This is a genomic window from Microbacterium sp. Root322 (assembly GCF_001425645.1).
GTDB classification, from domain to species: domain Bacteria; phylum Actinomycetota; class Actinomycetes; order Actinomycetales; family Microbacteriaceae; genus Microbacterium; species Microbacterium maritypicum.
The window spans coordinates 170,871-227,561 of the sequence record NZ_LMCS01000001.1 but is presented as its reverse complement, the minus strand read 5'-3'; the positions used below and the strand labels follow the sequence as shown (position 1 = coordinate 227,561).

The 56,691-nt window shown below is 68.5% G+C and carries 54 protein-coding genes and 1 tRNA gene (2 of these 55 running past the window's edge); 21 read left to right on the top strand and 34 right to left on the bottom strand.

Annotated elements, in window-relative coordinates; translation table 11 throughout:
- Positions 1–1,133 carry the 3' portion of an ABC transporter family substrate-binding protein gene (locus ASC55_RS01095; RefSeq protein WP_055867645.1) on the top strand. It extends 577 nt beyond the left edge of the window, so the window shows 1,133 of its 1,710 coding nt (coding positions 578–1,710); its start codon lies beyond the left edge, outside the window; it ends in the stop codon at positions 1,131–1,133.
- A gap of 75 nt (positions 1,134–1,208) precedes the next feature.
- Complete coding sequence (locus ASC55_RS01090; RefSeq protein ID WP_055872392.1) at positions 1,209–1,964, top strand: alpha/beta fold hydrolase; 756 nt, start codon at positions 1,209–1,211, stop codon at positions 1,962–1,964.
- Here ASC55_RS01090 and ASC55_RS01085 read toward each other — a convergent pair.
- Positions 1,959–3,197, bottom strand: a complete 1,239-nt coding sequence (locus tag ASC55_RS01085; protein WP_082524189.1) for an MFS transporter — start codon at positions 3,195–3,197, stop codon at positions 1,959–1,961. The genes ASC55_RS01090 and ASC55_RS01085 overlap by 6 nt on opposite strands.
- Positions 3,194–4,576 (bottom strand): glycoside hydrolase family 1 protein, encoded by a 1,383-nt coding sequence (locus ASC55_RS01080; RefSeq protein ID WP_055872391.1) that lies wholly within the window; start codon positions 4,574–4,576, stop codon positions 3,194–3,196. Before ASC55_RS01080 ends, ASC55_RS01085 begins: the two co-directional genes overlap by 4 nt.
- 223 nt (positions 4,577–4,799) lie before the next feature.
- Between ASC55_RS01080 and rpsT the strand changes: the two genes are divergently transcribed.
- Positions 4,800–5,060, top strand: coding sequence for a 30S ribosomal protein S20 (rpsT, locus tag ASC55_RS01075; protein ID WP_017830351.1), 261 nt, complete (start codon positions 4,800–4,802; stop codon positions 5,058–5,060).
- Between the two features lie 105 nt (positions 5,061–5,165).
- On the opposite strand, the gene holA is transcribed toward rpsT, so the two are convergent.
- Genes holA through ASC55_RS01060 form a run of 3 tightly spaced genes read right to left on the bottom strand, consistent with a single transcriptional unit; the run spans position 5,166 to position 9,182 of the window.
- Complete coding sequence (gene holA, locus ASC55_RS01070) at positions 5,166–6,203, bottom strand: DNA polymerase III subunit delta (RefSeq protein WP_055867635.1); 1,038 nt, start codon at positions 6,201–6,203, stop codon at positions 5,166–5,168.
- Between the two features lie 40 nt (positions 6,204–6,243).
- A complete protein-coding gene (locus ASC55_RS01065; RefSeq protein WP_235563065.1) occupies positions 6,244–8,547 on the bottom strand; it encodes a ComEC/Rec2 family competence protein in 2,304 nt (767 codons plus the stop codon).
- 20 nt (positions 8,548–8,567) lie between these two features.
- Complete coding sequence (locus ASC55_RS01060) at positions 8,568–9,182, bottom strand: ComEA family DNA-binding protein (protein WP_055872390.1); 615 nt, start codon at positions 9,180–9,182, stop codon at positions 8,568–8,570.
- A gap of 185 nt (positions 9,183–9,367) precedes the next feature.
- Here ASC55_RS01060 and ASC55_RS01055 point away from each other — a divergent pair, with 185 nt between their 5' ends.
- Positions 9,368–10,006: a phosphatase PAP2 family protein gene (locus ASC55_RS01055; protein ID WP_055872389.1), complete on the top strand. Its 639-nt coding sequence runs from the start codon at positions 9,368–9,370 to the stop codon at positions 10,004–10,006.
- Positions 10,007–10,075: 69 nt separating this feature from the next.
- On the opposite strand, the gene leuS is transcribed toward ASC55_RS01055, so the two are convergent.
- Positions 10,076–12,652 (bottom strand): leucine--tRNA ligase, encoded by a 2,577-nt coding sequence (leuS, locus tag ASC55_RS01050; protein ID WP_055873071.1) that lies wholly within the window; start codon positions 12,650–12,652, stop codon positions 10,076–10,078.
- Positions 12,653–12,686: 34 nt separating this feature from the next.
- Positions 12,687–14,006, bottom strand: a complete 1,320-nt coding sequence (locus ASC55_RS01045) for an anthranilate synthase component I family protein (protein ID WP_055872388.1) — start codon at positions 14,004–14,006, stop codon at positions 12,687–12,689.
- A gap of 41 nt (positions 14,007–14,047) precedes the next feature.
- On the opposite strand from ASC55_RS01045, the gene ASC55_RS01040 reads away from it, so the two are divergent.
- From ASC55_RS01040 to ASC55_RS01030, 3 genes are read left to right on the top strand one after another with little or no spacing between them, the layout of a single operon-like run.
- Positions 14,048–14,719 carry a DedA family protein gene (locus ASC55_RS01040; RefSeq protein ID WP_055867623.1) on the top strand — a complete coding sequence of 224 codons (672 nt, stop codon included), beginning with the start codon at positions 14,048–14,050 and terminating at the stop codon, positions 14,717–14,719.
- A 4-nt stretch (positions 14,720–14,723) separates the two neighbouring features.
- The gene (locus tag ASC55_RS01035) at positions 14,724–15,749 is read left to right on the top strand and encodes an App1 family protein (protein ID WP_055867622.1); all 1,026 of its coding nucleotides are present in this window, start codon (positions 14,724–14,726) and stop codon (positions 15,747–15,749) included.
- Between the two features lies 1 nt (position 15,750).
- Positions 15,751–16,614, top strand: coding sequence for a hypothetical protein (locus tag ASC55_RS01030; protein ID WP_055873068.1), 864 nt, complete (start codon positions 15,751–15,753; stop codon positions 16,612–16,614).
- 4 nt (positions 16,615–16,618) lie between these two features.
- Here ASC55_RS01030 and ASC55_RS01025 read toward each other — a convergent pair whose 3' ends face one another.
- Positions 16,619–17,830, bottom strand: coding sequence for a glycoside hydrolase family 3 N-terminal domain-containing protein (locus tag ASC55_RS01025; RefSeq protein ID WP_055872387.1), 1,212 nt, complete (start codon positions 17,828–17,830; stop codon positions 16,619–16,621).
- Between the two features lie 19 nt (positions 17,831–17,849).
- A complete protein-coding gene (locus tag ASC55_RS01020) occupies positions 17,850–18,506 on the bottom strand; it encodes an SDR family oxidoreductase (RefSeq protein WP_055867615.1) in 657 nt (218 codons plus the stop codon).
- A gap of 136 nt (positions 18,507–18,642) precedes the next feature.
- Here ASC55_RS01020 and ASC55_RS01015 point away from each other — a divergent pair, with 136 nt between their 5' ends.
- Positions 18,643–19,665 carry a DUF2804 domain-containing protein gene (locus tag ASC55_RS01015; protein WP_055872386.1) on the top strand — a complete coding sequence of 341 codons (1,023 nt, stop codon included), beginning with the start codon at positions 18,643–18,645 and terminating at the stop codon, positions 19,663–19,665.
- Here ASC55_RS01015 and ASC55_RS01010 read toward each other — a convergent pair.
- Positions 19,652–20,722 carry an NAD(P)-binding domain-containing protein gene (locus tag ASC55_RS01010; RefSeq protein WP_055867609.1) on the bottom strand — a complete coding sequence of 357 codons (1,071 nt, stop codon included), beginning with the start codon at positions 20,720–20,722 and terminating at the stop codon, positions 19,652–19,654. The genes ASC55_RS01015 and ASC55_RS01010 overlap by 14 nt on opposite strands.
- Before the next feature lie 148 nt (positions 20,723–20,870).
- Here ASC55_RS01010 and ASC55_RS01005 point away from each other — a divergent pair.
- From ASC55_RS01005 to ASC55_RS00980, 6 genes are all read left to right on the top strand, one after another.
- A tRNA-Ala gene (locus ASC55_RS01005) sits at positions 20,871–20,943 on the top strand.
- 82 nt (positions 20,944–21,025) lie between these two features.
- Positions 21,026–21,649: a hypothetical protein gene (locus tag ASC55_RS01000; protein ID WP_055872385.1), complete on the top strand. Its 624-nt coding sequence runs from the start codon at positions 21,026–21,028 to the stop codon at positions 21,647–21,649.
- A gap of 70 nt (positions 21,650–21,719) precedes the next feature.
- Entirely contained in the window at positions 21,720–22,304 is a 585-nt protein-coding gene (locus tag ASC55_RS00995; protein ID WP_055872384.1) for a helix-turn-helix domain-containing protein, read from the top strand.
- Positions 22,305–22,437: 133 nt separating this feature from the next.
- Positions 22,438–22,671 carry a PLD nuclease N-terminal domain-containing protein gene (locus ASC55_RS17445; RefSeq protein ID WP_200935123.1) on the top strand — a complete coding sequence of 78 codons (234 nt, stop codon included), beginning with the start codon at positions 22,438–22,440 and terminating at the stop codon, positions 22,669–22,671.
- Complete coding sequence (locus ASC55_RS00985; protein ID WP_055872383.1) at positions 22,668–23,585, top strand: ABC transporter ATP-binding protein; 918 nt, start codon at positions 22,668–22,670, stop codon at positions 23,583–23,585. The genes ASC55_RS17445 and ASC55_RS00985 overlap by 4 nt, the downstream gene beginning before the upstream one ends.
- Complete coding sequence (locus tag ASC55_RS00980) at positions 23,582–24,343, top strand: hypothetical protein (protein ID WP_055872382.1); 762 nt, start codon at positions 23,582–23,584, stop codon at positions 24,341–24,343. Before ASC55_RS00985 ends, ASC55_RS00980 begins: the two co-directional genes overlap by 4 nt.
- Before the next feature lie 150 nt (positions 24,344–24,493).
- Here the strand turns inward: ASC55_RS00980 and ASC55_RS00975 are convergent, their stop codons facing one another.
- From ASC55_RS00975 to rplU, 11 genes are all read right to left on the bottom strand, one after another.
- Positions 24,494–24,778 carry a hypothetical protein gene (locus ASC55_RS00975; protein ID WP_055867594.1) on the bottom strand — a complete coding sequence of 95 codons (285 nt, stop codon included), beginning with the start codon at positions 24,776–24,778 and terminating at the stop codon, positions 24,494–24,496.
- Between the two features lie 134 nt (positions 24,779–24,912).
- Positions 24,913–25,602: an SDR family oxidoreductase gene (locus tag ASC55_RS00970; protein ID WP_055872381.1), complete on the bottom strand. Its 690-nt coding sequence runs from the start codon at positions 25,600–25,602 to the stop codon at positions 24,913–24,915.
- 1 nt (position 25,603) lies between these two features.
- Positions 25,604–25,984 (bottom strand): ribosome silencing factor, encoded by a 381-nt coding sequence (rsfS, locus tag ASC55_RS00965; protein ID WP_017830333.1) that lies wholly within the window; start codon positions 25,982–25,984, stop codon positions 25,604–25,606.
- Positions 25,984–27,183, bottom strand: coding sequence for a hypothetical protein (locus ASC55_RS00960; RefSeq protein WP_055872380.1), 1,200 nt, complete (start codon positions 27,181–27,183; stop codon positions 25,984–25,986). The genes rsfS and ASC55_RS00960 overlap by 1 nt, the downstream gene beginning before the upstream one ends.
- Positions 27,180–27,785 carry a nicotinate-nucleotide adenylyltransferase gene (gene nadD, locus ASC55_RS00955; RefSeq protein ID WP_055867584.1) on the bottom strand — a complete coding sequence of 202 codons (606 nt, stop codon included), beginning with the start codon at positions 27,783–27,785 and terminating at the stop codon, positions 27,180–27,182. The genes ASC55_RS00960 and nadD overlap by 4 nt, the downstream gene beginning before the upstream one ends.
- 6 nt (positions 27,786–27,791) lie before the next feature.
- Entirely contained in the window at positions 27,792–28,016 is a 225-nt protein-coding gene (locus ASC55_RS00950) for a hypothetical protein (RefSeq protein ID WP_017830330.1), read from the bottom strand.
- A gap of 65 nt (positions 28,017–28,081) precedes the next feature.
- A complete protein-coding gene (locus tag ASC55_RS00945) occupies positions 28,082–29,335 on the bottom strand; it encodes a glutamate-5-semialdehyde dehydrogenase (protein ID WP_055867580.1) in 1,254 nt (417 codons plus the stop codon).
- Between the two features lie 9 nt (positions 29,336–29,344).
- Positions 29,345–30,130, bottom strand: coding sequence for a glutamate 5-kinase (gene proB / locus ASC55_RS00940; RefSeq protein ID WP_055872379.1), 786 nt, complete (start codon positions 30,128–30,130; stop codon positions 29,345–29,347).
- Positions 30,127–31,626 (bottom strand): GTPase ObgE, encoded by a 1,500-nt coding sequence (gene obgE, locus ASC55_RS00935; protein WP_055867574.1) that lies wholly within the window; start codon positions 31,624–31,626, stop codon positions 30,127–30,129. The genes proB and obgE overlap by 4 nt, the downstream gene beginning before the upstream one ends.
- Before the next feature lie 100 nt (positions 31,627–31,726).
- Positions 31,727–31,984, bottom strand: coding sequence for a 50S ribosomal protein L27 (gene rpmA, locus ASC55_RS00930; protein WP_028501603.1), 258 nt, complete (start codon positions 31,982–31,984; stop codon positions 31,727–31,729).
- A gap of 18 nt (positions 31,985–32,002) precedes the next feature.
- A complete protein-coding gene (rplU, locus tag ASC55_RS00925) occupies positions 32,003–32,311 on the bottom strand; it encodes a 50S ribosomal protein L21 (RefSeq protein WP_028501602.1) in 309 nt (102 codons plus the stop codon).
- Positions 32,312–32,556: 245 nt separating this feature from the next.
- Between rplU and ASC55_RS00920 the strand changes: the two genes are divergently transcribed.
- Positions 32,557–32,823, top strand: coding sequence for a DUF4031 domain-containing protein (locus ASC55_RS00920; RefSeq protein ID WP_055867569.1), 267 nt, complete (start codon positions 32,557–32,559; stop codon positions 32,821–32,823).
- On the opposite strand, the gene ASC55_RS00915 is transcribed toward ASC55_RS00920, so the two are convergent.
- A complete protein-coding gene (locus tag ASC55_RS00915) occupies positions 32,788–35,379 on the bottom strand; it encodes an Rne/Rng family ribonuclease (protein WP_055872378.1) in 2,592 nt (863 codons plus the stop codon). The genes ASC55_RS00920 and ASC55_RS00915 overlap by 36 nt on opposite strands.
- A gap of 282 nt (positions 35,380–35,661) precedes the next feature.
- Between ASC55_RS00915 and ASC55_RS00910 the strand changes: the two genes are divergently transcribed.
- Positions 35,662–36,279 (top strand): vitamin K epoxide reductase family protein, encoded by a 618-nt coding sequence (locus ASC55_RS00910; protein ID WP_017830322.1) that lies wholly within the window; start codon positions 35,662–35,664, stop codon positions 36,277–36,279.
- 86 nt (positions 36,280–36,365) lie between these two features.
- On the opposite strand, the gene ndk is transcribed toward ASC55_RS00910, so the two are convergent.
- The 4 genes from ndk to ileS are packed head-to-tail and all read right to left on the bottom strand — an operon-like array spanning position 36,366 to position 41,932.
- A complete protein-coding gene (gene ndk / locus ASC55_RS00905) occupies positions 36,366–36,782 on the bottom strand; it encodes a nucleoside-diphosphate kinase (RefSeq protein WP_017830321.1) in 417 nt (138 codons plus the stop codon).
- A gap of 1 nt (position 36,783) precedes the next feature.
- Positions 36,784–37,197: a DUF4233 domain-containing protein gene (locus ASC55_RS00900; protein WP_235562543.1), complete on the bottom strand. Its 414-nt coding sequence runs from the start codon at positions 37,195–37,197 to the stop codon at positions 36,784–36,786.
- Positions 37,194–38,546 (bottom strand): bifunctional folylpolyglutamate synthase/dihydrofolate synthase, encoded by a 1,353-nt coding sequence (locus tag ASC55_RS00895; RefSeq protein ID WP_055867556.1) that lies wholly within the window; start codon positions 38,544–38,546, stop codon positions 37,194–37,196. Before ASC55_RS00895 ends, ASC55_RS00900 begins: the two co-directional genes overlap by 4 nt.
- Positions 38,543–41,932, bottom strand: a complete 3,390-nt coding sequence (gene ileS, locus ASC55_RS00890) for an isoleucine--tRNA ligase (protein ID WP_055872377.1) — start codon at positions 41,930–41,932, stop codon at positions 38,543–38,545. The genes ASC55_RS00895 and ileS overlap by 4 nt, the downstream gene beginning before the upstream one ends.
- A gap of 312 nt (positions 41,933–42,244) precedes the next feature.
- On the opposite strand from ileS, the gene ASC55_RS00885 reads away from it, so the two are divergent.
- The gene (locus ASC55_RS00885) at positions 42,245–42,895 is read left to right on the top strand and encodes a pentapeptide repeat-containing protein (RefSeq protein ID WP_055872376.1); all 651 of its coding nucleotides are present in this window, start codon (positions 42,245–42,247) and stop codon (positions 42,893–42,895) included.
- 25 nt (positions 42,896–42,920) lie between these two features.
- Here the strand turns inward: ASC55_RS00885 and ASC55_RS00880 are convergent, their stop codons facing one another.
- The 4 genes from ASC55_RS00880 to ASC55_RS00865 are packed head-to-tail and all read right to left on the bottom strand — an operon-like array spanning position 42,921 to position 47,821.
- Positions 42,921–44,429: a dipeptide ABC transporter ATP-binding protein gene (locus ASC55_RS00880; protein ID WP_055872375.1), complete on the bottom strand. Its 1,509-nt coding sequence runs from the start codon at positions 44,427–44,429 to the stop codon at positions 42,921–42,923.
- A complete protein-coding gene (locus ASC55_RS00875) occupies positions 44,426–45,238 on the bottom strand; it encodes an ABC transporter permease (RefSeq protein ID WP_055867542.1) in 813 nt (270 codons plus the stop codon). The genes ASC55_RS00880 and ASC55_RS00875 overlap by 4 nt, the downstream gene beginning before the upstream one ends.
- The gene (locus tag ASC55_RS00870; RefSeq protein ID WP_055872374.1) at positions 45,235–46,182 is read right to left on the bottom strand and encodes an ABC transporter permease; all 948 of its coding nucleotides are present in this window, start codon (positions 46,180–46,182) and stop codon (positions 45,235–45,237) included. Before ASC55_RS00870 ends, ASC55_RS00875 begins: the two co-directional genes overlap by 4 nt.
- Positions 46,183–46,207: 25 nt before the next feature.
- Positions 46,208–47,821 (bottom strand): ABC transporter substrate-binding protein, encoded by a 1,614-nt coding sequence (locus ASC55_RS00865; protein ID WP_055872373.1) that lies wholly within the window; start codon positions 47,819–47,821, stop codon positions 46,208–46,210.
- 170 nt (positions 47,822–47,991) lie between these two features.
- On the opposite strand from ASC55_RS00865, the gene valS reads away from it, so the two are divergent.
- Positions 47,992–50,607: a valine--tRNA ligase gene (gene valS / locus ASC55_RS00860; RefSeq protein WP_055872372.1), complete on the top strand. Its 2,616-nt coding sequence runs from the start codon at positions 47,992–47,994 to the stop codon at positions 50,605–50,607.
- On the top strand, positions 50,607–50,822 hold the full coding sequence (locus ASC55_RS00855) for a hypothetical protein (protein WP_055867525.1): 216 nt from the start codon (positions 50,607–50,609) through the stop codon (positions 50,820–50,822). The genes valS and ASC55_RS00855 overlap by 1 nt, the downstream gene beginning before the upstream one ends.
- Positions 50,823–50,850: 28 nt before the next feature.
- Here ASC55_RS00855 and ASC55_RS00850 read toward each other — a convergent pair whose 3' ends face one another.
- Genes ASC55_RS00850 through tdh form a run of 4 tightly spaced genes read right to left on the bottom strand, consistent with a single transcriptional unit; the run spans position 50,851 to position 53,971 of the window.
- Positions 50,851–51,069, bottom strand: coding sequence for a hypothetical protein (locus tag ASC55_RS00850; RefSeq protein WP_017830310.1), 219 nt, complete (start codon positions 51,067–51,069; stop codon positions 50,851–50,853).
- On the bottom strand, positions 51,066–51,689 hold the full coding sequence (locus ASC55_RS00845) for an ArsR/SmtB family transcription factor (RefSeq protein WP_055872371.1): 624 nt from the start codon (positions 51,687–51,689) through the stop codon (positions 51,066–51,068). The genes ASC55_RS00850 and ASC55_RS00845 overlap by 4 nt, the downstream gene beginning before the upstream one ends.
- A gap of 60 nt (positions 51,690–51,749) precedes the next feature.
- Positions 51,750–52,928 (bottom strand): glycine C-acetyltransferase, encoded by a 1,179-nt coding sequence (locus ASC55_RS00840; protein WP_055872370.1) that lies wholly within the window; start codon positions 52,926–52,928, stop codon positions 51,750–51,752.
- Positions 52,928–53,971, bottom strand: coding sequence for an L-threonine 3-dehydrogenase (gene tdh, locus ASC55_RS00835; RefSeq protein WP_055872369.1), 1,044 nt, complete (start codon positions 53,969–53,971; stop codon positions 52,928–52,930). Before tdh ends, ASC55_RS00840 begins: the two co-directional genes overlap by 1 nt.
- An 82-nt stretch (positions 53,972–54,053) precedes the next feature.
- Between tdh and ASC55_RS00830 the strand changes: the two genes are divergently transcribed.
- Entirely contained in the window at positions 54,054–54,971 is a 918-nt protein-coding gene (locus tag ASC55_RS00830) for a LysR family transcriptional regulator (RefSeq protein ID WP_055867510.1), read from the top strand.
- 33 nt (positions 54,972–55,004) lie between these two features.
- Positions 55,005–56,691, top strand: the 5' portion of a protein-coding gene (locus ASC55_RS00825) for a M3 family metallopeptidase (protein ID WP_055872368.1). 365 nt of this gene lie beyond the right edge of the window; 1,687 of the gene's 2,052 nt are visible here — the first part of the coding sequence; the start codon lies at positions 55,005–55,007; its stop codon lies off the right edge, out of view.

Below are 56,691 nucleotides of genomic sequence, written 5' to 3'. Positions count from 1 at the left end.
CGCAGATGCCGTTCAACGGCGGCGTCATGCACCCCGCGCTCGCTGACCCGACCACCTTCAACGAGGCGATGATCGAGAACCCGCACCCCGAGTGGGGCGCAGGTCCGTACACGATCAACGAGTTCGACGCCAACAAGGGCTACGTCTCGTTCAAGCCGAACCCCGAGTGGTGGGGCGATGCACCCCTGCTCGACGAGGTCACGATGACCGGCATGGACGCCCAGGCCGGCGTCAACGCCTTCAAGAACGGCGAGGTCGACATGGTCGAGACGGGCTCCCAGGAGCTCATCGATCAGGTCAAGGATGTCGACGGCGCCGTGGTCTACCGCGCACAGCAGACGGCGAACACCATCCTGCAGGTCGACTCGACCAAGCCGCAGTTCGAGGACGTCAAGGTTCGCGAGGCGTTCTTCAAGGCGATCAACATCGATCAGCAGAAGCAGATCGCTTGGAACGGTCTCGGATACGAAGAGGACCCGGCCGGCTCGCTGACCCTGTTCTCGTTCCAGCCCGGCTACTCCGACTCGATGAAGGCCGCCGGCTGGAAGTTCGATGTCGAGGGCGCCAAGAAGCTCCTCGACGAGGCCGGCTGGACGGAAGGCTCCGACGGCATCCGCGAGAAGGACGGCGTCAAGCTCTCCGTCGTGTACCCGATCTGGGCTGACTCCGCGACGCAGAAGGCGCTCGCACAGTCGCTGCAGGCTCAGGAGAAGGCGATCGGCATCGACGTCAAGGTCGAGGTCCGCCCGGCCAGCCAGTTCTCCGAGGACTACACCTCGAAGAACTGGGATGTCTCCGGACTCCGCTTCACCTCCTCCGACCCGTTCGGTGCCGCGTGGTTCTGCCAGCTGTACTGCTCGGACTCTGGTCTCAACCTGTCGGGTGTCGGTGACGCCGAACTCGACGCCGAGATCAAGGACAAGGTCGAGTCGCAGAGCGACCCCGAGGCGCAGACCGCTGCCGCGATGAAGCTCGAGCCCGAGATCTACAAGCGCTGGGGCCTCATCCCGCTGTACAACGGCCCGCAGATCTACACCGTCAAGGAAGGCCTGGCGAACCTCACGCCCGAGCCCTACGTCGGTCTCGACCTGTTCGGCATCACCCCGGTCGAGAACGTCGGCTGGGAGAAGTAACACTCTCTGACACACATCGTGTCGAAGCGGGGTCGGTGGTTCATCCACCGGCCCCGCTTTCCTTATGCTGAACCCGTGAGCGCCCAGATCGTCTTCGTGCATGGCATCCGCACCTCGGCCACCATGTGGCGATCTCAGGCTGCCCACCTCGAAGAGCGCGGCGCCGCGTTCACCGCCGTGGATCTGCCGGGTCACGGCACCCGCATGCAGGAGGACTTCACCCTTCACGAGGCGCTGCACACGATCGACGTCGCGGTGCGCGCCGCAGCCGAGAGGGGTCCGGTGCTCCTGGTGGGGCATTCCATGGGCGGCCTGCTGTGTCTCGCCTATGCCGGCGGGGCAGAGCGTCCGCCGGTCGCCGGGCTCATCGCCGCCGCCTGCACGTCGCTCCCCCGCGGCGCCGGTCTTCGCGCCTATCGCCTGTTCGCCCGGGTCGTCGATTCCCTCCCCGACCGTGGGATGTGGCTCACCAGACGGATGCTCGAGGCCACCATCCCCCTCGAGACCCGATCCGACTTCGCCGCAGGCGGGTACGCACTGGACACCCAGGACGCCGCGCTTCGCAGCCTGGCGGCACTCGACATCGCCGCTGCGATCCCCCGCGTCACGGTTCCTCTCTGGTTCGTGAACGGGCAGTACGATCAGCTGCGGCTCAACGAGTCGCTGTTCCGACGGCTCGCACCGCACGCCGAGCTCATCATCGTGCCACGGACGACGCACCTCGTCACCGCGATGCGACCGCAGATCTTCAACGCTGTGCTGCAGCTCGCCATCGCCACAGTGGAGCGGGATGTCGAGAGTGACCTGGAGCGGGACTCCTCGACCTCATGACGTCCTGACCGGCTGGCGCGCGAAGGCCGTGAGCAGCCCGCCGACGAGGGACAGCACCGCGGCCGCGACGAACACCAGCCAGAAGCCGCCCACGAGCGCGACCAGCCCCGCCCCCAGCACCGGTCCGATGAGCTGCCCGAGAGCGGCTGTCACGTTCACGACCCCGAGATCCCTCGCATGGTCTTGCTCGTCCGGCAGCAGGTCGGCGGCGAACGCGAGGCCCACCGTGGAGAACGCTCCGTAGCCGAGACCCATCAGGGCGGCAGCGACCATCGTCATCTCGAACGTCGGCACGAGCGCGATCGCCACCCCCGAGGCCGCCTGGACGACGGTCGCGGCCACCGCGAGCGTCCGCCGATTCCCGGTGCGGTCGGAGACGATTCCCGTGACCACCGAGGCGATGACCACGAACACCGTGTAGACGACGATGAGCAGCAGCAGGTTGTCCTGCGCCACCGCACTCGGCTGGCCGAGGCCGTGCAGCAGGAAGAACAGGAACAGCGCGGTTCCGAGCGCGTTGCCGACATTCGTCACGAGGCGCCCGGAGAGCATCCAGGCGAAGTCCCGATCTCGCAGCGAGGCCAGACGGCGTCGTCCGATCTGCTTCGGCCGCATCGCCTCCGTGGTCGGCGGATCCGGCAACAGCAGAGCGGTGGTCGTGCCGACCACCGCGATGACCCCCGCGAGCAGGAGATACCCCTCGTGGATCCCGAGGCCGAGAAGGACGACGAGCCCCACCCCGACCACGATGCCGACGGCCTGGCTGGAGCCGACGGCAGCAGAAGCGGCCCCACGCTGTGTCGTCGGCAGCTGGTCGGCGATGAGCGCGGTGAAGGCCGCCGACGACACGGCGACGCCGATCGACACTCCCACCCAGCCGGCGCCCACGGTCCACGGGTTTTCGGCGTAGCCCGTCAGCGCGAGACAGGCCGCGGTGAACAGTGCGCCGCCCACGGCCCACGGGCGACGACGGTGGCGTCCGGCCGCCGCACGATCCGAGAGCGCACCGGCGGCGGGGCCCGCGATGATCCCTGCGAGCCCGCCGATGCCGAGAACCAGTCCGGACGAGACGACACCACGGATCCAGTCGTCCTCCGGGGTATCGAGCTGCAGCGGCAGCAGCAGCTGGACGGGCGTGAGCTGCACGGTCCAGATCGCCAGCCACGCCAGCGTGAACAGCGACATCCATCGCGCCCCCGCCCGCACCGTGCGAGCGCCGGCGACCTCGGTCACCGCTTCTCCCCCGTCCCGGCCACCTGTGCAGCCGCTGCACGCGAGCTCGCCATGACCTCTCGATACCAGTCGTACGACGCCTTGGGCGTGCGCTCGCCCGTATCGAAATCGACGTGGACGAGACCGAAGCGCTGAGTGTAGCCGTCGGTCCACTCCCAGTTGTCCAGCAGGGACCACACCGTGTACTCCTCCACCGGCACCCCCGCATCGATCGCATCGCCGACGGCCGCGATGTGCTCGGCGAGGTAAGAGATCCGGTCGGCATCGTCGACGCGGGCGGCACGGTCGGGCTCGGGGAACGAGGCCCCGTTCTCACCGATGATCACGGGCGGCAGCTGCGGATGCCGGGCGTGCAGGTCGATCAAAAGATCGTGCAGAGCGCTCGGCATGATCGGCCATTCCGGACCGAACCCGGTCACCGGCACTCCGGGTGTGGGCACGATGTCGAACGGGATCGGGCTCTCCTCCGCTGCTGCGGTCACCGTGGTCGGGTTGTAGAAGTTGATGCCGTAGAAGTCGATCGAGCGGCCGATGGCTTCGAGGTCACCGTCCTGCACAGGCATCGGAGGCAGGCCGAGTGCTTCCAGGTCGGGGTACGAACCAGCGAGGAGCGGCTCGCTGAAGACGCGGTTGTGGATCAGGTCGTAGATCGCCGCCGCTTGGTGGTCCTCGGCGGTGTCGCGCAGCGGCAGGACCCAGGTGTGGTTGTTGACCAATCCGACCGATGCGGCACCATGCTCGCGCAGAGCGGCCGCCGCCCGAGCGTGGGCGAGCAGCTGATGGTGCGCGGTCGGCAGCGCGCCGAAGAGGAGCTGCTTCCCGGGTGCCAGCGCACCGACCGCATAGCCTTGGAGCGTCGTCATGGCGGGCTCGTTCAGGGTGTACCAGTGCTGCACACGGTCGCCGAGACGATCCGCCACGATCGCTGCGTAGTCGGCGAAGCGCTCCGCCGTGTCCCTCTCGAGCCAGCCGCCGCCCGCTTCGATTCTGCTCGGCATCTCCCAGTGGAACAGGGTGGGAAACGGAACGACTCCCGCGTCGAGGAGAAGATCGACCAGACGGGAGTAGTGATCGAGCGCCACCCCGTCGCCGCATCCGAGGCCGTCCGGCTGTACGCGGGCCCAGGGGATCGAGAACCTGTAGCGATCGAGCCCGAGCCCGGCTGCGAGAGCGACGTCGGCCTCGGGGTGTCGATAGCTGTCACAGGCCGGGTCTGCGACCGAACCGTCGAGGATGGCTCCCGGCCTCTCGAGGAAGTCGTCCCAGATCGATCGTCCTGATATCCCGGTGGGGCGCGACCCCTCGATCTGGAAGGCCGAGGTCGCCGCGGACCAGCGGAGCCCTGAGGGCAGGGACGAACGAGAGGACTCGGGGGTCATGTGGGCTCCTTGACATCAGTGTCGGGATAGTGATGATTCTGCACCCGGTACCATCGAAAGCGCGACGGCGTCTCGTGTTCCCGTCGCCGTTTCGCGTCAACAGCCCGTCTGCTGGTAGACTCGACTCTTGGCTTGCGTGTGGGTTCTTCCCTCACGACCGCTGTGCAGCAGCCCTCTTCTGCTGCCGGCATTCCGAACACTCCTGTACAGAAAGCGTCCACACGTGGCAAACATCAAGTCGCAGATCAAGCGCAACAAGACCAACGAGAAGGCGCGCGAGCGCAACAAGGCCGTGAAGAGCGAGCTCAAGACGGTCATCCGCACCACTCGCACGGCCGTCTCCGCCGGCGACAAGGCAGCCGCAGAGGCTGCCCTGAAGAAGGCCGCCGTCAAGCTCGACAAGGCCGTCAGCAAGGGTGTCCTGCACAAGAACCAGGCGTCGAACCGCAAGTCGGCTCTCGCCAAGCAGGTCGCTTCCCTCTGAGCCGAAGCTTCTGAGAAAGGCCCGTCCCGTCATCGGGGCGGGCCTTCTTCATTGCCTCGGAAAGGTCATCGCCTCGGCGAGCCGGACGGATCCGGAGGCGATCGGCTACTCCCCGAACGGCTGACGCGTGGCGATCACGGTGACCATGCGCTCGAGCGCGAAGATCGGGTCACGAGCGGCACCCTTGACCTCACCGTCGGCCCTCGCCGTGGCCTGGATCGCCATCCCGAGCGAGCGCTCGTTCCAGCCTGCGAGGTCGCGGCGGGCACGATCCACCTGCCAGTCCTTCATGCCCAGGCGCTGAGCGAGCTGGCGGCTCGGCTCGCGGTTGCCGGCGACACGCGCCATGGTGCGCAGCTTCATCGCGAACGCCGCGACCATCGGCACGGGGTCGGCGCCCGATGAGAGCGCATGGCGGAGGGCGATGAGGGCCTCACCGTACCGACCGGCGATCGCCGTGTCTGCGACGACGAAGGCCGAGACCTCGACACGGCCACCGTAGTACTTGGTGACGATCTCTTCGGAGATATCGCCCTCGACGTCGCCGATGAGCTGCTGACAGGCCGCAGCGAGCTCGGTGAGATCGTCGGCGAATGCAGAGACCAGAGCACGCAGAGCGGGAGGCGCGATGCGCTTCTTCGCCGCACGGAACTCGCCGGCGGCGAAGTCGACCCGGTCACTGTCGCGCTTGATGGCTGGGCAGGCGATCTCGATACCGCCGCCGTTCCCGGCGCGAAGCGCGTCGAGAAGCTTCTTGCCGCGCACACTGGCGCCGGTGTGGCGAAGGATGACCGTCGCCCCCTCTTGCGGGTTGTCGAGGTAGGACACCGCCTCCTGGATGAACGCATCGGAGCATTTCTCCACACCCGAGACACGTACCAGGCGGGGTTCTCCGAAAAGCGACGGTGAGGTGAGAGAGAGCAGCGTTCCAGGAGCGTAGTCATCGGCGCGGACGTCGCTCACTTCGAGTGCAGGGTCTTCGGCCCGGAGGTAGTCGCGGACACCGGCGATCGCTCTCTCGGCACAGACCTCTTCCGGGCCCGACACGAGCACGATCGGGGCGGGGTGCGGCTCGCGCCAGGAGACCTGAGGAATCTTGGTGGGCTTCGCGCCGCCGCGGGAGGGGGTTCGCGAAGCTGCCATGGATCCAGCCTACCGGCGGTGGCCGACATGGCTCGGACTGTCACCGCCCCACCTGCTCCGTCCAGACCTGTAGCTCGCCGTCCCGGAGGCCGAGCAGGACGCGTCCCTGCTCGTCGGTGCGCAGCACATGCGCGCCGGTCGCGGCCAAAAGGTCGAGGGTCTCGGAGCGTGGATGGCCGTAGTCGTTGTCCGCTCCGACGCTGAACAGGGCCACCCGCGGCCGGATCATCTCGTACAGCCCTGGCTCCTGATCCGCACTGCCGTGATGAGCCACCTTGACCACCGCGTAGGGCGTCAGCCTCGCTGAACGCTGCAGCATGCGCTGAGGGGCTGCGGAGAGGTCGCCGAGGAAGATCGAGCGCGGCACTCCTCCCCCGTCGAACTCCATCACGACACTCGCGTCGTTGCCTTCGGGGAACGCGACGGACTTCCGCAGCGGCCAGAGCACTCGCCATGCCGCCTCGCCGAGCATGCCGTACTGGCCCGCCGAGACCTCATCGACGCTCGCGCCTCCCGCGACGAGGTCTTCGAGAAGACGTCGATCCGACTCTTCCGCGACCGGACCGTGCAGAGCCGTGGAGACTCGCCCCTGGACAGCGCCTATCCCGCCGACGTGATCGAGGTCGAAGTGGGTGAGCACGAGAAGGTCGATGCGCTCGATGCCGAGCGATCGCAGGCACGCGGAGAGAGGCTCAGGATCGGGCCCTACGTCGATGAGCGCGACCTCGGTCGCCGAGCGCACGAGCACTGCGTCTCCCTGTCCGACATCGCATACCGCGATGGCCCACCCCTCCGGAGCGGTCGCCGTGGCCAGGGGACCGTCGAGGAGCACACGGGATCCGGCCAGCGAAAGTACGACCACGAGGATCGCCGCCGCTCCTCGCCTCACCCACACGCTCGCGCGCGCGACGCTCGATCCCAGGTCACGGGAGGGTGCCCGAATCAGCACGATGGCGACCGCTGCACTCACCACAGCCACCAGCAGGGCACTGCCGGGCCCAGCGGGCACCAGGACCTGCGCGCCCGGCAACCGCGCGGTCGTGGCCGCAGTCGTCGCGATCCAGGCCGCCGGCAGCCACGCCGAGGACGCGAGCAGATCAGCGAGCGCCGGCAGGGGCGCCGCGATGCAGGCGAGGAGCCCGATCACTGTCGCCAACGGAGCTGCCGGAGCGGCGATCAGGTTCGCGGCGACGCCGATCAGCGACTGCTGCGGGGCGAACAGAGCGATGATCGGCCCACACGCGAGCTGCGCCGCCAGCGGCACAGCGACGGCCAGGGCGACGGGATGGGGCATGCCCCGGCTCAGGCCCCGCGCTAGCGGTGGAGCGAGGAGGATCAACGCGCCGGAGGCGACCACCGACAGAGCGAACCCGGGTGTCGCCGCCAGCCATGGATCCGCCAGCAGAATCCCGGTCGCGCACAGGGACAGCATGCCGGCGCCGGCGCTCGGCCTGCCCAGGAGCACCGTGAGCATGCCCACAGCCGCCATCACGCCTGCCCGGATCACGCTCGGCTCAGGAGTGACCAGGACGACGAATCCGGCAAGTCCTGCGAGGGAGAGCCCGACGCGCATCCCTCGCCCGCCGCCGCACACTGCCGTGAGCCAGAAGAGTGCACCGACGACGATCGCGCAGTTCGCACCGCTGACGGCGGTGAGGTGGCTGAGGCCGCTGATGCGCATGTCTTCGTTCAAAGCAGGCGTCACCGCACGGGTGTCGCCCACCGCGAGGCCGGGTAGAAGGCCGGATCCTGGCTCCGGCAGGCGCAGCGACCGTTCGACGAACGCGCCCTTGAGAGCTGCCGCGACTCCGAAGGCACCCGACGCGGGTGAGACGACCTCCGCGTCACTCGCGAAGACGACCAGCGCCGAATGCTCCCCCGCATCGGTCACCGAAGACTCTCCCACCACCCGGATCCGCGCTCCGAGGTCGAAGCCTTCGGCTGGATCGACGCCGAGGCGCACCGGCGCGCTGGAGTCGGCCGGATGCCCCGGCGGACCGAGCGTGGTCGTCGCCGCTTCGAACCACAGCCGCCCGTCTCGTCCGACCGAGGCGGAGGATGTCACCTGGGCAGTGATCTCGACGACCCGCCCGTCCCATTGCATGGCCGCCTCCCGCGCGGGGAGGGCGAACCCGACGCAGGCCGCCGCCGCTGCCATCGTGGCCAGCACCACGACCACGAAACCCCCGTGGTCGTGGTGACCACGCGCGCCGTGCGGCCGGCGCCTCACGAAGGCCAGCACTCCCGCGGCAGCTGTCATGCACGCGCCAGCACACGCCCACGCGACCGCCGGGAGCAGCACGCACAGCAGCACCACGCCCCACACCGCCACTGCGAGCGGCACCAGCCGAAGATCACGCGCCCTCACACTCTGACCCCGTCGCGGAGTCCCGCGAGCAGCTTCTCGCCGATTCCGGGCACGGCGAGCAGATCATCGACCGACGTGAACCTGCCGTTCTCCTCCCGCCAGGCGATGATCCGCTCCGCGAGTGCCGGTCCGATACGCGGCAGCGTCTCCAACGCGGCCTGATCCGCGGCGTTGAGGTCGATGCGGTCATCGCCCGGTGGCGGTGCTGCGCTGCCGGGCGCACCGCCCGCCGCACCGGCTGCCGGCACCACGACCTGCTCCCCGTCTTCGAGCACACGTGCGAGATTGACCGCAGCCAGGTCGGCATCGGGGGTCGTCCCGCCCGCGGCCGCCAGCGCATCGACGAGTCGCGCGTCGAGATCGAGCACGTAGAGCCCCGGCTTCTCGACGGCGCCCAGAACGTGCACGTAGAGATCGCCGGACGGCTCGGCGCCGGATCCGTTCCCCGATCCGGCATCGGTCAGCGGCACCGATTCGACCGGGGCCGCCTGCCCTCGCATGATGCCGAGCCCGACAGCAGCCGACAGCACGACGAGCGCCAGCACCACCGCCGCGCCTATGCTCAGCCGCAGGCGATGACGGGGCGGAAGGGGTGCCTGCGGGGATGCCATCCGGCCACGTTAGGCGGGCGGCGTGACCCCGGTCGGCGCCTCGGACATCAGCCGTGGACAAGTGTCTGAGACGGCGCCCCGTGCAGGAGATCGGCCAAGTGCACGCAACGTCTCCTCCGTCCGACCGATGCGGCTACTTCTCCGGACGGATGCTCTTCGGATGCCCTTTCCGTACGTTCGTAGGCATGCCTTCGACACGTCTGCCCGCGCGCAGTCTCCTGCCCGTGGTCCTCACGATCTGCACCGCGGCCCTCCTGCTGACGATTCCGATGCCCGGCAGCGTGAGCGTGCTCGGCACGCGGTGGCTCCATTCCACCGCCGCCGGAATGCCCGGACTCGAGCTGATCTCCGACGCGGGACTGATGCTGCTCGCAGCCACGACGGCCGTGTCTCTGGGACGCACGTGGTGGAGTCATCCGGAACGCCGACCATGGATCGTGATGGCCGCCGCGGGTGTCGCTCTCGCATACGTCCTGAGCGAGGGCGGGAAGCTCATCTTCGCCCAGGAGCGCCCGTGCACCGTGTGGCTGATCGCCGCCGAATGCCCGCCTCCGGGAGACTGGTCGCTGCCGTCGAATCACGCGACGCTCGCGTTCGGTGCTGCTGCCGCCATCGCTCTGACGGTCGGGCGTTCCTGGCTCACCTGGTCGGCGATGGCGCTCGCCACGGTGGTCGCGGTCGCGCGGGTCGCCCAGGGCGTCCACTATCTCCACGACATCGCGCTCGGTGCGCTGCTCGGTGTCGCCGTCCCGATCATCCTCGTCGCGTTTTCGGAGAGACTTCGAGAATCTCTGCACACCGGATCGCCGGCACGCCCCGAATGAGATCAGGGACCTCGCGGCGTACCGCGGGGCCCCTGACCGGATCATCGTCCTCCGTGGAGGAAGAGGCGATCAGCCCTTGACGACGAAGCTCACGATCTTCGGCGCACGCACGACGACCTTCACGATCTCGCGGTCGCCGATCGACCGGATCACGCGCTCGTCCGCGCGTGCCAAAGCCTCGAGCTCCGACTCGCCGATGCGGGCGGAGACCTCGAGCTGGGCGCGCACCTTGCCACCCACCTGCACGACGGCGGTGATCTTGTCCTCGATCAGCAGCGCCGGGTCGGCGGAACGCCACGTCACCAGGCCGACGGAAGGCTCGTGGCCGAGGATCTCCCACATCTCCTCTGCGGTGTGCGGAGCGATGAGGTCGAGCATCACGGCGATCGTCTCAGCGGCCTCGCGCACAGCGGGGTCGGCTGCGCCCGCTGCGCCGTCGATCGTCTTGCGGGTGGTGTTCACGAGCTCCATCAGGCGGGCGACCAAGACGTTGAACTTGGTCTGCTCGACCAGGCCCGGCGCTTCGGAAAGGAGCTTGTGCGTCGCACGCCGAAGAGCGGCGTCGCCACCGTCGAACACCACATCGACCGGGCTCGATACCTCGCCGGCGATGCGCATCGCGCGCGCCAGGAACTTCTGAGCGCCGGTCGTCGAGACGTCAGCCCAGTCCTTGTCGTCCTCCACAGGACCGGCGAACGCCAGCCCCACGCGCAGGGCGTCGGCGCCGTGGGCGTCGAGCTCCTCCTGGAAGAGAACCAGGTTGCCCTTGCTCTTGGACATCTTCTGCCCGTCGAGCAGCACCATGCCCTGGTTGATGAGGTTCGAGAAGGGCTCGGTGAAGTCGATCAGCCCCATGTCGAACAGCACCTTCGTGATGAAGCGCGCGTACAGCAGGTGCAGGATCGCGTGCTCGACACCGCCGATGTACGAGTCGACCGGCGCCCAGCGGGAAGCCTGGGCCGGATCGAACGCCACCGTGTCGCTGTTCGGCGAGAGGAAGCGCAGGAAGTACCACGAACTGTCGACGAACGTGTCCATCGTGTCGGGGTCACGCAGCACGGGCTCACCCGTGTGCGGGTCGGTCGTGCGCACCCAGCTCTCGGCGCCACCCAGCGGCGACGTGCCCTTGGGCTTGAGGTCGAGTCCCTCGACGCTCGGCAGCTTGACGGGGAGCTTGTCCTCGGAAACCGGGATGATGCTTCCGTCCTCAGCGTGCAGCATCGGGATCGGCGTGCCCCAGAACCGCTGACGCGAGATGAGCCAGTCGCGCAGACGGTAGTTCTTGGCGGCACGACCGGTACCGGTGGCCTCCAGCTGCTCGATGGCCCGCGCGATGGCGTTGCGCTTGGAGAGTCCGTTCAGCGCCCCGGAGTTGATCATGCGACCCTCGCCCGTGAGCGCGATGCCGGTGGTCGCGGGGTTCTGCTCCTCGAGCGCGGCACCGGTGTCGATCGGCACGCCCTCCTCGTCGACCTCGATCACCGGCATGGCACCGGTGACGGGGGCCGTCGTGTCGACGACCACCTTGACGGGCAGGTCGAACGCGCGGGCGAAGTCCAAGTCGCGCTGGTCGTGTGCCGGGACGGCCATGACCGCGCCGTGACCGTAGTCGGCCAGCACGTAGTCGGCTGCCCACACGGGCAGCTTCTCGCCGTTGACGGGGTTGATCGCGTAGCGCTCGAGGAAGACGCCGGTCTTCGGACGGTCCGTGGACTGCCGATCGATGTCGGTCGCCTTCTGCACCTGCTCCAGATACGTCTGGAAGCGCTGGCGCACCTCGTCCGGAGCGTCGGCTGCGAGCTCCGACGCCAGGTCGGAGTCGGGGGCGACCACGAAGAACGTCGCCCCGTGCAGGGTGTCAGGACGCGTCGAGAACACCGTGACCGGCTCCTCGCGACCCTCGATGAGGAAGTCGACGTCGGCACCCACCGAGCGACCGATCCAGTTGCGCTGCATCTGCAGCACCTTGTGCGGCCAGAAGCCCTCGAGCTGGTTCAGGTCATCCAGCAGACGGTCGGCGTAGTCGGTGATGCGGAAGTACCACTGGGTGAGCTTCTTCTTGATCACCTCGGCGCCGCAACGATCGCAGCGTCCGTCGACCACCTGCTCGTTCGCCAGGACCGTCTGGTCGTTGGGGCACCAGTTGACCGGACTCTTCTTGCGATAGGCCAGACCGCGCTCGTACAGCTTCAGGAACAGCCACTGGTTCCAGCGGTAGTACTCGGGGTCGGAGGTGTGCAGCACCCGGCTCCAGTCGAACGAGACGCCGTACGCCTCGAAACCGACCTTCTGCTGCGCGATGTTCTGGTAGGTCCACTCCCGCGGGTCGGCACCCTGACGGATCGCCGCGTTCTCGGCGGGCAGACCGAAGGAGTCCCAGCCGATCGGGTTGAGCACGTTGTGCCCGCGGTGGCGCCAGAAACGGGCCACGATGTCGGAGTAGAGGTAGTTCTCGGCGTGCCCCATGTGCAGGTCGCCCGAGGGATAGGGGAACATCGCCAGCACGTACCGCCGCGGACGCGTGTCGTCGTCGCCGCCCGTGAGGAACGTGCCGTTGTCCGCCCAGTACTTCTGCCACTTGTTCTGGATGGCGTGCGCCGACGGGGCCTCGTCGTCGGCAGGAGCGGTGGACAGGTTCTCAGACAACGAACGCACGACCAATCTGAAGGAAAAAGCGGGATCAGTTCAGGATATCGGAACGCCAGAGCACAGGCATTCCGGCGCCGAGCGCGGCGAGCGGTGCGCGCGCCTTGGTCGCCACCTCCGCCACCTCGGACGCCGCGACAGAGCCCCAGGTGATGCCTCCCCCGGCGCCGACGACGGCCAGCTCCCCCTCGATCAGGATGCTGCGGATCACCATGGCCAGATCCAGGGTGCCGTCGGCGCCGATGTAGCCGAAGCAGCCCGCGTACACGCCGCGGGGCCCGCCCTCCAACTCGTGGAGCCTGGTCATCGCCGACAGCTTCGGAGCGCCGGTCATGCTGCCGGCGGGGAAGGCCGCCTCCAGCAGAGCACCGACCGTCGTCCCTGCGGCCGCGACGCCGCTCACCGTGCTCACGAGTTGGTGCACGGCCGGATAGCTCTCCACCACCCACAGCCCCTCGACACGGATGCTCCCCGGCTCGCAGACCCGCGAGAGATCGTTGCGCATCAGGTCGACGATCATGACGTTCTCGGCGCGCTCCTTGCGATCCGTCGCGAGCTCTGCGGCGAGCGCGGCGTCTGCGACGGGATCGGAGCTTCGGGGCCTGGTGCCCTTGATGGGACGCGTGCGGATGATGCCTCCGTCCGCATGGAGGAACTGCTCCGGGCTGGCGCTCAGCAGCGTGCGGTCGCCGATCCGCACGAACCCGCCGTGGTGGGCGGGCGTGGCGGTGCGGAGCCGGTGGTAGACGTCCACGGCGTCATGCGCTCCCTTGACGGTGAAGCGCGTGGTCAGGCACAGCTGGTAGGCGATACCCGCACGGATGAGATCGCGGCAGCATTCGATGAGGGCCGCATACTCCTGCGGGTCGTGGCGCGCCTGGGCGACGCGGGTCTCGTCGGCCCGCACGGGCATGGGCACGGGTTCCCGCGCCCCGGCCAACGCGGAGACAGCGGCTGCCCAGGCTTCGGCGTCGTGATCCGCACTGAGGGCCCACGCGCGGCCGAGGGAGTGGTCGAAGGCGACGACACGGGTGGCGCGCAGCCAGGAGCCGCCGCTCTCCTCGACGGCGCCGGCCACGGGCGCCCCGGCGACAGGGGCGCCGCTCTCATAGTCGAGCCAGCCGACCCACCCCCCGGTGAACGGCGGCAGCGCGGGATCGGCGGCGCCCCTGTCGAGGCGCACCTCGCGCGGAAGTGTCGAGCGCTCCCCCGTACCGACGAAACTCCACCCCGTCGTGGCGGCTGCCCCGGCATCGAGCCAGAACACATCCGCGGCTTCGGCTTCCAGCATCCCGAACACCGACGACGGCTCCACCCAGGCGGGAAGCGGTCGAGCACTCAGCTGTTCGGGCACCTTTCCAGCCTAGGACCGGGCGGCTCCCGTATCCTCATGGGGTGGACGACCTCCTGATCTGGCTCCTCGACACCGTGCAGTCGATCGATCCGGTCGCCCGCACGCTGATCGCCGGGCTCGCCGTGATGCTGGAGACGAGCATCCTGATCGGTCTCGTCGTTCCCGGTGACACGATCGTGATCATCGCCTCGATGGGGGTCGCCACTCCGCTGGAGGGCGTCGCGATGGGCGTCGCGGTCGTGATCGGGGCACTGATCGGCGAGAGCATCGGCTTCTGGCTGGGGCGCTGGCTGGGCCCGCACATCCGGGTGTCGTGGTTGGGGCGCAGAATCGGTGAGCACAACTGGGTTCGCGCCGAGAACTATCTCGAGCGCCGCGGCGGCATCGCGATCTTCCTGTCCCGCTTCCTCCCGGTGCTGCATTCCCTCGTCCCTCTCACCGTGGGCATGAGCGAGTACCCGTACCGCAGGTTCCTGGCGTGGACGGCTCCCGCGTGCGTCCTCTGGGCCACCGCCTACGTGAGCGTGACGTCGCTCGCTGCGGGCAGCTTCCGCGAACTGGTCGATCGCGTGCACTTCGCGGGATACATCTTCGTCGGCGTGATCGCGCTCTTCCTGCTTCTGGCGTTCCTCGGCAAGAAGCTCCTGCAGCGCGTCGAGGCGCGTCATCTGGAGGGCCCGGAGGCAGAGGCCGACGCCGACGTGAAAGACTGAGGCAATGGCATCGGCTCCCCCGGCCCCCCGGATCCACTGGTTCGCCCGACTCGAACATCGCCTCCACGTCTGGCGAGAGGGTCGCGCGCGCCGTCGAGGCCGCGTCGCGACGATCCTTCCCTTCCCCGGGTACGGCGGTCCCGGCTGGGTCCGCGTCGTCGGCCGTGTTCTGATCGTGCCGCCGCAGCGTCGTACCCGCGACGGTGAGCCCGCGAGCGTTCGTGGCTGGCGCAGCTTCGTCGGCATCCCCGTGGGCTTCGCCGCCGTGAGCGTGCATTTCGGCGGCACCACTCATCAGGTCGCCGCCGACCGCGGCGGTGTGGTCGACGCCATGATCCGCGTCGATCTGGAGCCCGGCTGGCAGACGTTCACGTTCTCCGTCGAGGGACAGCCTCCGGTGGAGGCACGAGCGTTCATCGTCGCTGAGGGCACGTCGTTCGGCGTGGTGTCGGATGTCGACGACACCGTGATGGTCACGGCCCTCCCTCGTCCCTTCATCGCCTTCTGGAACTCCTTCGTGCTCGACGAGCATGCCCGTCTTCCGGTACCTGGAATGGCCGTGCTCCTCGATCAGCTGCTGCGGCAGCACCCCGGTGCACCGATGGTCTACCTCTCCACGGGGGCGTGGAACGTCGCCCCCACTCTGTGGCGCTTCCTCGGCCGTCATCTCTTCCCTGCCGGTTCCATGCTCCTGACCGACTGGGGGCCCACGCATGAGCGCTGGTTCCGCAGCGGGCGCGAGCACAAGCTGACGAACCTGCGGCGACTCGCGACCGAGTTCCCCGATGTGAAGTGGCTGCTGATCGGTGACGACGGCCAGCACGACGAGTCGATCTACAGCCAGTTCATGGAGGAGTACCCCGACTCGGTCGCGGGCGTCGCGATCCGTCGTCTCCTCCCTGCCGAGGCCGTCCTCGCGGGTGGTCGGGCAGGCCATGAGCCGCACTCCGAGGATGTCGCCCCGTGGGTGAGTGCCGAAGACGGTGCCGGTCTTCGCGATCTGCTGGGCGAAGCCGGCATCCTGCACTGACATGTCCCTCTCCCGCCAGGACTGGCTGGTCCTCGAAGAAGCGCATCGTGAACGTGCCGATGCTCTCACTGCTGCGCACCGTGACCGGGCGACCCGGGCGGAGAAGCACCCGGTGTGGGACTTCCTCTTCACGTACTACTCGTACAAGCCCGCACAGCTGCGACGCTGGCACCCGGGCGCCGGCGTCGAGCTCGCCGATGCCGGCGAACGCCTCGACTGGCGCTGGTACCGCGCAGGACGATCCGCTGACAGCGCGGTTCCCGATGCGGCAGCTTTCGGCCGAGAGAAGGCGGAGCTGGCATCGCTCATCGAGAAGATGCTCCGCCGCACGGCATCGCGGCCAGGGCAGTTCGGCTGCTTCGGTCTGCACGAGTGGGCGATGGTGTACCGCGCCGACAAGCACCGACATGCGGTTCCGCTGCGACTGGGGCAGGCAGGCACGGATGCCGTCGTCGAGAATCACGACCTGCGCTGCACTCATTTCGACGCCTTCCGCTTCTTCACCCCCGAGGCGGTCCCCCGCAACCGCACCTCGTTGAGTCGCGACGAGCAGCCGCTATTCGAGCAGCCGGGGTGCCTGCACGCGGGCATGGACCTGTACAAGTGGGCGACGAAGCTCGGGCCCCTCATCCCGGGCGACCTCCTCCTGGATTCGTTCGAGCTCGCTCGCGACATACGCCTTCTCGACATGCAGGCGGCACCGTACGACCTCTCGGCGTGGGACGTGGTTCCCGTTCCCATCGAGACGCCCGAAGGCAAGGCCGAGTACGTGCGTCGGCAGCGAGGGTTCGCGGACCGCGGGGCCGCCCTGCGCACCGCACTGCTGAACGCCTGGCTCGGCGCCGGGGCCCGCGACGCGGCCTGAGCGCTCAGTCCACCCGGTCGCAGTCTTCGCAGACCGCCCAGGAGGCCGTCGCGGCGGAGAGCTGCAACCGCAGCGCGACCACGCGCGTCGCCGCTTCTTCGAGGCGCTCGGGCGACAGCGTGCCCGTCTCGACCGCCGCGGTGATGCCGTGCACCATCGATCCCGCCGTCTGCGCATCGGAGCCCGCGACCATCAGCACCAGGTCGTTCCCCGCGGCGATCGCCGCCACTCCGTTCGCGACCGGGTCCGCATAGGCCGGGTCTCCCGACGAGAGCAGCATCCCGAGGTCGTCGGTGACCGCGACACCCGTGAAGCCGAGCTCGTCCCTGGCGATCTCATGCCAGGTCGGCGAGAGGGATGCCGGCAGGGTGTCGACGGCCGTGTAGGCCAGATGCCCGTACATCAGCAGCGAGGCCCCCGCGTCGATCCCTGCAGCGAACGGAACAGCGGCGGTGGCACGCCACTCCTCGAGCCCCATCGTCGTGCTCGGGATCGCATGATGCGAGTCGCCGGGCGCCGCACCGTGCCCGGGGAAGTGCTTGAGCGTCGAAGCGAGGAACTGCTCCTGCGCACCGGTCGCAGCCGCCACGCGCTCCGCCGCACCGGCCGGATCGGTGCCGAGTGCACGGCCATGGATGAACGAGCCGGGATCGGCCGTGTAGTCGGCCACGGTGCCGAAGTTCACGGTGATCCCCGCGCGTGCCACCAACGAGCCCCGCGCGGCGAACGCCGCGGAAGTCTCAGACACCGGAAGACCCTTCAGCGAGGTGGAAGCGGCATGGTCGTCGCCGTTCAGACGCGAGACCAGACCGCCCTCCTGATCGACGGCGATGAGCGGCGGCAGCGTCGGATCCACCGTGAGCGCGGCGGTGAGCGCCTGCAGCTCGGCTTCGGATGCCGGGATGTTGGCCCCCATCAGGATGAATCCGCCCAGGCCCGATTCCATGTACGCCCGGAGCGCGCCCGGATCGGTCCCCGCCACGTGTCCCATCACCACGGTCGACGCCTGTTCCCCGACAGGCATCGCCTTCACCAGAGCTGTCGCGCGGTCGACGAACCTCTCGGCTCCGGTGCTCGGCACCGTGGCCGCGGGAGTGCGCGGAGCCGTGGTCGCCGTGATCGAGGCAGACGCCGCCGACGAGGCGCAGAGCCCCACCGCTGCGGCGAGCGCGAGTGCGCCTGCCGCCCGTCCCCGGTGTCGAGAGTTCACGCGCATCGGTGCGGTGCAGGGCTCGTCAGCAGGAGAGGGCCTCGGCGATCGGCACCGCGGCGTCGGTGTCGCCGTTCCCGAAGCGGATCGTCCGGCCGACCGTGCACGGCTCGTGGAGGGTGGCTGCGATCACGGCCGCGACGTCGGCGCGTGATACCGCTCCTCGACCGTCGGGGTCGATCTGGATCCGGCCGGTGGGCTCGTCGAAGGTGAGCGTTCCCGGTGCGAGGATCGTGCCCTCGAGGCCGGTTCCTCGCAGGTGCTCGTCAGCGGCCCACTTCGCGTCCGCGTATGGGAAGAAGGAATCGTCCTGCGGCACGCCATGATCGGCGGTGGAGCCGAGCCAGGACACCATCACATACCGTCGGACGCCGGCGCGTTCGGCCGCGTCCATGGAGCGCTGCGCCGCGTCGCGGTCGACCGCGTAGGTGCGCTCGGCAGACCCTCCGCCGGCACCTGCCGACCAGACGACGGCGTCGTGACCTCGGATGATCTCGGCGAGCGCCTCGACGTCCATGCTCTCGACGTCGGCGACCAGCGCTTTCGCCCCGCCGGCTTCCACATCGGAGGAATGATCCGGGTTGCGGATCACTCCCGTCACCTCATCCCCTCGAGCGACCAGGAGCGGCGCGAGCAGGAGGGCGATGCGGCCGTGGCCGCCGAAGACGATGATTCGCGACATGTCTTCACCCTACGCTCCCCTCCCCGAGCGCGGCGGGGGTCTGGTCGCTGTCGATCCCGAACCTGGCACTCGGTCCTCTACACTCGGGTCAACGACGCCGACCCGAGACGGTGTCCCTCCCGACAGCAGGACGACGATGCCCACACCGCTGATCGAGCGCGAGATCACCGCGCACGTGTCACTCACCACCCCCGACGGGGCCTTGAACCACGATGCGCTGGGCTGGTCGCGCGTACCGGTGCACGACACCTCGGGGATCCCTGGCCGCGGTCATTGGGGGCGCAACAAGCGCTGGGAGTACTGGAACGTGATGACGGCGTCGCACATCATCGCCTTCACGGTGTCGTGCGTCGACTACATGTCGCTGCATGAGGTGTGGGTGCTCGACCGAGCGACCGGTGACGACATCGGCACGACGGTGATATCGCCGGGAGGCCGCAGCGCGACGCTACCGGCGTCTCTCGGTGCAGGGCCCGTCCGAGCGCGCACCCGTCGCATCACCATCGACGTCGACGAGACGTTCGACGGGACCCGTCTGCGTGGCACCGCTCCACGGGTGTCCTTCGACCTGCTGGCGGGCCGTCCTCCCGGTCACGAGTCCCTCGGTGTCGTCGTCCCCTGGCGCCGGGGAGAGGACATCTCCCGTTTCCAGTACACGGTGAAGGATGTGGCACGCCCGACGACCGGGACGGTGACGGTGGACGGCGTCACCCACGACGTGTCCGCGAGCAGCTGGGCGGTGCTCGACCACGGACGCGGACGCTGGCCCTACCGCGTGCGTTGGAACTGGGCGGCGGGGAGCGGTACCGTCGACGGCCGCGTCATAGGGCTGCAGCTGGGCTCGAAATGGACCGACGGCTCCGGGGCGACCGAGAACGCGCTGCTGGTCGACGGACGCCTGTCGAAGATCAGCGAGGAGCTCGTCTGGGACTACGACCCCGAGCAGTTCCTGCGCCCGTGGCGTGTGCACGGGACGAGCGCCGACCTCACCTTCACCCCGTTCTATGACAAGCACTCGCGCACGAATGCCCTGGTGATCTCGAGCAGGACGGATCAGCTCTTCGGCGTGTGGTCGGGCTGGGTACGGGACGACACAGGTAGGCAGGTGCACGTCGACGGCATCGAAGGATTCGCGGAAGAGGTGCTCAACCGCTGGTGACGCGCGCGTTCGTGGACTGCAGCGCCCGCTGCACTCCCTTCGCCGCCGAGCGACCGGCACGATTGGCACCGATCGTGCTCGCCGACGGACCGTAGCCGACCAGCTGCACGCGGGGGTCTGCGACAGCCGTCGTACCGCGGCCGTTCCGGTCCAACTGGATGCCCCCGGCCGCACTGCGCAGGTGAAGAGGAGCCAGGTGCGTGACCGCAGGGCGGAACCCGGTGGCCCACAGGATCACGTCGACCTGCTCGAAACTGCCGTCGGCCCAGCGCACCCCGTCGGGTTCGATCCGCTCGAACAGGGGACGCCGGTCGGCGTAGGCGCCCAGACGCTCGGCCTCCCGCTCCTGCGGGCGGAGCATGAGCCCGGTGACGCTGACCACGCTCTCAGGGGGGAGACCGGCGGCGACGCGCTGCTCCACAAGCGCGACGGCTGCAGCTCCTGCCTCCGGTGTGAAGTCGTCGTTGCGCCACACCGGTTCTCGACGGGTGACCCACAGCGTGTCGGTGATCGGCGCGAGTGCGCCGAGGAACTGCACGGCGGAAGCTCCTCCGCCCACGACGAGCACCCGCTTGCCGATGAAGTGCTCCGGCCCCGGGTAGTCGACGGTGTGCAGCTGTTCGCCGACGAAGGTCTCCATACCGGGGAAGTGCGGCAGGAAGGGATGCGACCAGGTGCCGGTCGCATTCACGAGGGTGCGGGTCGTCCACTCCCCCTCGCGGGCGCGCACGACGAGCACGCCATCCCGGTCGTCCACCCGCTCCACGTGCACGGGACGGAGCACCGGGAGGGCATGCCTGTGCTCGTAGGCGGCGAAATAGGCGGGCACTGCCTCGTTCGCGCGTGTGCCGTCGCGTGGTGGAGGCGTGTCTCCCGGCAGCTCTGCGACCCCGTGCACGTCACGCATGGTCAGCGCGTCCCACCGGTGCTGCCAGGCACCCCCGGGACGCGTATCCGCGTCGAGGACCACGTGCGAGATGCCCAGCCGCGCGAGGTGGAAGGATGCCGAGAGGCCGGCCTGCCCTGCGCCGATCACCAGACTGTCGAGGATGCTCACGCCGGGTTCAACGCCCCGCTCCACGCGCTTGTTCCTCTCCGCCGTCGTCCACGCCGTGACGCGCCCGGGATACCCACCCCGATTGGTGCTCGTGTCGATTCGTGTAGTACTCTTTTCAAGTTGCTCCGGCTGGTCCGGAACAGCGTCTGGGCCTGTGGCGCAGCTGGTAGCGCACCTGCATGGCATGCAGGGGGTCAGGGGTTCGAGTCCCCTCAGGTCCACAGAAAAAGCCCCCGGTTCTCCGGGGGCTTTCTTCGTCTTATGGGGTCGCTCCAGTGGACGAGGACACGATCAGGAGGCGCCATGACGGAGACACCCCTCGCCTACGCGGACCGCGTGCGCACGCTCCTGGGTTATCGGACGGTGAGCGAGCTCATCGCGGACGATCACAACGTCTTCATCGACCCCTACTCCGCCCTCCTCTCCGTGCACGCTCGGATCGGGACCGGAAACGTGTTCTCACCGAACGTCCGTATCGACGCTGAATCCGACGCTCTCCGTATCGGAGACGGCAACAGGTTCTTCGAGGGCACCCGCATCGAGGCGACCGACGGCGGGCGCGTGAGCATCGGTGCCGACAACGAGTTCGGCCCGCACGCCGTTGCCCTCCTCGCGAATCGTCACGATGCCGTGATCACCGTCGGCAGTCGAGTGCGTCTCATCGGGAGGATCGACCTCGCAGGCGCTTCCACGCTGGGCGATGGATCGCAGATCCTCGGCGACGTCACCGCGGTGAACGTCTCGCTCGTCGGCGGCGGGAGCCACCGCGACCCCGACCCTGACCTGCGCGGCGCCGTGCTCAAAGGACGGGGCCGCGCCACCGGACTCACGCTGGCTCGCGGCCACGTCATCAATGCAGACGGTAGTTTCGCCACCGCCGCCGTAGAGGCTCAATCGGTCTATCACCCCCGCCCCGCCGTCGACTGACCTGTCGACCGTGAGGCAACGAGGCCACGCTGTTTACCATTATCACTATCAATACTGATAGCGTTGCAATGTGGCTACTTCTTCGGCACTTCTGCATCCGGTTCGCCTTCGTATCGTCCAGACGCTGCTGGGCGAGGAGGAACTCACGACGCACCAGCTTCATGAGCGCTTGGCCGACATCCCGATCGCCACCCTCTACCGGCACGTCGGCCACTTGGTCACGCACGAGCTGATCGAGGTGGCAGATGAGCAGCAGGTTCGAGGAGCGAGCGAGAGGACCTACCGCCTCTCCCCGAGTTTCGCCAACCCCTCAGCGGAGGAACTGAACTCCCTGAGCAACGAGGAGCTGCTGACGGCGTTCACGGTCTTCACCTCCGGACTGATCCGCGACTTCAGCGACTATCTGCACGCCGGAGACCCGGACCTGCACGCCGATCGGGTCAGTTTCGCTCAGGCGTCCTTCTGGGCCAGCGACGAGGAGGTCGATGAGTTCGGGCGCACCCTCATGACGGCACTCGAAGGCGTGCTGACCAACGAACCGTACGCGGGTCGCCGCCGTCGCACTCTCAGCACGGTTCTGATGCCGCGCGAAACCGCCCCCGGAGGCGATGCGCGTCGGGGCAGCACTCCGAAGAGCGCGGAGCCGAACGGCTGAGCGATATCGACGTCGCGAAGGCGGCGAGTCAGTGGTGGGTTGCTGCCCACCGCTGATTCAGCTGGCCGTGCGTGGCTCGTGCAACACCCGCGCACTCGGCCACGGCCATCCTCTGAAAGAAAGGGAAGTCCTTGTGAACCCCGTGAACTTCGACACGTCGATGCTCCTCCCCCTCATGCCTGTTCTCGTCCTCGTGGCCGTGCTCATCGGATGGTCACTCGTCGACATCATCCGCAGGCCCGTCGAGCATCTCCCCAAGTGGGCGTGGGTATTGATCGTGCTGCTCGCCGTCCCGGTCGGCGCGGTCATCTACATCATCATCGGCCGAGCCCAGGGCGAGAGACTCAGAGACGAGGACCTGCGGTGACCGCGGCGCTGAAGGTCGGAGACCTCACCCGTATCTACCCGGGCGGTGGCGGCATCCGTAGCATCGACTTCACCGCTGACGAACGCGCCGTGACGGCCGTCATCGGGCCCAACGGAGCCGGAAAGACGGTCCTGTTCAGCATCATCGCAGGCCTCGCCCGGCCCGAGTCGGGCACCGTCGAGTTCGCCTCGCCGAACGCACGTGTGGCGTATTGCCCTGACGTGCCCCAGTTCGAGTCCTGGCTCACCGCACTCGAAGTGGTGGAGATCTCCCTCGCGATGTCACGCAGACGCGAAGACCGAGCGCGAATCGTTCGTGAGACCGCGCGGGAAGCCCTCGAGGCGTGCGGCCTCGGATCGGTGAAGGATCGTCGTGTCGCAGACTTCTCGCGCGGCATGCTCCAACGCCTCGGCATCGCGGCAGCGCTGGTCACGGATCCGGAGATCCTGATCCTCGATGAGCCGAACAGCGCGCTCGACCCCATCGGCCGCGCCGACGTGCGCGGGATCATCACCGCGCAGAAGCGCCACCGCTGCATCCTGCTCTCCAGCCACATGCTCAGCGAAGTCGAACAGCTTGCCGACCACATCGTCGTCATCGACCAAGGGCGCGTCATCACCCAGGGAACGACGGCGTCGATCCTCACTGAGGGCATCGCGCCCGTCTGGACGATCCGCCTCGGCGCCCCCGCACAGATCAGCGCTGCCGACCTTGCGGTTGCTGTCCCTGAAGCGCGCTTCGAGTTCGAAGCGGACATGCTGTGCACGGTCCGCTTCCCCAGCTTCGAGTCAGCCGCCGAACACCTGGTGACCGCCCTGCAGAACCTCCGCGCGCCCATCATCGAGGTCACTCTGCGCGATCGCGACCTCGACGCGTCATTCGCCCGCATCATCCAGAACCAGGAAAACCGATGACACTCATCCTCGCCTCGGCCCGCGTCGAGACGCGACGCCTCATCCGTTCCGGAGCGCTGATCGGTCTGCTCGCCGTGTTCGCGTTCTTCGGACTCTCCGGCCCCGCCCTCGCGCTCTACATGCCCGAGTTACTGGCCGCTGCCGCCGGCACCGAGCAACTCACCATCGAAGCTGCCGACGCCACCCCGATGGACGGGATCGCATTGTTCAACCAGAGTGCCATGCAACTCGGTCTCATTCTGGCTGTCGCCCTCGCGATCACCTCCATGAGTTGGGACACCCGCCCCGGCTCTTCGATCTTCTACCGCACCCGGGTCAGACACCTCGCCCCGCTGATGCTGCCCCGCCTCGTCATCAACTGGATCGCGGCCGTCGGGAGCTACGCCGGGGCTCTGCTGCTCGCTGCCGCACTCACCACGGTGTTCCTCGGTCCGATCGACAGCGGGCTGATCATCACTGTCGGCGTGGCTTCTGCGCTCTACCTCATCATGGCGATGAGCATCGGATACCTCATCATGGCGCTGACCAGGCGCACCGCCCCCGCGATCGCCGCCGCGACCCTGCTGATGCTGGTACTGCCGCTGCTGAGCAGCGTCGACGCACTGACTACCTGGGCTCCGACGACGCTGCTCACTGCATCAGGCGTCGGACTCGCGGACCTCGCGGCGCCGCTGCTCTCGGCGGCAGCCGTCTCCGTCGGATGCGTGATCACTGCCGGTCTCATCTCGAACCGGCAGAGCCTTCGACGCGACGCATAGGTCGCGTGTGAGCGTGTCCGTGCGGCCCGTCGCACGCGGTTTCTCCGAGCACCTCGGTCGGTGGAGCACCCCACAGGCGAACGAAGAAGCGCACCCCTCGATGATCGAGGGGTGCGCTTCTTCGCGGTGGCCAGCGCCTCGTGCGGTCGACTACGTCGCCAGCAGCGGCGGCCGATGGGGAATGGAGATCGGACGTGTGGCCCTGCTCGAACCACGCATCCGCTCGACGTCCTCGAGCACCTCGAAAACGGTCCCGTATCGGGTGGCGAGAGGCAGGTCGCGCAACCAGGTCACTTCGACTTCTGTTTCGGCGAGCTCGTACACGCACGCGACCACGTGGCGTGGATCGTTGGGCGAGTAACGAAGGTCGTTGATCACCCACTCCGATGCCGTGATGCGATTCAGCATGAAACGCGGATCCGGAAGTTCAGACATGTGGGGGCCCTCCAGGACTCTCTCTCCCTAGAGAGTGCGCCACGAACCGTTGCCGGGGAAGCCCCTTGACACCACGCGAGGACGGTGCCGTCGGTGGATTCGGTCGCGGCACGGGCGCGGAGAACCGCGACGATTCAGCGGCCCGGTCGCACCGTGAGGTCGGTGATCTCCGCGTCGCGAGGGAGGTCGAGCGCAGTGAGGATCGTCGTGACGACGGCCTCCGGGGTGATGAAGCGGCCGGCGTCGTACTCCTGCCCCTCCTGCTGATGCACGCGCTCCTGCATCGGAGTAGCGGTGCGCCCGGGGTAGATCGAGGTCACCCGCACGCCGTGCTGGGCCTCTTCCGCCCGCAGCGCATCGGCGAGGGCCCTGAGCCCGTGCTTCGATGCCGCATACGCCGACCATCCGGCGTTGGCACGAAGCCCGGCGCCCGAGTTCACGAACACGACCTGACCCTGAGACACGCGCAGCACCGGCAGCAGGAGGCGCGTGAGCTCCGCGGGCGCGATGAGGTTGACCGCGAGCTGCTGCTCCCAGAGTGAGGGCGCGAGGTCGGCGACGTCACCGAGATCGACGACGCCGGCGACGTGCACCAGCGAGTCGATGCGGTCGGGCAGATGCTGCTTCGACAGCGCCCACGACAGACGGCCGGGCTGCGCGAGGTCGCCGACGAGGACGGATGCGCCGGGGAGCTCTTCCGCGATCTGCCGGGCACGCCCGGCGTCACGGACCAGCGCCACCACGCCGTCGCCACGGGACAGCAGTCGACGGGCGAGAACCGCGCCGATGCCGGAGCCCGCACCCGTGATCAGGTGCGTCGACATGTCAGCTGGGGTCTGCGGCAGGCTCGGCCACGTCGATCGGAACGACGGGGCAGTCCTTCCAGAGACGCTCGAGACCGTAGTAGACGCGCTCCTCCTGGTGGAAGACGTGCACGATCAGGTCGCCGAAATCGAGCAGCACCCACCGGGCTTCTGCACGTCCCTCACGTCGTACCCGCTTGTGGCCCGACTCGATCAGTCGGTCCTCGATCTCATCGGCGATCGCGGCGACGTTGCGCTCGCTGTTTCCGGTGACGAGCAGGAAGATGTCCACGAGCGGAAGCGGCTCGGAGACGTTGAGCGCGACGAGATCCTCTCCACCCTTGTCGATGGCGGCTTGTGCTGCGAGGCGCAGCATCTCTTCGGCGGTTTCAGGTGATTGCATCAGAACACATTCATGGTGATGGCGATGATGACGACGACACCGACAGCGAGGGCGAGGCCTCCGGCGACGATCGCCAGGGTGATCATCAGCCGGTTGCCCTTCTCAGGCGCCGGTGGACGGATCACCTCGCCGGCGGGCTTGATGGTGCTGACCGCCGAGCTGGCGGCGATCGGCGTGGGGGACGACGCGGGAGGAAGCTCGCCGTCGATGAGAACAGCGTCGACGTCCTTGCCGTCGGTGGTTCCGAGAGCATGGCCCTGCGAGCCCATGCCCTGCGGCAGTTCGTATGACCCGGTGACGAGGATCTCGCCGGTGGAGGCGACGGGGCCGGAGAGCGATCCTTCGCCCGGAGACGGGGTGAAGATCAGGGCGTTCGGCGCGGAGTGCTGCGAACCGGTCGAGTCGCCCACGGTGAGCAGTTCGTCGAACGACGGGCGGAACGGCGCATGCGGGTCCGGAGCATCGGCGAGGAGCCCCTCACCGAAGGCGGGGTTGACCGTGGGGCGAACCTCGGCGTCATCGTCGTCGTCGTCATCGGCATCGTCGACGTCGGCGAGCACGTCGTCGGCATCTTCGTCGGAACCGTCGGCGTCCTCCGTCACGAGGCCGAGAGCCGAAGCCACGTCCTCGTCGTGCGCCGACTCCTCAGCCTGCTCATCAGCGACCTCGAGCGGAACTTCGCCCACCGACTCCGCGGCGACGGATGCGCTCACGGGCGCGATGGCGGCCTCGTCGTCGATGTCGTCGTCGTCGCCGGGCTCTTCGTTCCTGGTGAAGTCCGGGACACCCGACACGATCTCCGCAGGAGCGTCAGCATCGTCCGCGATGGCGGCGGTCGACTCGACGGGGTTCTCCTCCGGCGCGTGGTCGGCAGGCTGCTCCGACTCCGTGTCGTCGGAATCCTCTGCAGCATCGTCGTCGGCGATGACCGGAACCGAGGCGGTGCGGACCTTCTCCAGCTCACGTGCCTGACGACGCGTCAGGGGTGCATCGCCGTTCGCCTCGTCGGCGTTCGACGTCGGTGCCGGCGCGACCTCGACGGGTTCGACAGCACGGGGCAGCGGCGGCACGGGGGGTGCCGCCTCAGCCGCCGCAGCGGCCTCTTCGTTGGAGATGACCGGGGTCGATCCCGTCAGCCGGATCTCCCGCAGCTGCTTTCGCGTCAGCGGACCCTGCTCCTGCTGATCCGATGTACTCATGCCTTGCTCCGATACAGATGATGCTTCGCGATGTACTGAACGACCCCATCAGGGACCAGATACCAGACCGGCTGATCGTCGCGAACGCGTTCACGGCAGTCCGTCGACGAGATCGACAGCGCCGGCACTTCGAGTTGGCTGACGTTGTCGCTCGGGAGGCCGTCGGTGCTCAGGACATGTCCGGGGCGTGAGACCGCGACGAAGTGGGCCAACTCCCACAACTCATCATGGTCCCTCCAACTGAGAATTTGCGCCACGGCGTCGGCACCGGTGATGAAGAAGAGCTCCGCATCCGGACGATCGCGCTTCAGATCGCGCAGCGTGTCGATCGTGTAGGTGGGGCCCTCGCGGTCGATGTCGACGCGGCTGACCGTGAACTGCGGGTTCGAGGCGGTGGCGATCACCGTCATGAGATAGCGATGCTCGCTCGGCGAGACGCCCGACTTCTGCCACGGGTGTCCGGTCGGCACGAATACGACCTCGTCGAGACCGAGGGAGTTCGCGACTTCGCTGGCTGCGACCAGGTGGCCGTGATGGATGGGGTCGAACGTGCCGCCCATCACGCCGATGCGCGGGGTGCGCGTGGTCGCAGCGTCGTTCATGGGGGCCTAGTGGCCGTGTCCCGCCTCGTGACCGTCCTTGCCGTGCTGCGCAGCCCAGGCCTCGGCCTTCGCCGAGTGACGGTTGGCGACGTTCTTGTAGGAGAAGGTCACCAGTCCGAGGAAGGCGAACACGACCGCAGCGATGACTCCGAAGATCACCGTTTCGAGCGCGACGTTGCCGTGGTGCTCGGTTTCGGCAGCGGCCATCGCGATCTGTGCGACGAGGTTCATCCTGACTCCGTTTCGTGGCGTGCTGTTCGGGATCCTGTGATGTACAGCGTCCCCCAGTCTAGCCCTCAGCCGCGGGTCTGCCCCGCCCCACGCGCGAGCCATTTCGTGCTGGTCAGCTCCGACAGGCCCATCGGCCCCCGCGCATGCAGCTTCTGGGTGGAGATGCCGACCTCCGCTCCGAAGCCGAACTCGCCGCCGTCGGTGAAGCGGGTCGAGGTGTTCACCATCACGACGGCCGAGTCCACCTCGGCGAGGAAGCGCTCCGCATTGCGCGAGTCGGTCGTGATGATCGATTCCGTGTGACCTGTGCTGTATCGGCGGATGTGATCGAGCGCCTCATCGAGGGAGTCGACGACCTTCATCGCGATGTCGAGGCTCAGGTACTCGGTCTCCCAGTCGTCCTCGACCGCGGGGATCACGTTGGAGACGAGACCGGCGACCATGTCGTCGCCGTGGATCGCGACCCCTTCGCTCTGCAGCGCGCTGGCCACCAGGGGGATCAGACGCGGAGCCGCCTGACGATGCACCAGAACGGTCTCCACCGCGTTGCACACGCTCGGGCGCTGGACCTTGGCGTTCACGACGATGTCACTCGCCCAGTCGTCCGGCGCCGTCTCGTCGAGGAAGATGTGGACGTTGCCCGCTCCGGTCTCGATGACGGGCACGGTCGACTCCGTGACGACCGCCTCGATGAGGCCGGCACTCCCCCGCGGGATCAAGACATCGATGAAGCCACGACCGTGCATGAGCGCCTTCGCGCCGTCACGACCGAAGTCGTCCACGGTCTGGATCGCCTCGGGCGTGAGTCCAGCGTTCTGCACGGCGCTGCGCATGACGTCGACGAGGACGGTGTTGGAGTCGCGGGCGGCACTCCCGCCGCGCAGCACCACGGCGTTGCCGGAACGCAGCGCGAGCGCGGCGATGTCGACCGTCACGTTGGGGCGGGCCTCGTAGATCGCGCCGACCACACCGAACGGCACGCGCACCTGCTCGAGCGCGACGCCGTTGGGCATCCGGTGTCCGCCGACCACGCGACCGACGGGATCTGCGAGAGCGGCCACCTCGCGCACAGCCGCGGCGAGGGCCGCCACGCGCTTGTCGTCGAGACGCAGCCGGTCGATGAGCGACTCCCCGATGCCGTCCTCGCGTCCGCGGGCGATGTCGCGACCGTTCGCCTCGATGATGCGCGGCGCCGCATCCAGAAGCGACACGGCGATGGATTCGAGCACACGGGCCTTGTCATCGCTCGTGAGCGCTGCCGTGGCGCGGGAGGCCTCTTTGGCGCGCTCGAGGCGTGCCTGCGGGGTCTGGTCGGTCATCCGCCCAGTTTATGAGGTGGCCGGCTCGAACCAGGTCCCTATTTCGGCGCCGGCGAGAGCCTGCTCGACGAGGTCGGCACTGGTGACCAGCACCCCGATCCCCGACGCCGCCGCGAGGCGCGCCGCCGAGACCTTGGTGGCCGCTCCCCCGGTGCCGACACTGTTGACGACCGTCGCTCCGAACTCGAGGCCGGTCAGGTCGGCGTCCGGGGCCACGATGTCGATCGGCTCGGCGTCGGGATCGGTCGGAGGCTTCGTGTAGAGCGACTCGATGTCGCTGAGCAGGATGAGCGCATCGGCTTCGATCAGCTGGGCGACGAGCGCACCGAGCCTGTCGTTGTCGCCGAAGCGGATCTCCTGTGTTGCGACCGTGTCGTTCTCGTTCACGATCGGCAGGGTGCGCAGCCCGAGCAGTCGCTCCATGGCGCGACGGGCGTTGGAGCGCGACGTCGGGTTCTCAAGGTCACCGGTGGTGAGGAGCACCTGCCCTGCGACGATGTCGAACGGACGCAGCGACTCCTGGTAGCGATACATCAGGATGTTCTGGCCGACGGCCGCCGCAGCCTGCTGGGTCGCGAGGTCGGTCGGTCGGGCGTCCAGCCGCAGGAACGGGATGCCCGACGCGATCGCACCCGATGACACCAGCACGACCTCGGCTCCGCGTGCATGCGCGGCAGCGAGGGCGTCGACGATGACGGGGATGCGCCAGGACGACTCACCGCTGATCGAGGAGGATCCGACCTTGACGACGATGCGGGACGCAGTGGCGAGTTCTGCGCGGGTCCGTGCTGTCACTCGCCGTCCTCGCGGTACGCGGCGAGACGCTGCGTCTCGACCTCGGCGCGGGCTTCGGCCTTGGCATCCATGCGCTCGTAGTACTGCTCGCGTCGCTCCGACGTCGTCCGTCGCGCGTTCGGGGCCAGACGGGGGTCGGTTCCACGCGGCGCACTCATCAGCTCCGCGGCCGATGTCATGGTGGGCTCCCAGTCGAAGACGATGCTGTCGCCCTCGCCGATGACGACGGTCGAGCCCTGAACGGCGCCGAGACGGAAGAGCTCGTCCTCGACACCGAGCTTCTCGAGTCGATCGGCGAGATAGCCGACGGCCTCTTCGTTCTGGAAGTCGGTCTGCTGCACCCATCGAACCGGCTTCTCACCCAGGATGCGGTACACGTTGCCGTAGGTGCCGCCCTCGACACGGATGGTGAATTCCTTCTTGGAGCCGCGAGGACGGATGATGACGCGCTCCGGCGGCGTCTCGAGCGCGGCTTCGGCACGCGCCTTCTCGACGAGCTCGCCCAACGCGAAGGTGAGCGGACGCAGCCCCTCATGGGAGACCGTGGAGATCTCGAACACGCGGAACCCGCGGGCCTCGAGATCGGGGCGCACGAGCTCGGCGAGGTCGCGCGCCTCGGGGACGTCGATCTTGTTCAGGGCGATGAACTGCGGGCGCTCGAGGAGCGGCGTCTGTCCCTCGGGGACCTCGTAGGCACCGAGCTCGGCGAGGATGACGTCGAGGTCGGAGATCGGGTCACGACCGGGCTCCAGAGTCGCGCAGTCGAGCACGTGCAGCAGCGCCGAGCAGCGCTCGACGTGGCGGAGGAACTCGAGACCGAGTCCTCGGCCCTCGCTGGCGCCCTCGATCAGGCCGGGCACATCGGCGACCGTGTAGCGGAAGTCACCGACCTGCACCACGCCGAGGTTCGGGTGGAGGGTCGTGAACGGGTAATCGGCGATCTTGGGCCGGGCGGCGGAGATCGCACCGATCAGGCTCGACTTGCCGGCGGACGGGTAGCCCACGAGGGCGATGTCGGCGACCGTCTTCAGCTCGAGGATGATGTCACCCTCGTGCCCAGGGGTGCCCAGGAGAGCGAACCCGGGGGCCTTGCGCTTCGGGGTGGCGAGGGCGGCGTTGCCGAGCCCACCCATCCCGCCCTTGGCGACGACAAACCGCTCACCGGGGATGATCATGTCGATGAGGACTTCGCCGGCGGTGTTCTTCACCACGGTGCCGACCGGGACCGGCAGCTCGAGCGTCTCACCGAGGAACCCGGAGCGGTGGTCGCCCATGCCCGGACCGCCGTTGCCGGAGGAACGGTGCGGCGAGTGGTGATACGACAGCAACGTGCCGGTCTGAGGATCGGCGACGAGCACGACGTCGCCGCCGTCACCGCCGTTGCCTCCGTCCGGGCCGCCGAGCGGCTTGAACTTCTCGCGGTGCACGGAGACGCAGCCGTTGCCGCCCTTACCCGCACGCAGGTGCAGTGTGACGGTGTCGACGAACGTGACCATTTGCTAGTCCTCTGGGTTGCTGTGCGTTTTCGGAGGGCAGATACACGGACGGGGCGAGCCGAAGCCCGCCCCGAACCGGATATCTAGTGTCGCGCTGTGATCACTCAGCTGCGGCGACGATGTTGACGACCTTGCGGCCGCCCTTCGCGCCGAACTGGACCGCACCGGCGGCCAGAGCGAACAGCGTGTCGTCGCCGCCACGGCCGACGTTGACGCCGGGGTGGAAGTGCGTGCCGCGCTGGCGGACGATGATCTCGCCGGCGAGGACCTGCTGACCGCCGAAGCGCTTCACGCCGAGGCGCTGAGCGTTGGAGTCACGACCGTTACGGGTTGAGCTTGCGCCCTTTTTATGTGCCATGTCCTAATCCCCTCGGGCTTACTTGATGCCGGTGATCTTGACGCGCGTGAGCTCCTGGCGGTGGCCCTGACGCTTCTTGTAGCCGGTCTTGTTCTTGTACTTCTGGATGATGATCTTCGGGCCGCGGAGGTTGCCGATGACCTCAGCCGTGACCTTGACCTTCGCGAGCGAGTCAGCGTCGGTGGTCACCGTGGCGCCGTCGACGAGCAGCACTGCAGCCAGCTCGATCTTCTCGCCCTGGGCAGCCTTGACACGGTCGAGCTGAACGATCGTGCCGACCTCGACCTTCTCCTGCCGCCCACCGGCGCGCACTACTGCGTAAACCACTTCATACCTGTTTCGTTGGGGAGCTCGCGGCTCCGAGATCTCACGGGAAGACTGTTGCTTGCATGCACCGCAGAACGGCGGGTGCGAACGCAAGACTCTCCGCTTCGGCCGACGAGGACGACGCGGCATACGCACCAAGGGACTACTTTACCGGATGCGGGTCTGTGTCGCAAAGCGGGCCGCCTCCGATCTGTCTGGGCGCACGCTCGAGCCCCACCCCATCGCTGCGGACGTAGGCTGACGAGGTGACCGTACTCGTCGACGACCCGCTCTGGCCCGCCCACGGACGCCTGTGGGCACACCTGGTCAGCGACGAGAGCCTCGATGAGCTGCACGCGTTCGCGCGGGCGAACGGCATCGCTCCGCGCGCGTTCGACCTCGACCACTACGACGTGCCGGAGGAGATCATCCCCCGGCTCGTCGCCGCCGGCGCCCAGCATGTGAAAGGCAAAGAGTTGGTGCGTCGCCTGATCGCCTCAGGACTCCGAGTCCGCAGCCGCGACCGGCGCTGACGGTTCGTTGTTCACCGAGACGGGAGTGCCGGTGAGCGCTGCCGTGCTCACCCGACGACGCCCTCGCCCCTGACCGGGTGCCTTCGGCTCCGGAAGGGCGTCGAGAACCGAGTCGAGCAGCTGCTCAGCGGGAGTCTTCGGGCCCTTGCGGTCGCCGCCGCGCTTCTTGCGGGCCTTCTTCGGACGCTCGGCAGTTGCGGGCGCCTCCGCCGCGACGTCGACCGTCTCGGCTTCGTGCGCCGCCCCCTCGGCCGTCGGAGCGATGGTCGAGGCCGCGATCTGCGCGAGAGCCGACTTGGCGCCCTCTGTGATGCTGTGAGTGACGGCCGGCGCCGCAGGAGCGCTCTGGCTCTGCCCGTTGCCGTTGCCGTTGCCGTTGCCGCCGTTGCCGCGCTGGCGACGACCGCTCTGCCCGTTGCCGTTGCTGTTGCCGCCCCCATTGCTGTTGCTGGAGCGGTGCTTCACGACCGGGTCGTGGTGCACGATCACGCCACGACCGGCACACACCTCGCACGCCTCGCTGAACGTCTCCAGCAGGCCGAGGCCGAGCTTCTTTCTCGTCATCTGCACGAGGCCGAGTGAGGTGACCTCGGCGACCTGGTGCTTCGTGCGGTCGCGGCTCAGGCATTCGATCAGTCGACGCAGCACGAGGTCGCGGTTGGATTCGAGCACCATGTCGATGAAGTCGACGACGATGATGCCGCCGATGTCACGCAGACGCAGCTGGCGGACGATCTCCTCCGCAGCCTCGAGGTTGTTCTTGGTGACCGTCTCCTCGAGGTTTCCGCCGGAGCCGACGAACTTGCCGGTGTTGACGTCGACGACCGTCATGGCCTCGGTGCGGTCGATCACGAGCGAGCCGCCGGAGGGCAGCCACACCTTGCGGTCGAGCGCCTTCTCGATCTGCTCCGTGATGCGGAAAGCATCGAAGGGGTCGGTCTCGTCCTCGTAGGCCTCGACGCGCTCCAGCAGGTCGGGGGCGACGCTCTCCAGGTACGCACGGATGGTCTGCTGCGCATCTTCGCCCTGGATCAGCATCTTCGTGAAGTCCTCGTTGAAGACGTCGCGGACGATCTTCACGAGAAGGTCGGGCTCAGCGTGCAGGAGCGCGGGCGCCTGCTGGTTCTCGACCTGCTTCTGGATGTGCTCCCACTGCGAGGTGAGTCGCTGTACGTCACGGGTCAGCTGGTCTTCGGTGGCACCCTCGGCCGCAGTGCGGACGATCACGCCGGAGGACTCCGGCAGCACCTCCTTGAGGATGCGCTTGAGGCGCGCACGCTCGTTGTCGGGGAGCTTGCGGCTGATGCCGTTCATCGACCCGCCCGGCACGTAGACCAGGTAGCGGCCGGGGAGCGAGATCTGGCTCGTGAGACGCGCGCCCTTGTGCCCGACCGGGTCCTTCGTCACCTGCACGAGAACGCGGTCGCCGGGCTTGAGCGCCAGCTCGATGCGACGCGGCTGGTTGCCGGTCTCGACACCGTCCCAGTCGACCTCGCCGGAGTACAGCACGGCGTTGCGCCCGCGACCGATGTCGACGAAGGCGGCCTCCATGCTGGGGAGGACGTTCTGGACGCGGCCCAGGTAGACGTTCCCGATGAGCGACGCGTCCTGGTTGCGGGCGACATAGTGCTCGACGAGCACGCCGTCCTCGAGGACGCCGATCTGGGTACGGCCGTTCTTCGACCGGACGACCATCTTGCGGTCGACCGACTCACGGCGCGCGAGGAACTCTGCTTCGGTCACGACGGGGCGACGGCGTCCGGCGTCGCGGCCGTCGCGGCGACGCTGCTTCTTCGCCTCGAGACGCGTCGACCCCTTGATCGCCTTCGGCTCGGTGATGTACTCCACGACGCGCTGACGCTGACGCGGCTCTTCACGCTGATCCTCGCCCTCGGAGCCACCGCGGCGACGACGGCCACGACCACGACCCGCCGCGTCTTCCAGGGGCTGCTCGCGCTCGGCGATGCGGTCGAAGATGCGCTCGCGACCCGGGCGTGCGGGAAGAGGGACGACCTCCGGCGCGTAGAAGTGCAGCTGCGTGGAGACCTGGGAGACGAACACCTCGGGAAGCAGGCCGAGCGACACGGCGGTCACCGGAGCCTCCTCGACGGCCGTCTCCGAGGCGGTGGTCTCCGAGGCGGTGGTCTCCTCGACGACCGGCTCGGCGACGGGCTCTGCGTCTGCCTCTGAAGAGGCAGCCGGCAGCGTCTCGGTGTCGGTGCTCACCGTCTCGGTGGTCTCCTCTGCCTCAGCGCTCGCTCCTGCAGCGGCTTCCGCGTCAGCTTCTGCTTCCGCCTGTGCATCCGCGACCGACTCGGCGGCAGCAGCAGCGTCGTCGGCAGCGGCCGCGGCGTCATCCGCAGCGGCATAGCCGGCGGCGACGTCATCGGCGGCGGCGTCCTCTGCCACCTCTGCCGCTTCGGAGAGCTCATCGCCCTCGTCCGACGACCCTGTGAGGTCGTCCGCCTCGGGAGCAGTGGGCTCCGTCAGCTCTCCCGCGGCGTCAGCCGGGAAGTCGAGGGTAGGGGCGTTGTTGTCATTGTTGTCATCGGCCATCTCTGGCTTACTCCCTGCACGGGACACTCGGTGTCCTGTGAAATCTCATGCGGTACCCGCGGGTTCCGCGAACTCACTCGGTTTGCGACCGGCTCATGGCTCTGATCGCGTGGGGCATTGGACCCCGAAGTCTGCTCGATGCGTGTCGCGGCAACGCCGTTCATCGCATCACAGGCCATTATCGCACCAAGTGGCTCCGTTCGCGGCATCCCATCACGCGCAGCGAGTTTTCTCCGGCCTGTTCTCGCCGCATCCATAGCAGTCGCTGGGATAATCCCCAGTATGAGCGAGCAGCGCACCCGCCCCGTCATCTATGCCGTCTGGCTGATCATCGCGAGTGTGGTGGGCTGGTTCGCCGCCTTCCAGCTCACGATCGAGAAGTTCGTGCTGGCGGCGAATCCGGACGCCGTGCTGAGCTGCAACGTCAGCGTCATGATCCAGTGCGGCAAGAATCTCGACTCGTGGCAGGGCGAGGTGTTCGGCTTCCCCAACCCCCTGCTCGGCATCGCCGGTTGGATGGCTCCCCTGTTCATCGGCGTCGCACTGCTCGCAGGCTCGCGCTTCCCGCGATGGTTCTGGATGACTTTCGGTGCGGGCGTCACCTTCGCCTTCGGCCTCGTGTGCTGGCTGATCTGGCAGAGCATCTACGCGCCCAACCTCGGCGTGCTCTGCCCCTGGTGCATGCTGACCTGGTCGGTCACCATCCCCACCTTCTTCGCGACGATGCTGCATCTGACCCGCAACGGCACGTTCACGAGCAACGAGAAGCTGAAGGACCGGGCGAACCGGCTGATGGTCTGGGTCCCCCTTGCGACGATCCTCGCCTACGCCGTGGTCATCCTGCTCGCGCAGCTGCGCGGCCTCGACCTCCTCGGAGAGGTCATCGGCATGGTCTTCTGACCCTCGGCTGATACCGCACGGATACAGAAGAAGCCCGCCCGCCGATCCTCGGATCGACGGGCGGGCTTCTTCGGCGTGACGGGCGCTCAGTCGAACCAGATGCCGAGCTCGCGAGCTGCCGACTCGGGGCTGTCCGAGCCGTGCACGAGGTTCTGCTGCACCTTGAGTCCCCAGTCGCGACCGAAGTCGCCACGGATCGTGCCGGGGGCCGCGGTCGTCGGGTCGGTGGTGCCCGCGAGCGAGCGGAAGCCCTCGATCACGCGGTTGCCCGCGAGACGGATGGCGACCGAGGGGCCGGAGAGCATGAACTCGAGCAGCGGCTCGTAGAACGGCTTGCCCTCGTGCTCTGCGTAGTGCTCGGCGAGCAGGTCGCGGTCGGGCTCGACCAGGCGGATGTCGACGAGGGCGTAGCCCTTCGCCTCGATGCGGGCGAGGATCGCGCCGGTGAGGCCGCGAGCGACACCATCGGGCTTGACGAGGACGAGGGTTTCTTCGGTGGCCATGTCATTCACTCTCTGTCTGAGTCTCGGTCGTGGGCTCGGCGGGGCGTCGTGCGTCCAATCGGGCCCCTCCGATGGTCGCATACGCCCACATGCCGCCGAAAATCAGGACGACGAGCAGGATCGACGGGACGAAGAACGCCGACAGGGCGACGACGGCCTGGATGACCCATCCTGCGGTGAGCGCCCAGGGCTTCGTGATCATACCGGCGATCACGATGCAGGCGAGCGCGAGCACGGCGCCAGCGACGATCGCCCACCACTGCTCGACCCCCTCGGGAAGCTGGCGCAGCCCGAAGATCGTGAGGCCGACGAGGAAGACCACGATGGCCTCGAATCCCAGCACGACCGGTGCGAGCTTCTGCACGAGGGTGCGCGGCGGACGTGGCCGGCGAGCAGGTGTCGCCTCGGCGCTCATGCGCGCCACCCCGCCTTCCAATCCTCGTCCTGCGCCAGCGCGATCGCCTCACCGGCGAGCACGACCGACCCCGCGATGATCACCGCGCGCCGGTCGGAGGATGCGGCCCACTCACGCGCGGCGTCGGCGGCATCGGCGAGCGAGTGGTGCACGGTCGCGCGCTGTCCGTTCTGCTCGACGAGGTCGGCGATCGCGTCCGCGTCGCTCGCGCGGTCGGAATCCGGAGCGGTGGCGAACACGTGCGCCGCGGTGGGAGCCAGCTCAGCGACGATACCGGCGGCGTCCTTGTCGGCGAGCACACCGAGTACCAGACCCCACTCGTCGAAGTCGAAGCTGTCGTCCAGCGCCTGAGCGAGCGCCTTGGCGCCGTGCGGGTTGTGCGCGGCGTCGACGATCACGGTCGGGGCGATGCCGAGCAGCTGCAGCCTTCCGGGCGAGGTGCTCTCCTGCAGGCCTGCCGTGACGATGTCCGCGGCGATGCGCTGGGTGGCCCCGCCGATGAGCGACTCCACGGCGGCGACGGCGAGAGCGGCGTTGTGCCCCTGGTGCGCGCCGTAGAGCGGGAGGTACTCCTCGGCGTACTCCCCCGCCAGACCGCGGATCGTGAGCAGCTGCCCACCGACCGCGAGCTTCTGCTCGGTGAGACCGAACTCCTCGCCCTCGAAGGCGATGGTCGCGTTGCGCTCCGCCGCCACCCGACGCAGCACCTCGGCCGCCTCGGCGGGCTGCTGGGCCGACACCACCGCCGCGCCCTCCTTGATGATGCCGGCCTTGACCTCGGCGATCTCGGCGATCGTGCTGCCGAGACGGTCGGCGTGGTCGATGTCGATCGGGGCGAACACCGCCACGTCACCATCGGCCGTGTTCGTGGAATCCCACTCGCCGCCCATGCCGACCTCGAGCACCAGCACGTCGATCGGCGCGTCGGCCACTGCGACGAACGCCAGCACGGTCAGCAGCTCGAAGAACGTCAGCGGAGCGTCGCCGGCTGCCTCGAGCTCGGCGTCGACGATGTCGACGAACGGCTCGATCTCGTCCCACGCGTCCGCCACCGCCTCGTCGGCGATCGGCTCGCCGTCGATCATGATGCGCTCGGTGAAGCGCTCCAGGTGGGGACTCGTGAACAGTCCGGTGCGCAGATCGTGCGCCCGCAACAGGCTCTCGATCATCCGCGCGGTCGACGTCTTGCCGTTCGTGCCCGTGATGTGCACAACGCGGTAGGTGCGCTGCGGGTCGTCGAGGAAGGCGAGGATGCGGGCGGTGCGCTCCTTGCGGGGCTGCACCCAGCGCTCTCCCGCGCGGCTCAGAAGGGCTTCGTAGACGGCATCGGCCCGGTCGGCGGCGCTCATGCTGCTGCTCCCATCCTGGTGACGGCGATCGTGAAGTCACCGGCGTTCGCATACGTGCCGGCGGGGATGACGGCGGAGAACTCGGGCGTCACTGCCGCGGCGGCGGCGAGCACCGTCCCGTGTCCGAAGATCGAGTCGCCCTGCGCGTCGATCACGAAGTACTCCTCGGCCAGGGTCTCCGCCGCGATCCCGGCGAGGTCGAAGGCGGAGACGACAGCTGTGGTGTCCACGTCGTCCTGGAACCGGAGCACCAGCTGGATGCGATCGCTGACGTCGAAGTCGGCGTTCTTGCGGGTCTCCTGCACGGCGCGGATCACATCCCGGGCGAGCCCCTCGGCTTCCAGCTCCGGGGTCGTCGTCGTGTCGAGCAGCACGAAGCCGCCGGTGGGGACGATGGCGAGAGCCTCTCCCTCCGGGCGGCCCGTGGTCTCGAGCACGAGCTCGTACTCCGAGGGTTCGAGCACGATGCCGCCCGCGGTCACGACGCCGGAGACCTCGCTCCAGTCTCCCGAACGCGCAGCCTGGATGGCCTTCTGCACGTCCTTGCCCAGACGCGGCCCCGCCGCGCGGGCGTTGACGCTGAGGCGGTGGGCGATGCCGTACTCCGTCGCCGTGTCATCGGCGAGCGGGACGAGCTCCACCGACTTCACGTTCAGCTCCTCGCGGAGGATGTCCTCGAACTGGCCGAGCGACGCCGCCAGCGGCGAGACCACGGTGAAGCGGGCGAGCGGGAGGCGCACACGCAGCTTCTCCTTCTTGCGCAGAGCATTGCCGACGCTCGACAGCTCGCGTACTGCGTCCATCGCGTCGCGGATCTCGTCCGCCGCCGGGAACTGCGCCGCGTCGGGCCAGTCGGTCAGGTGCACGCTGCGTCCGCCGGTGAGGCCCTGCCACACGCGCTCGCTGACGAGCGGTACGAGAGGCGCCGCGACACGGGTGAGCGTCTCGAGCACGGTGTAGAGCGTGTCGAAGGCCTCGCGGCTCTTCGGGTCTTCCGTCACGCCGGTCCAGAAGCGGTCGCGCGAGCGCCGGATGTACCAGTTGGTGAGCACCTCGGCGAAGTCACGCAGACGCGCGGACGCGGTGGTGGAGTCGAGGCCCTCGAGGTCGGCGCGCACCTCGCGGACGAGGTCGCCCAGACGCGCCAGGATGTAGCGGTCGAGCACATCGGTGGAGTCGGTGCGCCAGGAGGCCTCGTATCCGTCGGCGCCGGATGCATTGGCGTAGGTCGCGAAGAAGTACCACGAGTTCCACAGCGGCAGCAGGAATTCGCGGACGCCCGAGCGGATGCCCTCCTCGGTGACGGCGAGGTTGCCTCCGCGCAGCACCGAGCTCGACATCAGGAACCAGCGCATCGCGTCGGAGCCGTCGCGGTCGAGCACCTCAGACACGTCGGGGTAGTTGCGCAGCGACTTCGACATCTTGTAGCCGTCGCTGCCGAGCACGATGCCGTGGCAGCTGACACCCGTGAACGCGGGGCGATCGAACAGCGCGGTCGACAGCACGTGCATGACGTAGAACCATCCGCGGGTCTGCCCGATGTACTCGACGATGAAGTCGGCCGGCGAGTGCGAGTCGAACCACTCCTGGTTCTCGAACGGGTAGTGCACCTGCGCATAGGGCATCGAGCCCGAGTCGAACCACACGTCGAAGACGTCTTCGATGCGGCGCATCGTGCTCTTGCCGGTGGGGTCGTCGGGGTTCGGGCGCGTGAGGTCGTCGATGTACGGCCGGTGCAGGTCGATCTCGCCCTCGGGGTTGCGCGGCAGCGTGCCGAAGTCGCGCTCGAGCTCCTCCAGCGAGCCGTAGGCGTCGACACGCGGGTACTCCGGGTCGTCGCTCTTCCAGATCGGAATCGGCGAACCCCAGTAGCGGTTGCGGCTGATCGACCAGTCGCGCGCGCCCTCGAGCCACTTGCCGAACTGCCCGTGCTTGACGTTCTCCGGCACCCACGTGATCTGCTCGTTGTTCGCGAGCAGGTCGTCCTTGATGTCCGTCACGCGGATGAACCAGCTCGAGACGGCCTTGTAGATCAGGGGGTTCCGGCAGCGCCAGCAGTGCGGGTAGGAGTGCTCGTAGCTCTGCAGGCGGATCAGACGACCGTTGTCGCGGATCAGGCGCACGAGCGGCGTGTTCGCCTCCATCCACAGCTCGCCCGCCACATCGGTGACGTTCGGGAGGAAGCGCCCGCCGTCGTCGAGGGACAGGATCGTGGGGATCCCGGCGGCGCCGGCGACCCGCTGGTCGTCCTCACCGTAGGCCGGGGCCTGGTGGACGATGCCGGTGCCGTCGCTGACGGTGACGTAGTCGTCGACCAGGATGCGCCAGGCGTTCTCGGTCCCGTAGGTCTCGGTGTCGGCGTAGTAGTCGAACAGCCGGTCGTACGTCACATCCTGCAGCTCGGCGCCGCGGACCGTGGCGTCGACGGCCGCGAGGGCCTCTTCGGTGCTCTCGTAGCCGAGGTCCTTGGCGTATCCGCCGACGAGCTGACGGGCGAGCAGGTAGCGGTGCGCGGAGGACTCGATCGCGGCATCCGTCGTCCCTGCGGCCTGGTGCACGTCGGCCGCACCATTCGGACCGGCGGGGAGCACGACGTACTCGATCTCCGGGCCCACGGCGAGCGCGAGGTTGGTCGGCAGGGTCCAGGGCGTGGTCGTCCAGGCGAGGGCGCGGACGCCGGTGAGACCGAGCGCTTCCGCCTTGGCTCCCGTCAGCGGGAAGGTGACCGTGACGGACGGGTCCTGACGCATCTGGTAGACGTCGTCGTCCATACGCAGCTCGTGGGCGCTGAGCGGAGTCTCATCGCGCCAGCAGTACGGCAGCACGCGGTACCCCTCGTAGGCGAGGCCCTTGTCGTAGAGGGTCTTGAACGCCCACAGCACGCTCTCCATGTAGCCGAGGTCGAGCGTCTTGTACCCGCGCTCGAAGTCGACCCAGCGCGCCTGACGGGTGACGTAGTCCTGCCACTCGTGCGTGTAGGTCAGGACCGAGCTCTTCGCCTTCGCGTTGAAGACGTCGATGCCCATCTCCTCGATCTCGGCCTTCTCGGTGATCCCGAGCTGCTTCATGGCCTCGAGCTCGGCCGGCAGCCCGTGCGTGTCCCACCCGAAGACACGATCGACCTTGTGGCCGGTCATGGTCTGGAAGCGCGGGAACACGTCCTTCGCGTACCCGGTGAGCAGGTGGCCGTAGTGCGGCAGGCCGTTCGCGAACGGAGGCCCGTCGTAGAACACCCATTCGGGTGAGCCCTCACGCTGCGCGATCGAGGCGCGGAAGGTGTCGTCCGTCTTCCAGAACGCGAGCACCTCCTCCTCGATCTGCGGGAAGCGGGGGCTGGGCGCGACGGAATCGGCGGCGGGGCCGAAGGAGGAACGGGGGTAGGTCATCGTGTCTCGCAGTGGTCGTCGTGGCGGATGCTCCTGCGAGGACGATCCTCGCGGACCGCGGTACCACCTCGCGTGCCACGCCTTACGACGCGACCACTCTCACTGCGGCTGTGACGGGCCTGCCCCGCTCGGTTCTACTGAGCGCTTCCCGAGGGCGACGCCGTTCTTCCGAGAGCTCCCCGGTGATGGCCGGATCGATGCTCGTGTGTCCAGTGTACGCGTGCGCACACCCTCAGGACACGCCTCTGCTCTCCTCGCCCCGGCCTCCCGCGCGCCGGGAGCGATGTCGCCGGCGCACCCTACGCTCGAAGCATGGCCCGCACCCCCGAGTCCCCCGCCCCTCCCCGCATCACCGCTCCCGACCTGCCGCCCGTGCTCGAGCCCGCCCTTCCCGCGCGCAGCGCCGACCTCATCGCCGCCCGGCTCGACCTGAACGGCACCGTCGATCTCGCCTACTCGACGCTCGAGCAGTGCATCCTGAGCGCCGACGCCGACGCCATCGACCTCACCGGCGCGTCGGTCGTCGACGTCGACATGTCCGGTGTGCGCATCGCCTCGCTCCGCATGCGCGATGCCGGTGTGCGGCGGGTGCGGATCAGCGGCGGGCGTATCGGCACTCTCGACCTCAGCGAGGCGCTCATCTCGGAGCTCGATCTGCGGGATATGCGCATCGACTATCTGAATCTGGGGGCGGCCAAGGTCACCGATCTCGAGATCTCGGGGTGCAGCATCCGCACCATCGACATGCCGCAGGCCGAGCTCTCCCGTGTGCGCTTCACAGCCACATCGAGCGACGAGGTCGACCCACGGGGCATGCGTGCGAAAGACGTGGATCTGCGTGGGCTCGACGCCGTCGCCTATCTCGACGCTCACAGCCTCCGCGGGGCCACCCTCACCTCGTTCCAGGTGCAGCAGCTCGCCCCGGCGCTGGCGGCGGGCATCGGCATCCAGATCAAGGACTGACGGCAGATCAAGGACTGACGGCAGATCAGAAGCCGGCGGGGCCACTCGCGTCGAGCAGTTCCCGCGTGAACGGATGCTGGGGCGAGGCGAACACGTCGACGGTCGCCCCCTGCTCGACGATCCGTCCGTCCTGCATCACGAGCACCTCATCGGCGACCGCGCCGACCACGTCGAGATCGTGGGAGACGAGGATCATCGTCAGCTGCCGCTCCTGCTGCAACCGGCCGAGCAACCGCAGCACCCGCTCCCGCACCGAGGGGTCGAGCGCCGAGACGGGTTCGTCCAGCACCAGCACCTCCGGGTCGGCGGCGAGCGCGCGGGCGATCGCAGCCCGCTGTCGCTGACCGCCGGAGAGGGCGCTCGGACGCCTGTCGGCGATCTCCGGCGAAAGACCGACCTCGGCGAGGAGCTCCCCGACGCGGGCGACACGTCGCGCGCGAGGCACGCCGCCCGCCTCCAGTCCCTCCCGCAGCGATCGGCCGATCGTCCACCGTGGATCGAAGGCGCCGAGGGGGTTCTGGTGCACGAGTTGCACCCGTCGCTCCGCCATCCACCGCAGGGTGCCGGTGTCCGGCGTGTCGACCCCGACGATCATGCGCGCGAGTGTCGTCTTGCCCGACCCGGACTCCCCCACGATGCCGAGTGTCTGTCCGTCCTTCACCGTGAACGTCGCGTCGATGACGGCGGGCACCGTGGCGAAGCTGCGCGAGAGGCCGCGGGCGATCAGCGCCGGCGAGGACTCCGTGGGGGCCGCAGCTCTGGGCTCGTGCATCGTCGCGGCGATGAGCTGCTTCGTGTACTCGTGCCGGGGGTTCTCGAGCACCTCGGAGACCGTGCCGGATTCGACCACGATGCCATCCTTCATCACGAGGACTCGGTCGGCGATCCGGCGAACCGCGGCGAAGTCATGACTGATGAAGACGAGCGCGGTACCTGCATCGGTGATCTCGCGCAGCAGTCCGAGGATCCGGGCCTGCACGGTGGCATCGAGTGCGGTCGTCGGCTCGTCCGCGATCAGCACGGCGGGGCCCGCGGCGAGCGCGGAGGCGATGAGCGCCCGCTGTCGGAGGCCTCCGGAGAGCTCGTGCGGGTGCTGTCGGGAGCGACGTTCGGGGTCGGGCATCCATACCCGCGCCAGGAGCTCCTGCACCCGCCCCGCCAGCGCCGCACGTCCGCGGACGATCCGATGCAGCAGCAGCGGCTCGGCGACCTCCGCCCCGACTCGTCGAAGAGGGTCGAGCGAGACCAGAGCGTCCTGGGAGACGAGCGCGATCCCGGCTCCGCGAAGGTCGCGCCACGCACGTTCGGAGAGCCCGGCGGCATCCCTCCCGTCGATGAGGAGGCCCTCCAGGGAGACGGTGGCCTCTGCCGGCGTCAACCCCAGCAGCGCGCGGGCCGTGAGCGACTTTCCCGCGCCGGACTCCCCGACGATCGCCACGCACTCTCCGCGTTCGACCGTGAAGGAGACGTCGTCCACCACGCGCTTCCCGTCGAAGGCGATCCGCAGCCCCCGCACCTGCAGTGCAGCGTTCATGCCGCCCTCCCGTCTGCGCGCGCCCGCAGGATCCGTCCGACGACCGTCGCCGACACCACGGTGAGCGTGATCGCGATGCCGGGGAAGAGCGAGATCCACCACGCCTGTCCCAGCACGTTGCGACCACCGGCGAGCATGAGCCCCCACTCCGGTGTCGGCTCCGAGGGGCCGAGACCCAGGAAGCTGAGCCCGGCCGCGGCCAGGATGCTCGAACCGATGCCGATGGTCGCGAGCACGCTCAGTGCGCCGAGGACGCCGGGCACCACGTGCCGGGTGAACGCGCGCACCCGCGGGACGCCGAGGATGCGGGCCGCCTCGACGTGCTCGGCGACGCGCAGCGTCTGCGTCTGCACGCGCGCCAGCCGGATGTAGACGGGCACAGCGGCCAGGGTCACCGCGATCGCGATGTTCACCGGCCCCGGACCCAGGACCGCGACCACGACCAGCGCGACGAGGAACTCGGGGAAGGCCATCAGCACGTCGTTCACCCGCATCACGGTGGTATCGATGCCCTTCGGTGCGACTCCGGCGAGCGCGCCGATGACGAGCCCGACGACGAGCGCCACCCCGGTGGCGAGGAGTCCGATGCCCAGCGAACGCCCTGCGCCGTAGATGACTCGCGAGTACACGTCGCGCCCGCTCTGGTCGGTGCCGAACAGGTGCTCGGCACTCGGCGGAAGCAGGGCGGAGCGAACGGCGGTCTGCAGCGGATCGTGAGTGGCGAGCACGCCGGGCCAGAGCGCCGCGAACACGATCACCGCGAGCACCACGATCGCGACCCACAGCAGCACCCGCTGCGCGCGCCTCATCGGATGTCTCCGGATCGCGAGGACCTGATACGCGGATCGATCAGGGGATGCACGAGTTCGACCACGAGGTTCACCGCGACGAAGACCAGGGCGCTCAGCAGGATGATCCCGGTGATCACCGGCAGGTCGCGGTCGCTGATCGCGGCGAGGGTCACGCGGCCCAGGCCCGGACGCGCGAACACGGTCTCCACCAGCACCGCACCACCGAGCACGGATCCGGTCAGGTAGGCCGCGAGCGTCACGGCCGATGCAGCGCCGTGCCGCAGTCCGTGCCGCAGGGTGAACCACGAGGGGCTCGCACCCCGGGCACGCACCGTCTCGGCGAACGGCATGCGCTCCGCCTGCATCAGCCCGTCACGCAGCACCTGGCTGAGCAGCGCGGCGACCGGGAGCGCGAGAGTGATCGCCGGCAGGACGAGCGTGGCGGGGTTGCGGGCTCCCGACACCGGGAACCAGCCCAGTCCGAACGCGAAGACGCTGAGCAGGACGAGCCCGATCCAGAACACCGGGGAGGAGAGCACCACGAGCTCCACAGCGGCCGCGATCGTGCGCGCTGCCCTGCCCCGCACGAGGACCGCCACCGCGAGCGCGAGCACGAGGGCGATCACGAGCGCGAGCACCGAGAGCTGCACCGTCGCTCCGAGCTGACGTCCGATCACCTCCGTCACCGGCATCCGCAGCTGGTACGACTCCCCCAGATCTCCCCGAGCGAGCTGGCCGATGAAGCCGAGGTACTGCTCGAACGGCGGACGGTCCAGCCCCAGGTCGGCACGGATCCCGTCCTTGACGGCCTCACTCACCTGCGCCTGGGGCCCCAGCATCACCGAGACGGGGTCACCGGGGATCACCCGGAACGCGAGGAAGGCGACGGTCGCCGCGCCCCACAGGACGATGACGACGGATGCGACCAGACCGGCGATACGGGCGAGAGCAGCCTTCACCACCCGTGCCCTCCGCTCCGTCGACGGTTCAGCCGACGGTCACATCGTAGAACAGCGGCCGACCGTACAGGTCGTACTCGAGTCCCTCGACGCGGTCGCCGACGGCCGTGATCGCCGACGGGCTGTACAGCGGCACGATGGCCGTGTACGTGGCATTCCACTGCTGCAACTGGGTGTACAGCTCGTTGCGCTTGTCCTGATCGCTGGAGGCGACGGCCTGCTCGAGCAAGGCATCGATCTGCGGGTCGCTCACCTGCGAGGCGTTCTGGAATCCGTCGGTGTGCAGGTGACTGCGCAGCAGATCGGGATCGACGCCCGAGAAGCCCCAGTCGGTCAGATCGAAGGTCTTCGGCTCGTACTGCTCGTTGTAGGCGCCGGGCTCGAGCTCCTCACGCTGAACCTCGAAGCCGATGCTCTTCAGGTCCGACTGGATGGCGTTGGCCAGCGCGGCGCGGTCGTCGGGAACCGGCGTCCAGGCGATCCAGCGCACGGAGAGTCGCTTGCCGTCCTTCATCCGGATGCCGTCGGTGTCGCGATCCGTCCATCCGGCCTCGTCGAGCAGCGCATCGGCCGCATCCTGATCGAACGGCCAGCTGCCCTCGAGCGACGCGTCGTAGCCCGGAGTCGTCGAGCCGAGGATGCTCCATGCCCGCGGGAACTGTCCGAAGTAGATCTCCTCGACAGCGGCGTCGATGTCGATGCCGCGGGCGAAGGCCTGGCGCACCTTCTCGTCGGCGAACACCCCGTACTTCTCGTTCAGGTACAGCGAGTACGGCAGACCCGGGTACTCGATCGAGTCGACCGTGACGCCGTCGCCGAGGTCCTTCGCGAGGTTCGGCGGGATGTTGCTGGCGAGGTCGGCCTCGCCGCTGGTGACGACACCGGTGCGGACCGAGGCCTCCGGCTGGATCTCGACGCGCAGGGTCTCGAACTTCGGAGCCTCGGTGTCGTGCGGACCCCACGCGTAGTCGTCGTTGCGGGTGTAGACGATCTCCTGGTCTGGCGTGTACTCGGTGAGCTCGAACGGCCCGGTGCCCACGGTGATGTCGGGTCCGCCGGCCTTGAGCTTGTCTGCGGACTTCGCGAGCACGGCCGGCGAGTAGAAGCCCAGCTGCGGCGTGCTCGCCGCCTGCAGGAACGGGGCGTACGGCTGGGTGAAGGTCACCGTGACCGTGTAGTCGTCGACGACCTCCGTGCCCTTGTAGAAATCGGCGCCGAGCATGCTGGCAGCCTGAGCGGAAGCCGTCTCGGGGTCGACGATGCGGTCGAAGTTCGCCTTGACCGCGGCGGCGTCGAACTTCTCGCCATCGGTGAAGGTCACGTCGTCCCGGAGCACGAAGGTGTACTCCGTGCTGTCCGGCGAGACTTCCCAGCTCTTCGCAAGCCACGGGCTGAACGTTCCGTCCGCCTCCTGGAAAACCAGCGAGTCGAGCACGGCCCGCTGCACCATGCCGGAGACGTCGAGCTGGCTCACCTGCGGGTCCATGTGCCCGGCCGAGAGGTTCGCGCCCTCGATGGACCACACCAGCTCTCCTCCGCCTTCTCCCTCGGAACCGGGGGCCGCGCAGGCGCTGAGCACCAGCGCGGTGGCAGCGGCGAGCGCCGCGAAGGGCAGGAGACGACGCACTGATTTTGCGGGCATGACGATTCCTCTGGACGAGCGGGTCGGGATCCCTCCATCCTACGGCGGATTGTTGGACCGGGTCGATCTGCGGCGACCTGCCGGCCCCGCGATGCTCGGTAGACTGTTCGGCACCACCCACACTCAGGCACGCTCACACAGTGCCGCATACATCGCTCGAGGAGACCTTCATGCCTGCTTCCGAATCGTCGCAGAACCAGATTCCCGACAAGCCCGTACTCGAAGGCCTCGAAGCGAAGTGGGATGCCGCATGGGCCGAGCAGGGCACCTACCTGTTCGATCGTCTGCGCGCGGCACAGGCCGGCCGTGACGGCGTGTACTCGATCGACACCCCTCCTCCCACGGCATCGGGCAGCCTGCACATCGGACACGTGTTCTCGTACACGCACACCGACGTGAAGGCGCGCTTCGAGCGCATGCGCGGCAAGACCGTGTTCTACCCGATGGGATGGGACGACAACGGCCTGCCCACCGAGCGCCGCGTGCAGAACTACTACGGTGTGCGGTGCGACCCCTCGCTCCCCTACACGCCCGACTTCACACCCCCGTTCGAGGGTGGCGACAACAAGTCCAGCCGTGCAGCCGATCAGCAGCCGATCAGCCGCCGCAACTTCATCGAACTCTGCGAGCGCCTCACGATCGAGGACGAGAAGCAGTTCGAAGCACTGTTCCGCCAGCTCGGACTGAGCGTGGACTGGACGCAGACCTACCGCACGATCTCCGACGACACCATCCGTCAGAGCCAGCTCGCGTTCCTGCGCAACATCGAGCGCGGTGAGGCGTATCAGGCGCTGGCCCCGACGCTGTGGGACATCGACTTCCGCTCCGCCATCGCGCAGGCCGAGCTCGAGGACCGCGACCAGCAGGCGGCCTATCACACGATCGAGTTCCCCTTCGCGGACGGCTCGGGATCGATTGCGATCGACACCACCCGCCCGGAGCTGCTCCCCGCGTGCATCGCGATCGTGACGCACCCTGAGGGCCCGCACAAGCACCTCATCGGCACCAAGGTGAAGACCCCCTTCTTCGGCGCCGAGATCGAGATCCACGGGCACCACCTCGCCCAGCCCGACAAGGGCACCGGCGCTGCCATGGTCTGCACCTTCGGCGATGTGACCGACATCATCTGGTGGCGCGAGCTGCGCACCACCGACAACGAGTCGCTGCCGAACATGACCACGATCGGCCTGGACGGGCGATTCCTGCCCGATGCCCCCGCCTCCGTCTCGAACCCCGAGGCGGCGACCTGGTACGGCGAGGAGATCGCGGGCAAGACCGTCTTCAGCGCGCGCAAGGCGATCGTGGAGAAGCTGCAGGCGACGGGCGACATGACCGCTGTCGGCAAGCCGTTCAACCACGCGGTGAAGTTCTTCGAGAAGGGCGACCGTCCGCTCGAGATCGTCTCCACGCGGCAGTGGTACATCCGCAACGGCGCCCGCGACGGCGAGCTGCGCGACAAGCTCATCGCCCACGGCGAGGAGCTCGCCTGGCACCCCGAGTTCATGCGTGTGCGCTACGAGAACTGGGTCGGCGGCCTGACCGGCGACTGGCTGGTGTCGCGTCAGCGCTTCTTCGGTGTGCCGATCCCCCTCTGGTACGCCCTGGACGAGAACGGCGAGCGCGACTACGACCGCGTGCTCACCCCGGATGCGGCGACGCTCCCGATCGACCCGACCACCGATGTGCCCGCCGGATACACCGAGGACCAGCGCGGCGTGGCGGGCGGCTTCGACGCCGAGGCCGACATCCTCGACACCTGGGCGACCTCGTCCCTCACCCCGCAGCTCGCGGGTGGCTGGCAGCGCGACGAGGAGCTCTGGCAGCTCACTGCTCCGTTCGACCTGCGCCCCCAGGGTCAGGACATCATCCGCACCTGGCTGTTCTCGACGATGCTGCGCTCGACGCTCGAAGACGGCAGGACGCCGTGGCGCAACGCCGCGATCTCCGGATTCATCGTCGACCCCGACCGCAAGAAGATGTCGAAGTCGAAGGGCAACGTGGTCACCCCGGCCGACGTGCTCGAGGCCCACGGCTCCGACGCGGTGCGCTATTGGGCCGCCTCGAGCCGCCTCGGCATGGACGCGGCGTTCGACCCGCAGAACCCGACGCAGGTGAAGATCGGTCGCCGTCTGGCCATCAAGGTACTGAACGCGGCGAAGTTCGTGCTGTCGTTCCCCGTGCCCGAGGGTGCGCAGGTGACTCACGCCCTCGACGCGTCGATGCTGACCGCGCTCGACAGCGTCGTCGTCGAGGCCACCAAGGCGTTCGAGCGGTACGACGCCGCTCGTGCGCTGGAGCTCACCGAGGCCTTCTTCTGGACGTTCTGCGACGACTACCTCGAGCTCGTGAAGGAGCGCGCCTACAACCAGGCCGATGTGGGACAGGCCTCCGCGGCGCTCTCGCTGCGTCTGGCCCTGTCGACGCTGCTCCGCCTACTGGCTCCGGTGCTGTCCTTCGCGGCAGAGGAATCGTGGTCCTGGTTCGAAGAGGGCTCCGTGCACACGGCCGCGTGGCCGACGCCGCTCGGCATCGACGGCGACCCGGCGGTGCTGGCTGCAGCCAGTGAAGCGTTGATCGGCATCCGCCGCGCGAAGACCGAGGCGAAGGCCTCGCAGAAGACTCCGGTCTCGCGCGCGGCGATCGCCGCCCCCGCCGCGAAGCTCGACGCCCTCCGCGCAGCCGCCGACGACCTCCGCGCCGTCGGCCGCATCGCCGAGCTCGAGTTCACCGAGGCGGAGGCGTTCGCGGTCACCGCGATCGAGCTCGCTCCGGTCGAGGCGTCCTGATGCAGCTGGGCACGCGCTGGGCGGCGGGGTCCGAGGCTCCGGCCTCCGTCCCCGCCTCCCTGCGACCGGCGATCGCCGAGGTCGAGGCCAAGGGGCTGACCGGTCACTGGACGCTCACCTGGCTGGAAGGCCGCGCGATCGCTGAGCTCGACGCGGGGTGGGAGGTCTTCCAGACCGCCTCCGGCGAGATCGTCGCCCGCCCCTTCGAAGACTGAACCTCCCCGCCAGGATGAGGCGGGGGTGTCAGCGCCGGGTCAGGCCGAGCTGGGCGAGAGCGTGGTCGACGGCGCGCGGATCCTGCCTGCGGGTCTGCTGTTCGCGCAGCAGATCGAGGGAGAGCTCACGCCGTTCGGCGCGCCGCGAGATGCGGTGCTCGACGTAGGCGGTGAGATGGCCGGCGAGTCTCAGCAGCCCGCGTTCGGTCTGGGTCGGCGCCACCAGGTGAAGAGTCGCGCTGGTCATGATTCCTCCACGGTGTCGTCGCTGGATCCGCGCGTCGCCTGCTGCGGCGTCGGAAGGTCGAAGAGTTCGGTGCGGAGCGAGACGCGTCGAACATCGGGGCCGGTCTGACCCCGGTAGCGCTCGATGGCGCTCTCCACGATGCTCTCGAGCTCCTCCCGGAGCGACATGGCCTGCTCCGGCGTCATATCGAGGTGGGTGGTGATCGTGATCCCCACATCGCGCCAGGCCTCGGGCACCTCGGACTGCGGCCGGTTGAGGTACGACATCAGCGTCTCGTGCCGCAGACGGAAGAACTCCGACGTGACGATCTGCGCAGCGGCACGGTTCGCCGGCGAGGTCATCTCGTCGGGCCCCGGCACGTCAATGCGCCCCTTGGGCCGCTCCCACCATCGCTCGCGTGCCGTGCCCCGCCCCTCGACCTCGCGGATGAGGTCGTGCGCGGCGAGGGCGCGGAGGTGGTAGCTGGTCGACCCCGAGGTCTCCCCCACGAGGGCGGCGAGCGAGCTCGCCGTCTGCGGACCACGTGCGGCGAGAAGGTCGAAGATCTTCACCCGGAGCGGGTGCGCCAGGGCCTTCAGCGCACTGGCGTCCAGAGTCCTGACCTGGGTCTCATTCGTCATGCATGCAAAGATACCGTTGCAAAGAAGTCTTTGCAAGTGTTTCTTTGCAAGTTGTGCGGATCAGTCGATCGCCGCCCGTGCGGCGACGAATGCCGCGACGCAGCGCTCGATCTGCTCCGGCGTGTGCGCTGCCGAGAGCTGCACCCGGATCCGTGCCAGGTCGCGGGGCACGACGGGGAAGCTGAAGGCGGTCACGTAGACACCGCGCTCCTGCATCTCGCGAGCGATCCGCGCCGTCTTCGCGGCGTCGCCGAACATGACCGGCACGATGGGGTGCTCCCCCGGCAGCAGGTCGAACCCCTCGGCGGTCATGCGCTCGCGGAAGAGCGCGGCATTGCTGCGCAGACGCGCACGAAGATCGGCCGACCCCTCGACGAGGTCGAGCGCGGTCAGGGTGCCCGCCACGATCGCCGGGGCGAGCGTGTTCGAGAAGAGGTACGGACGGGATCGCTGGCGCAACAGAGCCACGATGTCCGCGTGCGAGGCGACGTAGCCTCCGGATGCGCCGCCGAGCGCCTTGCCGAATGTGCCGGTGTAGATGTCGACGCGGTCGGCGACTCCGCAGAGCTCCGGCGTCCCTCGGCCGTTCTCGCCCACGAAGCCGACGGCGTGCGAGTCGTCGACGAAGACGAGGGCGTCATAACGCTCTGCCAGGTCGCAGATCTCGGCGAGCGGTGCGATGTAGCCGTCCATCGAGAACACGCCGTCCGTCACCACCACGCGGAAACGGGCGTCCGAGGCGGCCTGCAGCTGCGCTTCGAGATCGGCCATGTCGCGGTTCCGGTAGCGGAGCCTGCGCGCTTTCGAGAGCCGGATGCCGTCGATGATCGACGCATGGTTGAGCTCGTCCGAGATGATCGCATCCTCGGCGGAGAAGAGCGTCTCGAACACGCCCCCGTTCGCGTCGAAGCACGACGAGTACAGGATGGCCTCGTCCGTGCCGAGGAAGTCGGCGAGCCGACGCTCGAGCTCGAGGTGCTGCTCCTGGGTACCGCAGATGAAGCGCACGCTGGCCAGACCGTAGCCCCATTCCTGCAGGGCCGTGGTCGCGGCGTCGAGGATGCGCGGGTCGTCGGCGAGGCCGAGGTAGTTGTTGGCGCAGAAGTTCAGCACCTCCGTACCGTCCGCGGTGATCGAGGCGTTCTGCGGTCCGCGGATGCCGCGCTCATGCTTGGTGAGTCCGGCCTCCTCGATCCCCGCCAGCTCTCCCGCCACATGCTTCTGAAAAGTCCCGTACATCACAGCTCCGTCCAGTCGAGGATGATCTTGCCCGTTCCCGCAGACTCGGACGCAGCGAAGCCGCGCTCCCAGTCGCGAGCGGGGACGACCTCGGCGATCACCCGGCCGATGGCGCCCCGCAGGGTCGCGCTGGTCTGCAGCATCGCCCCCATCGCGTTCCATGTCTCGAACATCTCGCGTCCGTAGATGCCCTTGATCGTGAGCATGTGGGTGACGAGCTTGCCCCAGTCGACTCCGAACCCCGCGCTCGGCAGACCCAGCATCGCGATGCGGCCGCCGTGGTTCATGTTGTCGATCATGGCCGGGAGAGCCGAGGGCGCACCGCTCATCTCGAATCCGATGTCGAACCCCTCCCGCATTCCGAGCGCCTGCTGCGCATCGCGGATGTCGCGGACCGAGACGTCGACCACCTCGTCGGCGCCCATCCGGCGGGCCATCTCCAGGCGGGGTGCGCTGACGTCGGTCGCCGTGATGAACCGTGCACCCGCGTGCCGGGCCACCGCGATCGCCATCAGCCCGATGGGTCCGCAGCCGGTGACGAGCACGTCCTCACCGACGAGCGGGTACGTGAGGGCGGTGTGGACGGCGTTGCCGAGGGGATCGAAGATCGCACCGAGTTCGGGCGTCACCTCGGAGTGGTGCACCCACACATTCGTCGCGGGAAGAGCGAGGTACTCCGCGAAGGCGCCGTCGCGCTGCAGACCGAGGCCGATCGTGCGGATGCACATCTGGCGGCGACCCGCCCGGCAGTTGCGACACGTGCCGCACACGATGTGTCCTTCGCCGGACACCCGGTCGCCGACGGCGATGTCGTGCACACCGGGGCCGACCTCGACGACCTCCCCGTAGAACTCGTGGCCGGGGATGAGCGGAGCGGCGATCGCGGACGCCGCCCAGTCATCCCAGCGGAGGATGTGCAGATCGGTGCCGCAGATCCCCGTGCGCAACACCCGGATGACGACGTCGTCGGTGCCGGCGATCGGATCAGGACGCTCGACGAGCTCGAGTCCGGCGCCGGGTGCGCCTTTGTACAGTGCCTTCATGTGTTCGATCCCATCGCATCAGACGATGTAGAACAATCGGCATCGTCTGCATCATCGATGTAGCCGCACCTACACTGAGAACGTGGAACTCCATCAGCTGCAGATCCTGCGAGAGCTCGGTGCTCTCGGGAGCGTGACGGCGGTGGCCGATGCGCTCCGGGTCACCCCCTCCGCCGTATCCCAACAGCTCGCCGCCCTGCAGAGAGGCGTTCCGACCCCGCTGACCCGCAGGCTCGGTCGCACACTCGCTCTCACACCTGCCGGCGAGGTGCTGGCAGCGGCGGGTGCCGAGGTCATCGACGCGATGGCCTCGGCGCGGCACGCCCTCGACGACTTCGAAGGTGCCGCCACGGGGGTCGTGAGCGTCAGCGGATTCCACAGTGTCGGACAGGCCCTGTTCGGCCCCTTGGTGAGGGAGCTGTCGTCCTCCGAGAACGCGCCGACGGTGCAGCTCACCGACGAGGACGTCGCCCAGAGCGAGTTCCCCGCGCTCACCGCACGCTACGACCTCGTGCTCGCGCACCGCATGGAGCATTCCGAGCCCTGGCCCGATCAGGGCGTGCGCAGCCTCACGCTGATCCGCGAGCCGCTCGACGTCGCCGTCTCGACGGCCCATCGCCTCGCCGATCGCGCGAACCTCACACCGGCCGACGTCGCGGGCGAGAGGTGGGTCACCAGTCGCATCGGATACTCCCCCGATGACGTGCTCCGTGCCGTGTCGGCGGTTGCTCGTCACCCCGTCGACATCCAGCACCGCATCAACGACTACGGCGCGGTGTCCGCGGTCGTGGCCGCGGGCGGGGTGATCGGGATGCTGCCCCGATTCACGTCACGCAGCGTCGACGACCGCGACATCGTGCGCATCCCGCTCGAGGGGGTGAGCACTCATCGGATGATCGACCTGCTCGCCCGTCCTGAGACTCTGCGTCGCCGATCGGTCCGCGTGGTCGTCGAAGCCCTCCGCGGGGTGATGACGCGCCTGAGCGAGGACGGATCCTGAGCACGCCGGGTCACGGTGGATAGGCTCGTGGGCATGACCGACGCCACGAATCCGCTGATGCAGCCGTCGACGCTCCCCTACGGGCTCCCCGACTACGGTGCGATCCGGCCCGAGCACTATCTCCCCGCGTTCCAGGCGGGTTTCCAGGAGCAGCTTCGCGAGATCGCCCGCATCACGATGGTGCGCTCGATGCCGACGTTCGAGAACACGATCGAGGCGCTGGAGAGATCAGGCGAACTGCTCGACCGCGTCGCGCACACCTTCTACACGGTGAGCTCGGCCGATGCGACGCCCGAGATCCAGGAGATCGATGAGCAGCTCGCACCGCTCATGGCCGCACACCAGGACGCGATCACGCTCGACGGTCAGCTCTACTGGCGGGTGCAGCGGGTGTACGAGCAGCGCGATGCCCTGGACCTCGACCCCGAGCAGCGCTACCTCGTGGAGCGCCATCACCGCGAGATGACGCACGCGGGTGCGAGTCTCGACGACGAGGACAAGGCGCAGCTGACGGCGCTGAACCAGAAGCTGTCGACGCTGACCAACACCTTCGAGCGCAACCTGCTGAACGACACCAACGCCCTCGCCGTGGTGTTCGATGCCGCCGATGAACTCGAGGGGCTGAGCGCGGGCGAGCTGTCCGCTGCCGCGCGCGCGGCGGCGGATCGGGGGCTCGACGGCAAGTACCTCATCACGCTGCCGCTGTTCAGCGGGCATCCCGCGCTGGCTCAGCTGCGCGTGCGGGAGTCGAGGCGGCGCATCATGGCGGCCTCGCTCATGCGGGCCTCTCGGGACAACGCCAACGACAACCGACCGGTCCTGCGGGAGATCGTGCGGTTGCGCGCCGAACGCGCGAAGCTGCTCGGCTACGACTCGCACGCGGCCTATGTCACCGCCGATGAGACCGCGGGGACGCCGGATGCCGTGGAGAAGATGCTCCGCCGCCTCGCCGCCCCGTCCGCGCGCAACGCCCGCACCGAGCGTGCCGCACTCCAGGCGATCGTCGACGAGACCGAGGCGTCGCCCTTCCCGGTCGAGGCACATGACTGGGCCTTCTACACGGAACGCGTGCGCACAGCCAGATACGACATCGACTCCAGTGCGCTGCGCCCCTGGTTCGAGGCAGAGCGCGTCCTGCAGGACGGTGTCTTCTTCGCGGCGAACCGGCTCTACGGGGTGACCTTCTCCGAGCGCGAAGACCTCGCCGCGTACCACCCCGGCGCACGCGTCTTCGAGGTGCGCGACGCCGACGGAACCGCAGTCGGTCTCTACGTGCTCGACCTGTACACCCGCGACTCGAAGCGCGGTGGCGCCTGGATGAACGCCATCGTGAGCCAGTCCCGACTGCGCGGCACGGCACCCGTCGTCGTCAACAACCTGAACGTGCCCCTCCCCGGAGACGGCGAGCCGACGCTGCTGACCCTCGACGAGGTGACCACGCTGTTCCATGAGTTCGGGCATGCGCTGCACGGACTCTTCGCGACCGTGACCTACCCGCACTTCGCCGGGACGAACGTGTTCCGCGACTTCGTCGAGTTCCCGAGCCAGGTGAACGAGATGTGGATCCTGTGGCCCGAGGTGCTCGACAACTACGCCCGGCACCACGAGACCGGTGCACCGCTCGACTCCGCGATCGTGGAGCGCCTGCGAGCGACCGAGACGTTCGACCAGGGGCATGCCACCAGCGAGTATCTGGCGGCGGCATGGCTGGATCAGGCAT

What these genes read in the sequence shown, in the direction of transcription:
- ASC55_RS01080 (WP_055872391.1), bottom strand. Translation starts at nt 4,576, where the DNA reads ATGACCCCCGAGTCCTCTCGTTCGTCCCTGCCCTCAGGGCTCCGCTGG.
- holA (WP_055867635.1), bottom strand. Translation starts at nt 6,203, where the DNA reads ATGGCAGCTTCGCGAACCCCCTCCCGCGGCGGCGCGAAGCCCACCAAG.
- ASC55_RS01060 (WP_055872390.1), bottom strand. Translation starts at nt 9,182, where the DNA reads ATGGCATCCCCGCAGGCACCCCTTCCGCCCCGTCATCGCCTGCGGCTG.
- ASC55_RS01055 (WP_055872389.1), top strand. Translation starts at nt 9,368, where the DNA reads ATGCCTTCGACACGTCTGCCCGCGCGCAGTCTCCTGCCCGTGGTCCTC.
- ASC55_RS01035 (WP_055867622.1), top strand. Translation starts at nt 14,724, where the DNA reads ATGGCATCGGCTCCCCCGGCCCCCCGGATCCACTGGTTCGCCCGACTC.
- ASC55_RS01030 (WP_055873068.1), top strand. Translation starts at nt 15,751, where the DNA reads ATGTCCCTCTCCCGCCAGGACTGGCTGGTCCTCGAAGAAGCGCATCGT.
- ASC55_RS01025 (WP_055872387.1), bottom strand. Translation starts at nt 17,830, where the DNA reads ATGCGCGTGAACTCTCGACACCGGGGACGGGCGGCAGGCGCACTCGCG.
- ASC55_RS01020 (WP_055867615.1), bottom strand. Translation starts at nt 18,506, where the DNA reads ATGTCGCGAATCATCGTCTTCGGCGGCCACGGCCGCATCGCCCTCCTG.
- ASC55_RS01015 (WP_055872386.1), top strand. Translation starts at nt 18,643, where the DNA reads ATGCCCACACCGCTGATCGAGCGCGAGATCACCGCGCACGTGTCACTC.
- ASC55_RS01000 (WP_055872385.1), top strand. Translation starts at nt 21,026, where the DNA reads ATGACGGAGACACCCCTCGCCTACGCGGACCGCGTGCGCACGCTCCTG.
- ASC55_RS00980 (WP_055872382.1), top strand. Translation starts at nt 23,582, where the DNA reads ATGACACTCATCCTCGCCTCGGCCCGCGTCGAGACGCGACGCCTCATC.
- ASC55_RS00975 (WP_055867594.1), bottom strand. Translation starts at nt 24,778, where the DNA reads ATGTCTGAACTTCCGGATCCGCGTTTCATGCTGAATCGCATCACGGCA.
- ASC55_RS00970 (WP_055872381.1), bottom strand. Translation starts at nt 25,602, where the DNA reads ATGTCGACGCACCTGATCACGGGTGCGGGCTCCGGCATCGGCGCGGTT.
- rsfS (WP_017830333.1), bottom strand. Translation starts at nt 25,984, where the DNA reads ATGCAATCACCTGAAACCGCCGAAGAGATGCTGCGCCTCGCAGCACAA.
- ASC55_RS00960 (WP_055872380.1), bottom strand. Translation starts at nt 27,183, where the DNA reads ATGAGTACATCGGATCAGCAGGAGCAGGGTCCGCTGACGCGAAAGCAG.
- nadD (WP_055867584.1), bottom strand. Translation starts at nt 27,785, where the DNA reads ATGAACGACGCTGCGACCACGCGCACCCCGCGCATCGGCGTGATGGGC.
- ASC55_RS00950 (WP_017830330.1), bottom strand. Translation starts at nt 28,016, where the DNA reads ATGAACCTCGTCGCACAGATCGCGATGGCCGCTGCCGAAACCGAGCAC.
- ASC55_RS00945 (WP_055867580.1), bottom strand. Translation starts at nt 29,335, where the DNA reads ATGACCGACCAGACCCCGCAGGCACGCCTCGAGCGCGCCAAAGAGGCC.
- obgE (WP_055867574.1), bottom strand. Translation starts at nt 31,626, where the DNA reads ATGGTCACGTTCGTCGACACCGTCACACTGCACCTGCGTGCGGGTAAG.
- rpmA (WP_028501603.1), bottom strand. Translation starts at nt 31,984, where the DNA reads ATGGCACATAAAAAGGGCGCAAGCTCAACCCGTAACGGTCGTGACTCC.
- ASC55_RS00915 (WP_055872378.1), bottom strand. Translation starts at nt 35,379, where the DNA reads ATGGCCGATGACAACAATGACAACAACGCCCCTACCCTCGACTTCCCG.
- ASC55_RS00910 (WP_017830322.1), top strand. Translation starts at nt 35,662, where the DNA reads ATGAGCGAGCAGCGCACCCGCCCCGTCATCTATGCCGTCTGGCTGATC.
- ndk (WP_017830321.1), bottom strand. Translation starts at nt 36,782, where the DNA reads ATGGCCACCGAAGAAACCCTCGTCCTCGTCAAGCCCGATGGTGTCGCT.
- ASC55_RS00900 (WP_235562543.1), bottom strand. Translation starts at nt 37,197, where the DNA reads ATGAGCGCCGAGGCGACACCTGCTCGCCGGCCACGTCCGCCGCGCACC.
- ASC55_RS00895 (WP_055867556.1), bottom strand. Translation starts at nt 38,546, where the DNA reads ATGAGCGCCGCCGACCGGGCCGATGCCGTCTACGAAGCCCTTCTGAGC.
- ileS (WP_055872377.1), bottom strand. Translation starts at nt 41,932, where the DNA reads ATGACCTACCCCCGTTCCTCCTTCGGCCCCGCCGCCGATTCCGTCGCG.
- ASC55_RS00885 (WP_055872376.1), top strand. Translation starts at nt 42,245, where the DNA reads ATGGCCCGCACCCCCGAGTCCCCCGCCCCTCCCCGCATCACCGCTCCC.
- ASC55_RS00880 (WP_055872375.1), bottom strand. Translation starts at nt 44,429, where the DNA reads ATGAACGCTGCACTGCAGGTGCGGGGGCTGCGGATCGCCTTCGACGGG.
- ASC55_RS00875 (WP_055867542.1), bottom strand. Translation starts at nt 45,238, where the DNA reads ATGAGGCGCGCGCAGCGGGTGCTGCTGTGGGTCGCGATCGTGGTGCTC.
- ASC55_RS00865 (WP_055872373.1), bottom strand. Translation starts at nt 47,821, where the DNA reads ATGCCCGCAAAATCAGTGCGTCGTCTCCTGCCCTTCGCGGCGCTCGCC.
- valS (WP_055872372.1), top strand. Translation starts at nt 47,992, where the DNA reads ATGCCTGCTTCCGAATCGTCGCAGAACCAGATTCCCGACAAGCCCGTA.
- ASC55_RS00855 (WP_055867525.1), top strand. Translation starts at nt 50,607, where the DNA reads ATGCAGCTGGGCACGCGCTGGGCGGCGGGGTCCGAGGCTCCGGCCTCC.
- ASC55_RS00850 (WP_017830310.1), bottom strand. Translation starts at nt 51,069, where the DNA reads ATGACCAGCGCGACTCTTCACCTGGTGGCGCCGACCCAGACCGAACGC.
- ASC55_RS00845 (WP_055872371.1), bottom strand. Translation starts at nt 51,689, where the DNA reads ATGACGAATGAGACCCAGGTCAGGACTCTGGACGCCAGTGCGCTGAAG.
- ASC55_RS00840 (WP_055872370.1), bottom strand. Translation starts at nt 52,928, where the DNA reads ATGTACGGGACTTTTCAGAAGCATGTGGCGGGAGAGCTGGCGGGGATC.
- tdh (WP_055872369.1), bottom strand. Translation starts at nt 53,971, where the DNA reads ATGAAGGCACTGTACAAAGGCGCACCCGGCGCCGGACTCGAGCTCGTC.